The sequence below is a fragment of the Mesorhizobium sp. B1-1-6 genome, assembly GCF_006443035.1.
Classification (GTDB): Bacteria; Pseudomonadota; Alphaproteobacteria; order Rhizobiales; family Rhizobiaceae; genus Mesorhizobium.
The window spans coordinates 613,267-670,937 of sequence record NZ_VFWR01000001.1 but is presented as its reverse complement, the minus strand read 5'-3'; the positions used below and the strand labels follow the sequence as shown (position 1 = coordinate 670,937).

The window sequence follows — 57,671 nt, the reverse complement described above, 5'->3', positions numbered from 1 at the left end:
AGGCCGGCCAACGCGTCGGCATCGTCATCATGGCGACCATTTTCGGCATGGCGATCGGCGGCTGGATGTCGGGCTGGATCTACGACCTGACCGGCTCCTACGCCGCCGCATTCCTGAACGGCATCGCCTGGAACCTGCTGAACATCCTGGTGATGGTGCTGGTGCTTTGGAAGGCAAGACGCGGCGCGACGGCGATGGCCTGAGGCAAAGCGGAAGCACTCGCCCGCAAGCGCCTCGGCTTGACAACGGGCCGGGGCTGCGCGACGCCAGAGGTGAGTGGTGCGGCACAGGCTGGTGAAATGGCGACAGCAACGTCGATCGTATTGCGGCAGCGCCTTGGCGGCCACGCACCGCATGGAGCCTGTCCTTGATCAAGCCGCGCTCGCGCCGAGGCGGCGGCCGCCCGACCATATCAGACGTCGCGCGCAAGGCGGGCGTGGGCGCCATCACCGTGTCTCGTGCTTTGCGCGAGCCGGAGCGGGTCTCGCAGGACCTGCGCCGCCAGATCCAGGCCGCCGTCGACGAGCTCGGTTACGTGCCGGATCCCAACGCGCGGGCGCTGGCCTCGGCCCGCGCCGAGGTGTTCGGCGTGCTGGTGCCGTCGCTTACCAACAACGTCTTTGCCGAGGTGGTGCGTGGCATCTATGACAGCCTGTCGGATAGCGCCTTCCGCATCCAGCTCGGCAACACCCACTATTCCGGCCTCGAGGAAGAACGGCTGCTGCAGGTGTTCGGGCCGCAAAGGCCGGCGGCGCTGATCGTGGCCGGCATCGACCAGACTCCGGCCTCGCGAAAACTGCTGGAGAACGCAGGCTGCCCGGTGGTGCAGGTCATGGAAACCGGCCCGGATCCGGTCGATATGATGGTCGGCTTCTCGCATCTGGACGGGGGCAGGGCGGCGACTGAGCATCTGCTCGAAGCGGGTTACCGCCGCATCGGATTCATCGGCGCGCGCATGGATCCGCGCTCGCAGCGGCGCTTGGCCGGATACCGCATGGCAGTGGAGAAAGCCGGCCTGTTCGATCCACGACTGATCACCACCACGCCGGTGCCGTCCAGTGTGACGCTGGGACGCGAACTTTTCCGCGACGCGCTGGCCAAGATGCCGACGCTCGACGGCGTATTCTGCAACAATGACGACATCGCGCTAGGCGCGCTGTTCGAGTGTCATCGCGCTTCGATCGGTGTGCCCAAGAGGATCGGCATCGTCGGCTTCAACGATCTCGACATGATGCAGGTGGCGTTTCCCTCCGTCACCAGCATCCGCACGCCCCGCTACGAGATCGGACGGCGGGCAGTGGCCATGGCGCTGGCGGCGATAGGAGGCGAGCCTCCGCAGCAGCGCGTCGTGGATCTCGGTTTCGAACTCATGCGCCGCGAGAGCACGGCGCGCTGAACACGCTTTCGCGATCAAGAGAAAGGGCGCTTTACACAACGTTCATGGTAGCGCTACCGTCGTCGTCGGACAGGAAAGAGAAATGCAACGGTACGGCGCCTGTCTATTATACATAAGCGACAACTAATTCTTGTTTATTATGTATAATATGCTATTTTCCCAGCAACCTGGGAACGACGGGGGAGGAGGCATCGCATAGACCATTGGCCATCGGAAAGGCAGGTACGGCAAGGCAGGAGGAGCCGGAGCCGACCGTGCGAAATTCACATCGCGAAACGACGTCAGAATTACAAAATGGGAGGATTATCGATGATCAAGTCACTGGTAGGTGGCATCGTTGCCGCCAGCGCATTCGTCATGCTCAACTCGGCCGCCATGGCCGCCGGCCCCGAGATCGTGCCGGGCCCGGCCGCCCAAGCCGACTGCTTCGCGCCTTGGAGCGCGGACACGAAATTCTTCAAATATCCCAAAAAGGAAGGCCCATACCGCATCGCCTTCGCCAATGGCTATATCGCCAACACCTGGCGCATCCAGATGGTGCAGACCGCAAAGGCCTATGCCGCCCAGCCGGACGTCAAAGCCAAGATCAAGGAATTCAAGGTCGTCTCGACCGGCGAGGACGTGCCGGCGCAGATCTCGGCGATCAACAACTTCATCGATTCCGGCTATGACGCGATCGTCACCGACGCGCAGAACCCGACTGCTTTCGGCCCGGTCATCAAGCGCGCCAAGCAGGCTGGCATCGTGCTGGTCGCCTTCGACAACATCCTCGACACCAAGGATGCCATCAACGTCAATGTGGACCAGAAGGGCCTCGGCGAATTGTGGGCCAAATGGCTGGTCGCGAAGGTGCCGAATGGCGGCAAGATTCTCGAAGTGCGCGGCGTTGCCGGCACCTCCGTCGATACCGATCGCCACAACGGCATCCACGAGGTGCTCGACGCTTCCGGCAAGAAATGGGACGTCACCGAAGTCGCCGGCAAGTGGGACGACGGCGTGGCACAGAAGGTCACCGCCGACGCGATCGCCACCAACGGGCCATTCGACGGCATCACCGGCCAGGGCGGCGACACCGGCATCGTGCAGGCGATGATCGATGCCAAGCATCCGTTCGTGCCCTTTGGCGGTGAAACCGAAAACGGCTTCCGCAAGTTCTGCGCGGCGCATTCGGCCGACGGGTTGAAGTGCTCTTCCGCGGGCTCGGGCCCGGCCCAGGTCGCCGTCGCCATCAAGACCGCGATTGCAGCGCTCGAAGGCGAAGTGGTGCCGCAAGAGGTGAAGCTGCCGCTGGCGATCGCCGAAGATCCGAACATGAAGGAAGGCACGGATTACTTCCCGAAAGAGTCGGACAATTTCTTCGTCGGCAACTCCTTCCCAACCTGCGGCATCAACTTCAGCGCCCAGGAAATCATGGGTCAGACCAAGGAAAATCAGTAGTTTCCAGTGGGTATCGTTTCGGCGCCGCGGCTAAGCCGCGGCGCCGGTTCTTGAATGTTCGAGCGCCCTGGGAGGGTTGATGGACGGTGCGGCTCCGCTCTTGCGCATGGAAGGCATATCGAAGCGCTATGGCGGCGTGCGGGCGCTGGAGAAGGCCGACCTGTCGGTCGAGGCCGGCAGCATCCACGCCATCCTCGGCGAAAACGGCGCCGGCAAGTCGACGCTGATCAAGATCATGGCGGGCGTCGTTGCGCCCGACGAGGGCCACATGGTGCTGGACGGGCGAGAGGCGACCTTCGCCTCGCCGGGCGCCGCGAACAAGGCCGGCATAGTTTGCATCTTCCAGGAGTTGTCGCTGATTCCCGAACTCAGCGTCGCCGACAACATCGTCATATCCGATCCGCCGAAACGCTTCGGCATGATCGACCGCAAGGCGCAGCGGCGCATCGCCGAGGACGCGCTGGCGCGTGCGGGAGCATCCGACATTCATCCGCTGGCGCTGGTCAAGGACCTGCCGCTGTCACGCCGGCAGATGGTCGAGATCGCCAAGGCATTGGCCAGGAAGCCACGCATCCTGATCCTCGACGAGGCGACCTCGGCACTGACGGCGGCGGATGTGTCGAAGATCTTCGCCGTGCTGAAGCGGCTGCGTTCGGAAGGGCTGGCGCTGCTCTACATCTCGCACCGCATGAACGAGATCGCCGAATTGGCGGACCAGTGCACGGTGTTCCGCAACGGCCGCAATGTCGCCAGCTATCCCGCCGGCTCGAAGAGCGACAGTGAAGTCGTCGAACTGATGATCGGGCGCGAATACAGCCATATCTTCCCGCCCAAGCCGACATTCGCGCCGGCCACCACCGCGCCGGTGCTCGAAGCCCGCAAGCTCTCCTGGACGGATCGCCTGCACAACATCTCGCTGTCGGTCAGGGCAGGCGAGGTGGTCGGCCTCGGCGGCCTCGACGGGCAGGGCCAACGCGAATTGCTGCTCGCTTTCTTCGGCGTCCTGCGTGGCCTTTCCGGCCAGATCCTGGTCGACGGTAAGCCAGTGGGCATCGCCAGCCCCGCCGCCGCACGCGAGAACGGCATCGGCATGGCGCTCATTCCCGAGGATCGCAAGACCGAAGGCCTGATGCTGCCGATGACGGTGCGCGAGAACCTGTCTTTCGCCGCACTCGACCGGCTGTCGAAAGGCGGCATAATAGACCGCGCCGCCGAGCAGCGGCTTATCGACGACATGGTCGGCCTGCTGGCGATCAAGACGGCCGGCCTCGACATTCCGGTCGGCGCGTTGTCGGGCGGCAACCAGCAGAAGGTCGTCATCGCCAAATGGCTGATGCGCCAGCCGCGCATCATCCTGCTCAACGATCCGACGCGCGGCATCGATGTCGGCACCAAGCAGGAGCTGTATCAGCTGATGCGCAAGCTGGCGGACGCGGGGGCGGCAATCCTGTTCTATTCGACCGACTATGACGAGCTGATCGGCTGCTGCGACCGTGTGCTGGTGCTCTATGACGGGGCGGTCAAGCGCGAATTGGTGGGCGCCGAAATCACCGAACGGGCTCTGATATCAAGCGCGCTCAACATGCCTGGCGGGGATAGCCCGGTGAACCGGGGAGCGAACGCGTGAAAGGGATTTTGGCGTGAAGGATTGGCGCTACTGGTTGGCGGAGCAGCGCGGAACGCTGCTGGCGCTTGGCATCTTCATCGTCATGTTCGTCATCTACACCGCGAACCATCCGGCCGGCTTCACCGCCAATGTCGTGCAGACGGCGGCCAACAAGGGCGTGCTGCTGGCCTTCGTCGCCATGGCGCAGACGCTGGTGGTGATCACCGCGGGCATCGACCTTTCCGTCGGCATGATCTTCCTGTTGACCAACTGCCTGGCCTCGTGGCTGGTGGTGGGCACGCCGGTGCAGACGGCGCTTGGCGTGTTGGCGGTACTGGCCGTCGGACTGCTGTGCGGGGCGATCAACGGCGCCATCGTCATCTACGGGCGGCTGCAGCCGATCGTCGCCACGATCGCCACCGGCGCGGTCTATTATGGCATCGGGCTTCTACTGCGGCCGTTCCCGGGCGGATCGGTCAACGAGGATCTGGCTGACGCGCTGACGGGCCGTGTGTTTGACGTGGTGCCGGCCAGCATGGTTGTGCTCCTGGCCGTCGTGTTGGTGATCTGGGTGCCGTTCAGCCGTTCGGTGCTTGGCCGCGCGGCCTATGCGGCAGGGTCGTCGGAAATGGCGGCCTACATGTCAGGCGTGCCCATCCGGCGCGGCAAGTTCGCAGCCTATACGCTGGCGGGGCTGCTGGCCTCGATCGGCGGCCTGTTCCTGACGTTCTTCACCTATACGGGCGAAGCGGCCTATGCCAGCGGCAACTCCTACACGCTGTTTTCCATTGCCGCCGTGGTGCTGGGCGGCGTCTCGCTGTTCGGCGGCAAGGGGAGTGCCATTGGCGCGATCTTCGGCGCGCTCGCCTTCCGCACCATCGGCGATCTGTTGTTCGTCTTCGATTTCGATCCGCTGTGGCAGCCGCTGTTCCAGGGCGTTATCCTGCTGATCGCCGTCAGCCTCGGCGCCTTCGCCCTGTTTCGAGTCCGCAACCGGCTGGAGTGGTTCCTGTGAGCGAGACGACATTGGGCGGCATTGCCGGCCGCATGCCGAAATTCATTCGCCGCGCCGACCCCGCGGTGTTGACGGCCTTTGCCTGCATCGTGGTCCTGCTCCTGCTGGGCAGTCTTTATTCGCGCAGCTTCCTGTCGCCTGAATATCTCTTGCAGCAGCTCAAGGTGGCCTCGTTTCTCGGCGTCATCGCCACCGGCATGATGCTGGTCATCCTGCTCGGCCAGATCGATCTGTCGGTGCCGTGGTCGGTGGCGGCGGGCGCGATGATGGCTTGCGCCGCTGCCGCGTATGGCCCGGCCGGCGTTGCGTTGGCCATTCCATTCGGCATCCTGTGCGGGGTGCTGATCGGCATCGTCAACGGCATCGGCGTCGCCTATCTGCGCATTCCCTCCATGATCATTACGCTCGCCACAAACGCCGTCGCGCAAGGGCTGATGGTGGTCTACACCGGCGGCTTCTCGCCCCAGGATTCGGCCACCGGCGCCATGCGCTACCTGGCCACCGGCTTTGCCATTCCGGGAGTTCCCAACGCGGTCATCATCTGGGCGCTGATCGGCGCCGCGATGGTGTTCGTTCTGACCCGCACCGGCTTTGGCCGCACCGTCTACGGCATCGGCAACCGCGAGCGTGCCGCCTACCTCTCCGGCATCGACACAAGGCGCGTGGTGATGATCGCCTTTGCCGTCTCCGGCGGGCTCTCCGCCTTCGGCGGGGTGCTGCTTGCCGGCTACGCCTCCAAGGCGGCGCAGTCGATGGGCGACGCCTATCTCCTGCCGTCGATCGCGGCCGTCGTGCTGGGCGGCACCTCGATCCTTGGCGGGCGCGGCTCCTATCTCGGCACTGTCGCCGGCGTCATCCTGATCACGCTCCTGCAATCCATACTGTCGGTCATGCAGATGCCGGAGGCGGGTAGGCAGATCATCTACGGCGTCGTCATCGTCGCCATGCTGCTGCTCTACGGCCGCGCGCCGGCAAGCCGCTAGACCATCGTGGCGGAAAGGACAGTTCAATCGCCGACAGGCACCAACGGGCCGGCGCCGGTCATCGTGGCAATGGGCGTCGCCGGCTGCGGCAAGTCGGCCGTCGGCATGGCGCTCGCGGAGAGACTGGGCGCCGTCTTCATCGAAGGCGACCGGCTGCATCCATCGGAAAACGTCGCACGCATGGCCAGAGGCGAGCCGCTGACAGACACTTTGCGCGAGGGATGGCTCGATGCGATCGGCGAGCGCATCGCGGCCTCGGCCGGCAAAGGGCAGGGCGTTGTCGCCGCCTGCTCGGCGCTGAAGCGAAGCTATCGTGAACGACTGCGCGGCTTCCGCCGTGACATCGTCTTCCTTTACCTGGAGATCGATCCGGCCATGGCGAGGCTGCGGGTCGCCAGCCGCAAGGGCCATTTCATGCCGGCAAGCCTGGTCGACAGCCAATTCGCCATTCTCGAGCCACCGGCGGCGGATGAGCGGGCGCTGACGCTCGATGCGACGCGCCCGATCGCCGACCTCGTCGCCGAGGCGGTGCGCATGACGCGGCGGTTCTGAACCTTGATCGGCGCCATACCGGCATGCGACTTACGCCGGCAAGTGCGGCGCATGCGCAGGATCTAGATCTGCGACGTCAACTCGACCGGAAAATCATCATTGTCGGCATCGCGCATGGCGGCAAGGCTGCGGTTGTCCAGCACCTCGGCGATTGCCTGGCGCACCTCGAGCATCATGTGCCGGACCTGGCACGTCGCTTCGTCGCAATCCTCGCAGCGCTGATACTGCGTGCGGCTGGCGCATGGGATCGGCGCCAGCGGCCCGTCCAGCACACGCACCACATGGCCGATCTTGATCTCCGAGGCCGGGCGGGCGAGGCGATAGCCGCCTTCCTTGCCTTTGCGGCTCTGGACGAAGCCGGCATTGCGCAGCTCGCCCAGAATGGCATCGAGGAATTTTTTCGGGATGTTGTTGGCGACCGCGATGTCGTTGACGAAGGCCAATTGGCCAGCCGGCAAGCCGGACAGATGCACGAGGGCCTTGAGGCCGTATTTGCCTTTTTTAGTCAGCATGCCCGAGTCAACCCATGAAGCCCCAACAATCCGCATCTGGCGGCTGTTTGTGTGCAAATGATGACGGGGCTTGTGGAGCGCTGCCGTTTCGCGAACAAGCCGATTTGTCGGCACGTTAGGCGCAAACGCGTTGATTCTTCGTAACCTTTTGCGCGGCTGGCGTCGTATTTGCCATATTTTGCCGCAAACGACGAAAGCCGGCAAAGCGCCGGCTTTCCTGATTTGCTTATCGTAACGTGCTATCGCGCCGCGAAAACCTTATCGGCTGCCATAGGCCTGGTCGAGCAGGCCGCCGGCGGCGAAATGCTCTTTCTGGATGTTGTCCCAGCCGCCGAAGACGTTTTCCACCGTCAGCAGGCGCACGTCCGGGAAGTCGGCCTTGTGTTTGGCGGCGACGGCCGTGTCGCGGGCGCGCAGGCCATTGTCAGCGGCGATGTCCTGCCCTTCGGGCGTATAGAGGAAATCGAGATAGCTTTTGGCCAGATCACGCGTGCCATGTTCGTCGGCGACCTTGTCGACGATCGCCACCGGGAATTCTGCCAGCAGGCTGACGGAAGGCGTGACCTGCTCGAATTTGTCGTCGCCATACTCCTTGCGGATGCCGCGGGTTTCGGATTCGAACGTGATCAGCACGTCACCGATCTCGCGCTGCACGAAAGTGGTGGTGGCTGCGCGCCCGCCCGTGTCGAAGATCGGCACGTTGTTGAACAACTTGGTGATGAATTCCTTCACCTTGGCGTCGTCGCCCTTGAAGGCCTCCTTGGCGTAGGCGGTCGCCGCCAGATAGGTGTAGCGCGCATTGCCCGAGGTTTTCGGGTTGGGGAAGATCACCTGCACGTCGTCGCGCACCAGGTCGTTCCAATCCTTGATGTGCTTGGGGTTGCCCGCCCGCACCAGGAAGGACGGCAGCGAATAGAAGGGCGAGGCGTTGTCGGGAAAATCCTTCTGCCAGTCGGCCGAGACGAGGCCCTTCTTGACCAGGAAGTCGATGTCGGTGACCTGGTTGAAGGTGACGACATCAGCGCCGAGCCCTTCGGCGATGGCGCGTGCCTGAGCCGAGGTGCCGGCATGCGACTGGTCGATGCTCACGCCCGGGTGCTTCTCGATGAATGCCTTGTTGACCTGGACGAACAGTTCGCGGCCGACGTCATAGGAGGCGTTGAGCAGCTTGTCGGCAGACCAGGCTTGGGAAGATGCGAGGAACAGGCCGGCGACGGTGGCGACGCCGAGGAGAAATCGCTTCATGAAATAAGGCTCCGTGTAGTGCTTAATCACCTCACCATAGTCCTGCGCCAGTTGCCCGACGAGGCACGTGCAATAGTTTCGCGGTGCCACCGTAAGAAAAAATGTCGTCATGAACGCTGTCATTAGAATTTTGTTCCGCCCAATATGCATATACAAAGGAGGCAACCATGCCCCAACACCGCCATTCAACAACGCGGCCGTCGAAGGAGGCGAAGCTGTTTCGCAATAACCGCAGCCAGGCGGTGCGCATTCCTGTCGAGTTCGAGCTCCCCGGCGAGAAGGGTCCTGATCAGCCGTGAAGGCGACCGCCTTGTCATTGAGCCGATCCGCAAAGCTGGGCTCGGCGCGTTGCTCGCCCAATGGGCAAACGAGCCGCCGCTCGGCCCCGAGGACGATCTTCCCGAATCAATGATGCGCCAGTCGAATCCGAGGACATTTTTTGATGCGGTTCATGCTGGACACCAACATCATCAGTGACATGATCCGAAATCCGGCTGGCAAAGCCGCCAATGCAGTGGACCGCGAGGGAGACGACGCCATTTGCACAAGTATCGTGGTTGCCTCGGAATTGCGATATGGCTGTGCCAGGAAGGGATCAACCAAGCTGCTCAAAAAAGTCGAGCAATTGCTGGCTGAGATTCCGGTCTTGCCGCTCGATGTGCCGGCGGATGCAGAGTATGGCGCCCTTCGTGCAGAACTGGAGGCCGCCGGCCAACCCATTGACTATACGACCTTTTTATTGCTGCGCACGCCTGCGCTGTGGGCATCACTTTGGTAACGGCCAATACGGGCGAGTTCATCCGAATCCGCAACCTCAAGATCGAGAACTGGCTGGAGTAGTGCTCGGTCTAATATCAAGCAGCCGGAAACAGCTTCCAGCGGCCCGGGCGGAATGCTACCCGGCTCTTCTGGGCCGCGGGATGGTCGACGGGCAGCTCGATCTCGACGCGCTGGCGTTCGCCGCCGATCTCGAGTTCCACCCGGCGGGTGCCGGCGACGCGGCGGCTGGCGACCACCGTGCCGGCGATGCAGCCAGAGCAGCCGCTCAGCAATTCGACGTCGTGCGGGCGGAAGTACAGCCTGGCATTGCCGCTGGCGGCGTCCGGCGCCGACAGCCCGATCGGGCGATCGGCGAGCCAGACCTCGCCATTCTCGACCTTGACGGGAAGCGAGCTCGATTCGCCGATGAAGCCATAGACGAAAGGCGAGTTCGGCCTGTCATAGATGTCATCGGCGGTGCCGACCTGCTCGATGCGGCCCTGGCTCATCACCACGACGCGGTCGGCAAGCTCCAGCGCCTCTTCCTGGTCGTGGGTGACGAAGACGGTGGTGTGGCCGGTGGCGTCATGGATGTCGCGTAGCCAGCGGCGCAGTTCCCGGCGCACCTGCGCATCGAGCGCGCCGAACGGCTCGTCGAGCAGAAGCACTTTGGGTTCGATCGCCATGGCGCGCGCCAGCGCGACGCGCTGGCGCTGGCCGCCGGAAAGCTGCGCCGGATAGCGCTTCTCCAGGCCCGAGAGCTGGACCAGGTCGAGCAGCTCGGAGGCGCGGCGGCGGATCTCCTGCGCCGGCGGCCGCGTCGAGCCCTGCCGGACCTTGAGGCCGAAGCCGATATTGTCCGAGACCGTCATGTGCCGGAACAGCGCGTAGTGCTGGAAGACGAAGCCGACATTGCGCTCCTGGATCGATTTGTGCGAGGCGTCCTCGTCGCCGAAGAAGATCTTGCCGCGCGTCGGCCGCTCCAGCCCGGCAATCAGCCGCAGCAGCGTCGTCTTGCCCGAGCCCGACGGCCCCAGCAACGCGATCAGCTCGCCCGACTTGATGTCGAGCGACACGTCATGGAGCGCGGGAAACCGCTCGAACTCCTTGCGCACATTGGCAACGCGAACTTCCATCAACAGTCCCTTTGTAGTGGCTGCATGCCGTTATCCCAAAACCGGTTCCCGCTTTTGGGCGACATTAAATCCTTGGTCATGCATGTCGTTATCCCAAAACCGGTTTCCACTTTTGGGCGACATGCATCAATGTCCACGCGCCGCGGCGATCTCGGCGCCGTAACGCATCTCGAGCAGTGTCTTCAGGACCAGCGTCACCAGCGCCAGGCCGGCCAGCAGCGAGGCGACGGCAAAGGCGCCGACGGCGTTGTATTCATTGTAGAGGATTTCGACATGCAGCGGCATGGTGTTGGTCAGGCCGCGTATATGGCCCGACACCACCGAGACCGCGCCGAACTCGCCCATGGCGCGCGCATTGCACAAGAGCACGCCGTAAAGCAGCCCCCATTTGACGTTGGGCAGCGTCACATACCAGAAGGCCTGCCAGCCATTGGCGCCGAGCGACAGCGCGGCCTCCTCGTCGCCATTGCCCTGCTCCTGCATCAGCGGGATCAGCTCGCGGGCCACGAAGGGGAAGGTGACGAAGATGGTGGCCAGCACAATGCCGGGCACGGCGAACAGGATGACGATGCCATGTGCCTTCAGCCAGGCGCCGAGCAGCCCCTGGGCGCCGAACAGAAGCACATAGACCAGGCCCGAGATGACCGGCGAGACCGAGAACGGCAGGTCGATCAGCGTGGTCAGGAAGGCCTTGCCCTTGAACTCGAACTTGGCGATCGCCCAGGCGGCCGAGATGCCGAAGACGACATTGAGCGGCACCGAGATCGCCGCCACCAGCAGCGTCAGCCGGATCGCCGAGCGCGTGTCGGTATTGCCGAGCGCTTCGGTGTAGGCGCCGACGCCCTTGGCCAAGGCTTCGTTGAAGACGATGATCAGCGGCAACAGCAGGAAGATGCCGAGGAAGGCGAAGGCGATCGCCATCAGCACGGCCTGCGCCGGGCGGCTTTCGGTCACCGCCGCCGAGCGGCTGTCGTGATGCGGCTCGTAGGATTTGATCTCCGGATCAGCCATAGCGCTTGCGGCTCCATGTCTGCGCCAGGTTGACGATGAGCAGCATCAGGAACGACAAGGCCAGCATGATCGCGGCGATGGCGGTCGCCGCCGGGTAATTGTACTCCTCCAGCCGGATGACGATCAAAAGCGGCGCGATCTCGGACTTGTAGGGCAGGTTGCCGGCGATGAAGATGACCGAGCCGTATTCGCCGACGCCGCGCGCGAAGGCCAGCGCGAAGCCGGTGACGATGGCCGGCGCCAGGCCCGGGAACAGCACCCGGGTGACGATCTGGAAGCGGCTGGCGCCGAGCGTGGCGGCGGCCTCCTCCACCTCCTTGTCGATCTCCTCCATGATCGGCTGCACGGTGCGCACGACGAAGGGCAGGCCGATGAAGACCAGCGCGATGACGATGCCGAGCGGGGTGTAGGCGACCTTGAGCCCAAGCGGCAGCAACAGCTTGCCGATCCAGCCATTCGGTGCGTAGAGCGTGGTCAGCGCGATGCCGGCCACCGCCGTCGGCAGCGCGAAGGGCAGGTCGACCATGGCATCGACGATGCGGCGGCCGGGAAAGCGGTAGCGCACCAGCACCCAGGCGACCAGCGTGCCGAAGACGACATTGACGGCGGCCGCGACAAAGGCAGTGCCGAAGCTGATCTCCAGCGCGTTGATGGTGCGGCGGTCGGTGGCGATCGCCCAGAAATCGGTCCAGCCCAGCGCCGCGGAGCGCCAGATCAGCCCCGACAGCGGAATGAGGATGATGAGGGTCAGGTAGGCAAGCGAGAAGCCGAGCGTCAATCCGAAACCCGGAATGACGCTCGGCTGTCGAAACCGCCAACCCGCCCGAGCGGGTGCTGTGATCATATCGTCCTGAATATCGACTGCTTACTGGGGCTTGTAGATCTGGTCGAATATACCACCATCGCCGAAATGGTAAGGCTGTGCTTTCTTCCAGCCGCCGAATTGTGGGTCGTCGATGGTGACCAGCTTGATCGGCGGTAGCTTGGCCAGGTCCTCTGCCGGCACCAGATCGGGCTTGGCCGGACGATAGTGGTTCTTGGCGATGATCGTCTGCGCTTCCTTGGAATAGAGCCAGCCCAGATAGGCTTCGGCGACCTTGCGCGTGCCCTTGGCATCGACATTGGCGTCGACCAAAGCGACCGGCGGCTCGGCCAGGATCGAGGTCGGTGGATAGACGATATCGAAATTTTCGGCACCGAACTCGTCGAGCGCTAGATAGGCCTCGTTTTCCCAGGCAATCAGCACGTCGCCCAGGCCCTTTTGCGCGAAGGTCACCGTCGAGCCGCGCGCACCGGTATCGAGCACCGGAGCGTTGGCATAGAGCTTGCCGACGAACTCCTTCGTCTTGGCCTCGTCGCCACCGTCATTGGCGTTGGCATAAGCCCAGGCGGCGAGATAGTTCCAGCGTGCGCCGCCCGATGTCTTCGGGTTGGGCGTAATCACCTGGACGCCGTCCTTGACCAGGTCGTTCCAGTCGTGGATGCCCTTGGGGTTTCCTTTGCGGACGAGGAAGATGATGGTCGAGGTGTAGGGTGCCGAATTGTTCTCGAATTTCGTGCGCCAGTCCGGATTGATCTTTTTCGACTTGGAGACGATGGCGTTGATATCGCCTTCGAGCGCCAGCGTCACCACGTCGGCGTCGAGGCCGTCGATCACGGCCCGGGCCTGTGCGCCCGATCCACCGTGCGACTGCTGGATGGTGACCGTTTCCCCTGTCTCGGCTTTCCAGTGAGCGGCGAAGGCCTCGTCATAGGCCTTGTAGAGCTCGCGTGTCGGATCGTATGACACGTTGAGAATGGTGGTATCGGCGAACGCGAAACCGAGCGTGCCGAACTGGACAGACGTGGCGACCAGTGCGCCGAGCAGTCTCCTGAAACGAGGTTTGGTCATTTCTGCCTCCGTTGAACCCGCGTCAAATCTACCGAATTGGTAGAATTTAGATGCATTAAATGTTGCCTTTTTTGTTGTTTTGGAGAAAATCTTGGACCTGATTTCGCGGTGCGGAGAAACATTTTCCTCAAACGTCCGCTGGCGAATCCCCATCGACCTATCTAGGAACAAGCGGGGCCGAAGCAAGGCTGTGGCATTTGGTCGGCACGCTATCCGGCTGGACTGGGAAATCGAAGCGCTGCTTGGCGGAGGGATCGTGGTTCAGCGTGAAGGTGCCGCCATTCGCGTGCATAGTTCTTGAATCCGGCCGAGTGCATCGCGCCGAGCAGCAGCTTGCGGTTTGCCGTCGCTTCGCTTGCGGTACAGGAAAATTGTCCGTTCCGGCGTAACGGATATCCTGGCGGATCGAGGGGCCGGCAACGCGGACGAAGTCGGCGGGCAGGGCGTCGGCGCGGGCTGGGAGGAGATTGCGGGTAAAGGAACTGGCGTCGCGAGTATTGTCGCGAGGCGCCGTACCTCAGGCGAAGAAGCGCAATCCCTGAATCGCTTGCGCAATCTTATTCAACAAACACCTTCACACTTGCCGCGCGTCCCGCCGCATCGATTACGGTCAAGGTCGAGTAGCCGGTGCCGTCCGGTTGCCATGTCGCGGTGCGCCGGCGGTCGATGCCGGTCAGCGGCTTGCCGTTGGCCAGCCAGCGGAACGGGGCGCGCCCGCCTTGCAGCTTCAGTACCAGCGGCGAGGCGTCGGCCGAGTTGGTGGCGAGATCGACGCGGGCGCCGTCGGGCGGAAAGATAATGGTCGGCGCGGGCTCTGTGGGGGTCGAGGCCTGAACCAGGCCGTCGGACCCGGCGCCGAAGCGGGCAAGCGTCACAGGCAGGTCGTTGCGTCGAGGAGTGAAGGCGCCGGGGGGCTTGCCCGGCAGCGGCACGGTGGCGAGACCCGAGCGGACAAAGCCCTCGAACAGAATTGGGGCCGCCGACACATAGCCGGACAGGCCAGGCACCGCGCCTGCATCGGCCCGGCCGACCCAGACGCCCAGCACGTAACGGCCGTCGAAGCCGACCGACCAGGCGTCGCGGTAGCCATAGGAGGTGCCAGTCTTGTAGGCGATGCCGCGCTGCAATGCACCCTCGGGCGGCTTGACGCCCGACAGAATGTCGATGATTTGCCAGCTCGCCTGGTCATCGAGGATGGTCGCGGTGGTGCGCTCGGCATCGGCCGGCTCTGTGCCATCATGCAGCGTGTGCGTCTTGCCGCCATTGGCAAGGCCCGTATAGAGTTGGACGAGATCGCGCAACGTGACGCCGACGCCACCGAGGCCGATGGCCAGGCCCGGCGCCTCGTTGACCGGCAGGATCGGGTTTACCCCAGCCTGGCGGAATCGGGCCGTCAGCCGCGCGGGACCGACCGCGTCGAGCACGCGGATCGCCGGCACGTTGAGCGACAATTGCAGCGCCTCGCGGATGCTGACGTCGCCCTGATAGCCCATATCGAAATTCTTCGGCCGGTAGCCGCCGAAATCGGCCGGGCTGTCCTCGATCAGCATTTCCTGCGCCACCAGTCCCTGTTCGAAGGCAAGACCGTAGATGAATGGCTTCAGCGTCGAGCCGGGCGAACGCACGACCTTGGTCATGTCGATCCAGCCGGAGCGGCTGGCGTCGAAGAAATTGGCCGAGCCGACTTCGCCCAGAATATCGCCGGTGCGGGAATCGGCCAGCACCATGGCGACGGAGAGACGCGCCCCAAGCTTGGCGGCGGCGTCGCGCGCTACCTGTTCCAGCCCTTCCTGGACGCTCTTGCGGATCGTCAGCTTGAGCGGCTGGCCGGGAACCGCCTTGGGCAGCATCGCATAGGCGGCGTGCGCGGCGAGCGCCGGCAAGCTACGGCGCAGGCCAGACACATCGTCGAGCGCGGCGCGCGCGGCCTCGCGTTCGCCAAGCAGGCCAGCCGAGGCCATGCGGGACAGCACGCGGTCGCGGGCGGCGTGCGCGATCGCGAGGTTGCGGTCGGGCCGGCGCTTCTCCGGCAGCTGCGGCAGGGCGACGAGAAGCGCGGCTTCCGAGACGGTGAGCCGCTTCGGCTCCTTACCGAAATAGGCGAGCGAAGCGGCGCGCACGCCTTCGAGATTGCCGCCATAGGGCGCCAGCGTCAGATAGCGTTCGAGGATCTCGTGCTTGGACAGCCGCCGCTCGATCTGGATGGCGCGCAGCATCTGCTTGAGCTTGGAGCCGAGGCTGCGGCTGTCGCGCGGCTCGATCAGGCGGGCGAGTTGCATCGACAGCGTCGAGCCGCCGGACACGATGTGGCCACTGGTGGCGAACTGGCCGGCGGCGCGGGCAAGCGCCAGCACATCGACGCCTTCATGGTTCCAGAAGCGCTTGTCCTCATAGGTGACCAACATGTCGACGAACTGGTTGTCGACCTGGTCGAGGCGGGTTTCGAGCCGCCAATAGCCGTCAGGCGTGGCGAAGGCGCGCAAAAGCTGGCCGTCGCGGTCCTGGACTTCCGTCGAGACGGTAAGCTTTTCAGGAAGCGGAGGCGGGAAGGCGCGGTCGAGCTGCCACAGGGTAGCGGCGGAAACAGCAATAACAGCCACCAAGGAGGTGCTAGCGATAGCCGCGCGGCGCAGGAATTTTCTTGAGGGCATGGCGCTGCCCCTCATCCGCCTGCCGGCACCTTCTCCCCGCATAGTGGCGGGGAGAAGGGAGCTGTCGCAATCGTCGGCGCCTTTTCTGTAACGTTGAAAATTGGCGAAAGCCTTGGTGCAGGCCCCTTTCTCCCCGTCACTAAACGGGGAGAAGGTGCCGGCAGGGCAATGAGGGGCAGCGCAAACTTCACGTTCATGTCCGCCTCGACACCTTACGGCGCCTTGACCTCCATCATGCCGGTGGCGGTGCGGGCCGAATATTGCGGCCGGTACATATCCTCCACCGTTGCGGCCGGATGGGCGTAGATGCCCGGCGTCACGGCGCGCACGACATAGGCGAGCGTCAGATTGTGGTCGTGGTCGCCGTCGCTGGGGTTGAAGGCGGCGACGAAACGGTCGTCGCGGAATTCCAGATGCGCGGCGTCGGTCTGCGCCAGCCAGGAGAAGTTCGACAATTGCGCGCTGGAGACCAGGCCGGGATTGTCGATCTCGAAGCCGGCCGGCAAAAGGTCGGTAATCAAAAGGCGCGAAGGCCAGTTGTTCTGTTCGTTGACCTTGAGCACGACGACATAGCGTTCGTTCTGGGTTGCCTCCGTCACATTGGCTTCGGTGCCGTCGAGCTTGTAGTAGGTGCGCTCGATAGTGAAGCCGTCACCTCCCGCCGGCAAGGGCTGTACCGGCGACGCCACGGTGGTGACGACGGCCTGCAGCGGGGTCTTGCCGGTGTTGGCGATGGTGAGCGGGCTGTCGGCCAGATCACTGCCGTTGACCTGGCTGGAATAGCCGCCGGAATGCGGCGCGCCATTGACGGAAAGCGTGATCGAATCATTGCCTTCCTTCAGTGCCCGGGCCGCCAGCAGCATCCAGGATTCATCCTGGGTGCTGGTCCAGCGGACCTCGGCGCGTTGTTTGGTCACCAGCTTGATCAATTCCGGCACGATCGTCGGCGCCGGTTTTGATTCCGCCGCCAGCGCCAGCATCGCGGCGCCGTCCCGCAGCGCCGAGCCATAGTCCGACCGATAATAGTCATAGTCCGTGCTCGACTTGGCGAGCCGCAGCGCCGTCTGGAAGGTCGCTTCCGAACGCTGGGCGTCGCCATAGAGCGCCAGGCTCGCCGCCAGCTGGGCGACAGCCATCGGGCTGGTGAAGGCCTCGAGCTGGGTGTCCGCGTAATAGCGCAGATCGCCGATCGAGGCCTTCTTGTTGCGGGCGAGCACATAGAGCGCGTAGGCGATCTCGCTGCCGCGGTCCTGGACGTCCTGATCGTACCCAAGCGAGTTCTGAAGATTGCCCAGTGCCTGGTTCATGGCGAGCGCCGGCACGTCGTATTTCTGCTCGCGCGCCCTGGTCAGGAAGTCGGTGACATAGGCGTCGAGCCACAGATCGCCGGAGCCCGGGCCCCACAGGCCGAAGCTGCCGCCCGAAGCCTGGTAGCTCAGCACCTTGTAGATCGCGTCCTGGATGCGGCCACGCAGCTCGGGATCGCTCTCCATGCCGACGCCCGAGGCCATTTCGTTGACATAGAGCAGGGGCATCGCCCGGCTGGTGGTCTGCTCGGCGCAGCCATAGGGATAGCGGTCGAGCGTCATCAGGAGCGAAGGCACATCGAAGGCCGCCGCCTGCGAAACGCCGACACTGACCGAAGCGCCGTCGAGCAGGCTTGCCGCCAAAAGCTCCTTGTCGACGCGCAGCGCGCCGCCATCGCCCTTGAGGTCGACCACCATGCGGGTGGTGACCGGCAGTTGTGCCGGACGGACCGGCACGTAGAACGTCTGCTCGACCTTGGTGCCATCGGCGTGCGCTAGCTTGATGGTGAGCGAGGCATTGCCTGCCGTCTGTGCGATCAGCGGCACGGTCAGGGTCTGGCGCTTGCCCTGCGCTAGCGTCAGTTTCTGGGGCAGGGGCTTGTCGCCCGTCGAGAGGTCCCCCGTCGTGTCGATCGACAGCGCATAGTCGCCGGCCGGACCGTCGGTGTCCGCAATGTCGAGCCGCATGACGGCGGCGTCGCCGGGCGCCAGGAAGCGCGGCAGGCCGGCGGTGATCACCACCGGATCGCGCACGATCACGTCCGACTGGGCGCGGCCGACCGCTTCCTTGGTCCAGGCGACGGCCATGACGCGAACCGTGCCGTTGAACTGCGGAATATCGAAGTCGACGCGTGCTTTGCCGTCGGCATCGAGCTGCACCGGGCCGGAGAAGAAGGCGACCAGCTTTTCGGTCGGCGGACTGCCCTGCGCCTGCATGTTGGCGCCGTCGCCGCCGGTCCTGAGCTTGCCCATAGTGCCGAGAGAGCCGTCGATCAGGCGGCCATAGAGATCACGGATTTCCATGCCCAGCATGCGCTGGCCGAAGAACCAGTTCTCCGGGTCCGGCGCCTTGTAGTTGGTCAGGTTGAGGATGCCGACATCGACAGCGGCGACAGTGACATAGGCATTGCTGCCCGGCTCCACGCCGGCGACCGCGACCGGGATCGACAGCTGTTGGCGCGGCATGGTCTTGTCCGGCGGGGTGAGGGTGACGGCAAGCTTCTTCGAGCCCGGGTCGACCTTCAGCCATTTCACGCCGATGGCGCGGGCCGGCATGCGGCTTTCCTGCGCGTCGCCAGGTCGGAACAGGGTTGCCGTGACATAGGCGCCGGCGCCCCAGTCGTCGCCGACCGGGATGTCGACCGTGCCCCCGCCGGCCGGCACCGACGCCGTGACGGTCTTCAACAGCTTGTCGGAACCGATGTTGACCAGAAGTTCGCCGGCAAAGTGCGGCGAGACTTTGAGCCTGGCCACTTCGCCGGCGGCATAATTGTCCTTGTCGAGGGCGATCTCGAGACCATCAGGCGTTTCGGTGGTGGTGGAGGAGACATACCAGCCGCCATCGAACTCATAGCTGGTCGCGGGTCCTTCCGGATCCGCCGTCTCGACCTCGAGCCGGTAGCGGCCCCAGTCGACCGGGATCGACACTGTCGCCTCGCCGTCGGCGCCAAGGTCGACCTGGCCATTGGCGATCGATTTGGTGAAGGTGACGGGTTCGTAATTCCATGAGTTGTTGGAGCGGTACCACTGGTAATTGCGCTCGACCTTGACCAGCGACCATTGCGCACCTTTCAGCGCCTCGCGCTGGCCGTCGGGGTCGACGGCGATCAGGCTGAATTTCGCCGTGCCGCCCTGCGGCACTTCATCATCGGCAAAGTCCGGCCGGATGCCGATCATGTGGCCTTGCGGGCGGATGCCGATATTAAGCGAGCGCTCGATTGCGCGGCCGCCGGTCTCACGCATACGGACCGTCACCTTGGCGTCGATGAGCTTCGTGGTCGACGGCAGTTGCTCGACGGAGACCGGGAAGGTCGCCTTGCCATCCTCGCCGACCACCGGAAGATCGGTGAACGGGGTGACGGTCGGTTCCGACGACTGCTCGTCGGCAAGGCCAAAGGAATAGCCGTTGAAGCGGTCCCAGTCACGCGCGGTCGACAGGGTCAGTTCGCCTTCGAGCGCGAGGCCAGCAGCCGGTGCGCCATAGAGAAAGCGGCCGTCGACGGTGATGTTGGCGGTTTCGCCCTGCGCGATCTCCTGCTTGTCGGCCTTCATGTCGAATTCGATGCGGTCCGGCACAAAATCCTCGACCAGGAACATCTGGCTGGCGACGGCCGGTTGCTTGGGATCGGTATAGATCGATACCGACCAGGTGCCGCGCATGGCGTTTGGCTGGAGCGGCAGATCGACGGCGTGCCCGCCGGCTGACGCGCCATCGCTGACGACGCGGCGATCCTCGACGCCGTCCGGGCGCGAGAAGATGAAGGTCAGCGGCAGGTTCTCGACCGCCTTGGCGGCGCCGTCACGGGCAAGAGCCGCAACATGCACCTCCTCGCCGGCGCGGTAGATGCCGCGCTCGGTCCAGGCGTAGACATCGAGCGCGCCCGGCGCTGCGCGTCCAGTGACGCCGCGGTCGGACAGGTCGAAACCGGCGCGGGCCATGTCGAGGAAGACAAAGTCGTTATCGCCCTGCCTGGCCATCAGCACGGCCGGCACCATGCCGCCGTCGCCGCGCGTCAGGCCGGGATTGAACACGGCATGACCATCGGCACCCGAAGTCGCGGTGCCGAGGATCTCGTTGTTGCGGGCAACCAGCGTCAGTTCGGCGCCCGCTATCGGCTTGGCGCTGCCCAGCGAACGGGCATAGACATTGAGCCCGTCCTGACCGGTATAGGTCGAGAGGCCGATATCGGAAACGACGAACCATTGCGTGGCCATCGAGTTGTAGTCGTCGCTCTTCTCGCTGACAGCCTGGGCAGTCAGCACATAGACGCCGGGCTTGCGCCGCGGCAGCGCCTCGTCGACCGGGAAGGAGGTGGTGACCTCCTTGTTCAGGTCGTTGGCGATGTCGAGCTGGCCTTCCCAGACCGGCTCGCCCATCTGCTCGGAAATGTTTGAGATGTCGTAGCTGTCGAGCTGATGCAGGAACTGGTAGCCGGACAGAAGCTGGGCCAGCGAGCGGTCGCCGATGCGATAGAGCTTCATCTCCGCGGCGTTCATGTTGACGGTGACGACGGGGATGCCGCGGCGCGCACCGGCCGGCAGCACGAAGCTGTCGCCGGTGAAGCGGGCCGAAGGCGCACGGTCCTGCACGTAGATCGACAGCACGACGGGCGCGGCGGTCACTTCGCCGATGGCGGCCGGCAGGCCGGCGCGGAAGGTCACGTCATAATGCTGGCCGTGTTCCAGTCCTTCGACGCAAATCTGCTTGTCCTTGGCTTCAACGCCTTTGGGCGGCTGGTTGTCGACGGTGACGAATTGTGCGTAATCGACGCCGGTCTTGACCAATTCCTCGGAGAATTGGGCGCAGATGCGCGGGGCGCTGGTGTCGGCATCGACGGTGTGGTCGATGACGCGGAAACCCTTGCGAGCCTTGAGATCGGAATAGTCGGCCTGGACCGCAGGCGAAGGTACCAGGGCAAGGCTGGCTTCATAGGCCTGCAGGGCGGGGCGATAGAGGTCGCGCTTGTCGAGGCCGGAGCCGATGAGCGCCAGCGTCTCCGCCCGCGTCCTGGCTGTACGCAGGAGCTTGTAGGCATTGAAGGCGGCCGACGTACCGTTTGCCGGCAAGGTGGAGGCCTCGGATGTGTTGGCCGCCGGCTGCACGGCAAGCGTTTCGCGCGCCAGGTTGAGCCAGAGTTGGCCATCGTCGGGCATGACAGAGACCGCGGCCTCGTATTTCTGCACGGCAGTGCGATGATCGCCGGTGAGCACCGCCTGCTCGGCCGCCGTGGTCAGCGCGGCCATGCCCTCGGTCGGCCTGTCATAGGCCGGGCCGAGCAGCCGGTTACGGTATTGCTGGGCCTGGTCAGCCATCCAGTTGGGGAAGAAGGCGAGTTCCGGCGGCGCGCCGATGTCGGGGTCGCCGTCGATATTGACGACCTTGCCCGCGACCGCGCCGTTGAAGGGCTTCAACTGGTTATAATCGGATTTGAGGAAGCACCATTTGGCCCTGGTGTTATAGGTGAAGGCGCGGCAGGCGGGATCGCCCAGGCAGGTGGTCTTGCATTGATCGAGCGTGACGTTCTGGTCGGACCGGAGGTCGAAACCGAAATAGTCGGAATTGTCGGTCGTTGCGACTCGCCGTGCTTCGGCCGCTTGCGCGACGTTACCCCAGGCCAAGACATTGGCCCAGGCGAAGAAGAGAAGGATCAGGAAAGACAGACGACGAGCCGCGCGCATTGCCATAACACCCTCCAGACAATTTGCAGACGTCCGGGCATGTTCAAGCTTCACTCAGGCTTGTCAACATGAGGACGCGGCAGGGTTCCGCCTGCCAACGGTTTCCTTTCCGGCCAACAGCCGGTAGTACCTCCATAGGACAGGGGATCACGCATTCTTGCGGCAATGCAAAAGGTGTGAATTCCAAGCCCGTCCTATTTCAGACAATTGGATTGTGGCCCCTTTACGAGCGCTTCAGAACTTCATTCCAATTTTAGGTTTGTAAAGTAGGTTGTCTTAATGCCGGCGTATGAAAGGCAGATGTCAGGGGGTACCGAGCCAAAGCGCGTGCTTTCGCGCGCGCTGCTTCTGGCCGTGATCTGCTGCTCGCTGATCGCCGGGCTGGGACCGGCGGCCGCCTTCGAAATCTTCGGCATCAAGCTGTGGGGCTCATCGAGCGATGAGGATGCCGACATCGTCGATCCGATGCGCTACGCCGTGACCATCTCCGCGCCCGACGCCGACAAGGACCTGGTAAAAAAGCTCGAAAACGCCTCGGCGCTGAAGAGCGACGAAGACCATCCCGTCTCCGGCTCGCTCGGTCTGATGGCCAAGGCGCGCAGCGATCGAGAACAGCTTGTGGCGGCGCTCTACGCCGATGCCCGCTACGAAGGCGTCGTCACCATCACCATCGAGGGCAAGCCGCTGGACGAATTGCCGCCGGACGCCGAATTCAAGGGTCCGCAGCCCATTCCCGTGGCCGTCAACATCGCCGCGGGTCCCAAATTCACCCTCGGCGATATCCGGCTGGAGGGTGACGCCGCTGGACTGATGAGCGCCGATTACGGCCTGATATCGGGCGGCGACGCTGGGTCTGGCGCGGTGCTCAAGGCCGAGGCGCTGATCGTGCGCACGCTGAAGGAGCAGGGCAGGCCGCTGGCCGAGGTGACCAGCAGGCACATCGTCGCCGACCATGACACGTCGACCCTCGACGTGACGCTGATGGTTGCTGCCGGGCCAGTCGCCGGCTATGGCGCGACCACGGTGGAAGGCACCGAGAAGGTCGACCGCGACTTCACCGAATACATGACCGGGCTGAAACGTGGCCGGCAATACTCGCCTCAGGAGATCGACGATGCGCGCGACAGGCTGCTGGCGCTCGAGGTCTTCAACAGCGTGACTTTCAAGGAGGCCGACAAGCTCGATGCCGAGGGCAACATTCCGATCGGCGTCCAGGTCAGCGAGCGCAAGCCGCGTTATTTCGGGCTGGGCGGCACCTTCTCGAATACGGAAGGGCTGGGGCTGGAGGGGTATTGGGGCCATCGCAACCTGTTCGGCCGGGCCGAGAAGCTGCGCATCGACGGAGCCATCAGCGGCATCGGCAGCAATGACCTGTCCGAATTGAACTACAATGCCGGCATCATGTTCGAGAAACCCGGCGTGATCGGGCCGGCATCTAAATTCTTCGCCGGCATCAAGACCGTGCTCGAACATCCCGACGCCTACGACCATTTCTCGGTCAAGGGCAACACCGGCCTGTCCTATGAACTGACCAAGAACCAAACCGTTTCGGCCGAGGTCGCGCTCGACTATTCACGCATCCACGATTCCTTTGGCAAACATAAATACCTGATCGCCAGCATCCCGCTGCAATATGTCTATGACAACAGGGACGTCAGGCTGAACCCGACCAAGGGCTTCAGGTTGCTGGCCTATGCCGAGCCGAGCTACGACGTATTGAGCGGTGCCGCCTTCCTCAAGCTGAAGGGCGAGGGATCGGCCTATCAGTCGCTGGATACCGCTTCGAAATTCGTGCTGGCGGAACGTGTCGCACTTGGCTCGATCGTCGGCACCAGCCTGCAGAACGTGCCTGCCGACCGGCGTTTCTATTCCGGCGGCGGCGGCTCGGTGCGCGGCTATGCCTATCAGGGCATCGGCCCCAAGGATTTCACCGGCCAGCCGATCGGCGGCCTGTCCTTCTTCGAGACCTCGGTTGAAATGCGTATCGCCATCACCGACACGATCGGCATCGTGCCGTTCGTCGATGCCGGCACGGTATCGACCAAGTCGTTCCCCGATTTTTCCGACGTCAAGGTGGGCGCCGGTGTCGGCTTGCGCTATGTGACGCCATTCGGGCCGCTGCGTATCGACGCCGCCGTGCCGCTCAACCGCGACCCAGGCGACCCTCATTTCGGCATCTATGCCGGCATTGGCCAAGCGTTTTGAACATGAAGACGGTCTGGCGCATCCTTCGCATTTTTCTCTACACGCTGCTGATCGTGGTAGCAGGCGCCATCGGCGCGCTTTTCGTGCTGACCAAGACCGAGCGTGGACGCGACAATCTCGCCGGCATCATTTCGCGCCTGGCCTCGAGCGACGAGCGTAAGGTCACCGTCAGCGGCATCGACGGTATCTGGTCGGGCGCGCTCAGTGTCGACCATGTCGTGCTGGAGGACCGCGAGGGCGCCTGGCTGGTGGCGCGCAAGGTGGCCATCGACTGGTCGCCGCTGGCACTGTTGTCCAAAAACTTCAGCGCCGACCGCATCGCGGCGGAGCGCATCGAACTTGCGCGCCTGCCGGTGGCCGGCACGCAGCAGCCGGCGCAAGGCGGCGCGACGACGCTGCCGGTTTCCATTGATATCAAGCAGATCGACTTGCCGGAAGTCGCGCTCGGCCAACAACTGGCTGGCAGCGGCATCGCCGAACTCGCCGCCAAGGCCTCGGTGAAGGCCGACGCCGCACCGCTGTCGGTCGAGACGGTGCTCAACATTACCCGCCATGACGGCAAACAGGGCAATGTCGACGCGCAGATCCATTTCGCGCCAGCGGACAACAAGCTCGACCTCAACCTCAAGGCGTCGGAACCGGCCGGCGGCATCATCGCCAATCTGCTCAATCTGCCGGACACGCCGCCGGTCGACATCGTCGTCTCGGGCACCGGGCCGCTGGCCAACTGGAGTGGCGTCGGTACCTTCCTTGTCGATCATCGGATCGTAACCCAGCTCACCGGCCGCCATCAGCTCACCGACAAGGGTAACTATCTCGAAGCCAAGGGCGACGGCGATTTCGCCCGCTTCCTGCCGGAGAACCTGAAACCATTGTTTGCCGGTAAGACCAGCTTCGATATGGCGGGCACCGCCACGACGGCGGGCGGGATCAGTGTCGACCGGGCCAACATCGACAGTGATGCCGTGCACGGCACCGCGACCGGTATCGTCGATCCCGCCGGAGCCAGCGATCTTTCGGTCGAACTCGCCGCCAAGGGGCCACCCGTGGTGGTTAGCGTCGGCAGCAAGGCGCAGCCGATCACGCTGGCGATCAAGAATGCCACCGCCCGGGCGTTCGGCGACGGCAAGGCGCCGATCGTCGATATCGGCGCCTCCTTCGTTTCGATCGTCGTCGGCGGGACGCGGCTGGACGACCTGGCGGCGCAGATACACTCCGACGGTTTCGACATCCAGAACCGCACCGGGCCGGTTACCGTCAAGCTTGGGGCCGGTGGCCTGAAAACAGACGTCGCGACGCTGGCGCCGCTGGTCACTGGCAAGGTCGATGTCGGCCTGGCTGGTTCCCTCAGCAAGGACGCCGTTGTCATCGATCAGGGCACGCTCCGGTCCGATGCGCTCAATGCCTCGCTGACGGCGACCGTGGCACTCGCCGACCTGTCGATGCAGCTCAAGATGAATGCCGATGCCGTGGCGACCGCCTTCCCGCAGCAGATCGCCTCGGTGCTCGGCGGGCGGGTGAAGTTCTCGGCCACAGCGTCGCGCGATCCGCAGGGCTCGTTCGCCGCCAACTCGATCGAACTCACGTCCGGTTCGCTCAGCGCCAGCGGTACCGCCAGCATGCAAGGTACCGATATCCTGGCCGATATCAAAGGCCGGCTGGGTGATGTTTCGGTGCTGTCGCCGACGGTCGGCGTCCCGGTCGAGGGCGGTGTCGATTTCGCCCTGGCGGCAAGCGGCGCCATGACCGCGCCGGATTTCACGGTTTCCGCCAACAGCGATAGCCTGACGGCCTCGGGCCGCACGGTGAAGTCGATCAAGCTGACCGCGAGCGGCAAGGCCGACATTGCTAGCCCTTCCGCCAATGTTTCGCTGACCGGCGCCGTCAACGACCAGCCGCTCGACATCAAGGCGGCGCTGGTGACGAGCGAAGGCAAGCGCTCGATCAATGGCTTTGCGGTGTCGCTGGGTGACAACAAGGTGTCGGGCGATCTGGCACTGGATGACAAGTTCATGCCGCTGGGCACGCTCATTCTTTCTGCGCCTGCAATCGATCAGCTTGCGGCGCTGGCCGGCCAGGCGGTGACCGGCGACATCAACGGCACCATCCGCTTTGCCAAGAGTGGCGACGCGCCCTCCGTTGCCATTGACGCGAAGAGCACGTCGATTGCGCGCGGCGAGGTGACGGCCAGCACAATCGCCGTCAATGCCCTGATTGCCAACTATCTCAAGGCGCCGGCGATTTCAGGCTCGATCAAGGCCGATGCTGTGACGTCAGGGACCACCCAAGTCGGCGGCATCATCGTCGATCTGAAGCGCGACGGAGACTGGACGAATTTTGCCGGCGGCGCCACGGTATCCGGCATTCCAGCGAAGGCGGCGGGGCGCCTGAAGATCGCCGATGGCGTCACCAGCGTCGAGATCGCCTCGGGCGAGGCTACGATTCGCGGCATCAAGGCGGCAATTGCCGAGCCGTCGACGCTCAGTATCGCCGACGGCGCCACCAGCATCGAAAAATTGGCGCTCGATGTCGGCGGCGGCTCGGTGGCGCTGTCCGGTACAGCCGGCCAGACGCTCGATCTCGCGGCAAAGGTCTCCGCCTTGCCGGCTGCCCTTGCCGACGGCTTTTCGCCCGGCCTCGATGCCGCTGGAACGCTTGATGGCAGCGCTGAGGTAACGGGCTCGCCGTCGGCTCCGGACGTCCGGTTCAATGTGCAACTGGCCGATGTCGAAACAAGCCAAACCCGTCAGACCGGGCTTGGGCAGCTCGCAGTCGACGCGGCCGGCAGCTACACCATGGCCGGCGGCGTCGTCCTCGACCACGCGACGCTCTCCGGTGACAAGGTTTCCGGTCAAGCCGCCGGCACGATCAATCCGAACGGCGCCAGCGATTTCGCCCTTGACCTCGTCTCATCCGGTCCAAGTCTGCCGCTCACGGTCGGAAGCGCCGAGAGTCCCATCAAGATCGAGGTCCGGTCGCTGTCGGCAAAGGTGGCGGGCGAGAGCACGCGGGCCCGATTGGATATGTCCGCGATCCTGCCCTCGATCGCCACGAGACCGGCGAAGGTGGACGGACTGAGCCTGGCATTGCACTCGGATGCGTTCGATCTGAAGAACCGCGCCGGGCCGGTTTCGGGCACAGTTTCGGTGGATAGGGTTGGGCTCGACAATCCCACCATCGCGCCGCTGATCGCCGGCAAGGTCACGGCCGCGCTCAGCGGGCGCCTGTCAGCCGACGCTGTCGCCATCGACAGCGGCTCGCTCAAAAGCGACGCGCTCAACAGCCAGGTCGCCGGCCTGGTGTCGCTGCGTGACGGCGCCATCGACCTCAAGCTGAAGGCGGATGCTCCATCGTCGGCCCTGCCGGCCGCAGCACGCGGCATGCTTGGCGAACGGGCGCAGTTGAGCGCCACGCTGAAGCGCGAGCCCAACGGTAATATCGCCATAGGCGGATTGACGCTGGCCTCCGGCGCGCTGACCGCACAGGGGCAGGCGAGCCTTGCCGACAATACGCTGGCCGCCGACATCAAGGGCGTGCTGGGCGATGTTTCGCTGCTGTCGAAGGATGCCAAAGGCGCTATCGCCTTTGCGCTGAATGCGCAGGGCCCGGCGACCGCGCCGGATCTGTCGCTGACCGTCGACAGCGACAAGCTTTCGGTGGCGTCGCGCGAGATCACCGGGCTCAGACTAACCGCCACCGGCAAAGCCGACGCGGCCAAGCCGGCGGCCAATGTGCAGCTGACAGGCAATGTCGCGGGCCAACCCTTGCAAGGCAGTGCGGTGCTGGCGACCGCGGACGGCAAGAGCGCCATCAATGGCCTGCTTTTGTCGCTGGGCCAAAACAGGATTTCCGGCGACCTGGCGCTGGACGACAAGTTCATACCCGAAGGCACGATCTCTCTCGACCTGCCCGATATAGGACCGCTTGCCGCACTGGCGCTGGAAAAAGCGGAAGGTGATGTGCGCGGCACGATTGCGTTCTCGAAGAACGGTGCCGCACCGCAGGTCGCCATCAAGGCTACGACCGCCTCGGTCACGCGCGGCGATCTTCAGGCGAAGGCCGTGTCGATCGACGCATTGATCGCCAATTACCTCGCCGCTCCGGTCATCTCCGGAAAAATCCATGCCGACACCGTCACGTCGGGCGGCACGGTGATCAGCGGCATCGATGTCGACCTGAAGCGTGACGGCGACTGGACCGGCTTTTCCGGCGGCGCGACGGTGAAAGGAATTCCGGCGAGGGCCGCGGGCCGCGTGAAGGCGGCAAACGGCACGACGACCATAGAGCTTGCTTCCGGCGAGGCGACCGTCCAAGGCATAAAGGCTGCCATCGCGCAGGCTTCGACCGTCACCATCGCCAATGGCACGACGACGCTGGACAGGCTGGTGCTCAACCTGGGCGGCGGCACGGCGACGGTGACCGGCAAGATCGGGCAGGCGCTCGACATCAACGCGGCGCTGGCGCGGGTGCCGATCTCGCTTGCCAACAGTTTTTCGCGGGGTCTCGATGCCGCCGGTTCGATTTCGGGCACGGTGAAGGTCACCGGGGCACCAGCCAGCCCCAGTGCGGCGTTCAACCTCGATGCTGCCGGCGTCCAGACCTCCCAGACCCGCGGCGCGGGGGTCGGTGCGGTGAGTGTCTCTTCCTCCGGCACCTTTGCCGGCAACAAGCTGACCTTCAACGCCAATGTCAGCGATGGGGCCGGCCTTGGTCTCAAGGGGGGCGGCACGGTGACGACATCAGGCACGCCGGCGCTCGCGCTCGACTTCAATGGCGCCGTGCCGTTCGGCATCCTCAGTCAGAAGCTCGCCGCGCAAGGCCTGTCGCTGACGGGGACCGCGAGTGTCAATGTGCAGGTACGCGGTCCCGCGACATCGCCGGTCATCGGCGGCAGCATCAGCACGTCGGGCGCCCGCCTGCTCGACGCGCGTTCCGGGCTTGCGGTCAACGACATCGCAGCCGAAATTTCCATCGGCAATGGCGTCGCCAGGATCAACCGGCTGACCGGGACGCTGTCGACGCGCGGCAGCCTGTCGGCCAGCGGCACGGTCGGTATCAATCCGGCGCAGGGGTTCCCGGCCGATCTGTCGATCAAGCTCACCGACGGCCGCTACACCGATGGGCGGGTGGTCACCGCCAATCTTGGCGGCGACCTGACGATCAAAGGACCGCTGACGTCGGCGCCGGTGATTGCCGGCACCGTCAACCTTGCCAAGACCGTGATCACCGTTCCGGACAAATTGCCAGGTTCGCTTTCGGCGCTCGATGTCAAACACAAGAACGCGCCCGGCGCGGTGAGGGCGCAGGACAAGGCATTGCGCCCGGCCACGACCAGCGGCAAGACGGGTGGCAGCGGCCTTGTGCTGGATGTCACCGTCAACGCGCCGAACCAGATCTTCATCCAGGGCAGGGGCGTGGACGCCGAACTCGGCGGCTCGCTCAGGCTGACCGGTCCGGCCTCATCGCCGCAAGCGGTCGGCACTTTCACGCTGCAACGCGGGCGGCTGTCGATTCTCGGCAAGCGGCTGACCTTCACCGAGGGCACGGTCGGCTTTTCTGGCTCGCTGGTGCCCTATCTCAACCTGACCGCGACAACGACCACGAGCAGCGCAACCGTCACCATCGTGGTGTCGGGCGAGGCGACCAATCCGAAATTCACCTTCACCTCGGTGCCGGCGCTGCCCGAGGACGAGGTGCTGGCGCAACTGATCTTCGGGCGGTCCATGTCGAACCTGTCGCCGCTGCAGATCGCGCAACTGGCCGAAGCCGCCGGGCAACTCGCCGGTGTCGGCGGCTCGACGTCGCTGCTGGAAAACCTGCGCAGCGCGATCGGCGTCGACGATCTCGATGTCACCACCGACGAAAAGGGCGGCACGGCGGTTTCTGCCGGCAAGTACCTCAACGACCGCACCTATGTGACGATCCAGAAAGGCGACAAGCCGGGCTCGGGCAAGGCCACGATCGACCTCAACGTGGGACGTGGCGTCAAACTGCGCGGCGAGGCGACGGACGCCGGCGAAGCCAAGGGCGGCATCTTCTACGAGAAGGAATATTGAAGCGGAGACTTGGGCTGGCCCTCATCCTGGCGAGGGCTGGTCCTGTCGCAAACCGCGCCAATGTCTCAGTTTAATCGCCTGAAGAGATTTAGTGGAAATCCGTCGCGCACTAGCAATTTTGCGCCAAGACTGTCGCTATCACGCGAACCGCTCCCCCTCCAAAGTTGCACATTCGTCAATATGTTCCCAACCATGCCGTCTTTGACATCATGGCCTGGATGCGGAATGTTAATCGGCGGAAAGCCAACAATGGGAGTTAGTCATGACAATCTACAAGAGTAATGGCGATAGCGTTCCGGATCACATCCTGGCCATGGCCGAAGAGGCCAAGTCGGGTAAGGTCGATCGCCGCGAATTCCTCGCGCTCGCCAGCGTCTTCGGCGCTTCGACGGCCATGGCCTATGGCCTTCTGGGGCTCGCCGCCCCGACGCCGGCCAAGGCCGAGGACGTGCAGGGTAAGAAAGGCGGCGTGCTCAAGGTGGCAATGTCGGTCAAGGATCCCAAGGATCCGCGCACGGCCGACTGGTCGGAAATCTCCAATGCCGAGAGGCAGGCGCTCGAGCCGCTGGTGAAATACACCCACCAGTACACATTCGCGCCCTATCTCCTGGAAAGCTGGGACATCAATGACGACGCCACCGAGTACACGCTGCATGTGCGGCCGGGCGTCGAATGGAACAATGGTGACAAGTTCACCGCCGACGACGTGATCTACAATTTCACCCGCTGGGCCGACAAGGCCGCGGAAGGCAACTCCATGCCGGGCCGTCTCGGCAGCCTCGTCGATGACAAGACCAAGAAATTGCGCGAAGGGTCGGTCATCAAGGTCGACGACATGACCGTCAAGCTGAAGCTCACCAAACCCGATATCGCCATCATCCCCAACCTGACCGATTATCCGGCACTGGTGGTGCACAAGAGCTTCGACGAGAAGGGCGCCAACTTCAAGAACTGCCCGATCGGTACGGGTCCGTTCGAGCTCGTCTCCTACGACGTCGGCCAGAAGGTCGTCTACAAGCGCCGCGAGACCGGCAAGTGGTGGCAGGGCGAAGCCTTCCTCGATGGCGTCGAGTTCATCGATTACGGCACCGATCCGGCCGCAACGGTTTCGGCCTTCGAATCGGGCGAAGTTCAGACCAACCATGAGACGACCGCCGACTACGTCAAGATCATCGCAGACGTCGGCGCACCGCCTTCCGAGGTCGTGACCGCCGCCACCGTGGTGTCGCGCTTCAACGTCAACGCCAAGCCTTATGGCGACCAGAAAGTGCGTCAGGCGATGTGTCTGGCCGTCGACAACTCGGTGGTGCTGCAGCTCGGCTACGGCAATGCCGGCACGCCGGCCGAGAACCACCATGTCGCGCCGATCCATCCCGAATATGTCGAGCTGCCCAAAATCAAGCGCGACATCGCCAAGGCCAAGCAGATGCTGACGGAAGCCGGCGTGATCGATTTCGAACACGAGCTGATCAGCAACGACGAGGACTACCACAAGAACACCACGGACGCGATCGCGGCCCAACTGCGCGAGGCTGGCATCAAGGTGAAGCGCACCGTGCTGCCGAGCTCGACCTTCTGGAACGACTGGACGAAATATCCGTTCTCGGAAACCAACTGGAACATGCGTCCACTTGGCATCCAGGTCATCGCCATCGCCTACCGCTCGGGTGAAGCCTGGAACGAGACGGCCTACGCCAATCCGGACTTCGACAAGAAGGTCAACGAGGCGCTCGGGATCGCCGACGCGGAGAAGCGCAAGGTGGTGATGAAGGACATCGAGCAGATGCTGCAGGATTCCGGCATCATCATCCAGCCTTACTGGCGCAAGCTCTACATCAACATCAAGCCCGAGGTGAAGAACCACTCGATGCACCCCACCTACGAGCACGACTTCGGCAAGGTCTGGCTCGATCAGGCGTGACCCACAGCCTGTCGGGAGCGGGGCGCCAGCGCCTTTCGCTCCCGCGGCATCGCCGCCGTTGCATTGGATGCAGCGGCGGCGTGACGTCACAAGGTTTTTGATACAGGGTTGAACCTATCTGACCCCAACCCGGCCGGCAGGGGGGTACAATGTTCTCATTCATCGCCAGACGCATCGGCACGATACTGCTCACGATGCTGTGCCTGACGCTGGTCGTCTTCTTCCTCGTCAATCTGGAACCCAACCTGAAGAAGCTGGCGATCAGCCAGACCGAGATGCACACCTCGGCCGAACAGCTGGAGAGCTGGCTGGTCAATCATGGCTACCGGCAGAACTTTTTCGTGCGCTACGGCCAATGGCTGGGCGTCGTGCCCAAGCAGCCGGTAACCGATCCGGCGACCGGTAAGCCGGCGCAGCGCTTCTCCTTCTGCAATGATCCGGCCGAGCCGAAGTTCTCCGGCGTGCTCCAGGGTGATTTCGGCTGCTCGACCAAATTCAAGACCACGGTGGGCGCCAAGCTGTTCCCTGCGCTCGGCGCCACGGGCATCCTGATGTTCTGTGTGCTGGCGGTGATGGTGCCGGTCTCGCTGCTGATCGGCATCCTGGCCGGCATGCGCGAGGGGTCGCGCACCGACCGGGTGCTGTCGGTCGCCTCGATCGCCTCGACGGCGACGCCCGAATACGTATCGGGCGTCATCTTTACCGTCATCTTCGCCTCCTGGCTTGGCTGGCTGAACGGATCCGCCGCATCGGCAAGCCAGGGCATCACCTTCTATAACTTCACGCTGCCGGTGATCACGCTGGCCATCTACGGCATCGGCTACATCGCGCGCATGACGCGTGCCTCGATGGTCGAGGTGATGACGCAGCAATATATCCGCACCGCCCGGCTGAAGGGTCTTTCCTTCAAAAGCGTGGTGGTCAAGCACGCGCTGCGCAACGCTCTGATCGCGCCCTTCACCGTGATCATGCTGCAGTTTCCGTGGCTGCTCACCGGCGTCGTCATCGTCGAGGTGATGTTCCGATATCAGGGCTTCGGCTACACACTGGTCGAGGCCGCCGGCAACAACGACATCGACCTTTTGCTCGGCTGCTCGCTGGTCTCGGTGTTCATCGTCCTGATCACGCAGCTCATTTCCGATGTCGGCTACGCGTTCCTCAATCCGCGCATTCGGGTCCAGTAGGGGAGACGGCGCATGCAAGCCCAATATATTGGCGCCTCCACCGTCGTCCTTGAAGTGCTCTGGCGCTTCTGGCCGGTCTGGCTCGCGCTTCTCATCGTCATGGGCGCGAGCTTCCTCTACAAGAAGAAGCTGGCTCTCTACGGCCAACTGTTCGACAGCGGCGTCGGCATAGCGGGGGTGGCCATCTGCCTGTTCTGGCTGTTCACGGCGATCTTCGCCTCGACCATCTCGCCTTTCGATCCGCTCGGCCAGATTCCCATCATGAAGGATACACTGCCCGGAGCCATCGAACCGCAATCGGGCCTCGCCTATCTGTTCGGTGGCGACAAGCTCGCCCGCGATGTCTTTTCACGCATGGTCTATGGCAGCCAGATCGTCCTGATCATCGCGCCGGCGGCGACCGGCTTCGCGCTTATGGTCGGCATCACGCTCGGCCTGCCGGCCGGCTATTACGGCGGCAAGATCGATACCGTTTTGTCGTTCCTGGCCAATCTCGTGCTGGCCTTCCCGGTTATCCTGCTGTTCTACCTCCTAGTGACGCCGGGCATCATGGACACGCCGATCCCCTACGCGCTGGCCGGCGTTTTCTTCCTGTTCCCGATCATTTTCTTCTGCGTGCTGTTCTGGACGCGCTACAAGAACCGTTCCGACCGGATCTACATCCTGCTCGGACTGACGCTGGTGGTCGGCGGCTGGATCTATGCCGGCCTGGTGTTCGATGCCGACCCGCTGAAGATCGTGCATATCGATCCCAACCAGCTCAACATCTTCGTGGCGGTGGTGTTCGCCTCCAGCCCGGGCGTGTTCCGCATCGTGCGTGGCCTGACCATGGATATCAAGACGCGGGACTATGTGGCGGCGGCCCAGACGCGCGGTGAATCGCCATGGTACATCATGCTGTGGGAGATCCTGCCCAATGCGCGCGGACCGCTGATCGTCGATGCCTGCCTGCGCATCGGCTACACCACCATCCTGCTCGGCACGCTGGGCTATTTCGGCCTCGGGTTGGCGCCGGAAAGTCCCGACTGGGGCACGGCGATCAAGGATGCCAGCCGGCTGCTGCGTTCCTTTATCCACCCGGCACTGCCGCCGACGATCGCGCTGATGTCGTTCGTGCTGGGGCTAAACCTGCTCGCCGATTCCCTGCGCGAGCAATCGATGAAGGATTGATGGCGGGGTCCTCGACCCTACTTGCCCGGAAAACCAAGGATTGGAGCGACCCATGAACGAGGCAGTTCGAAATCCGGCCAGGCCGAACAATGGGCCGATCATCGAGATCGAGAACCTGTCGATCTCCTTCTTCACCCGCAAAGGCGAGATACCGGCCGTGATGGATTTTTCCTGCACGGTCATGCCCGGCGAGGCGATGGGCATTGTCGGCGAATCCGGCTGCGGCAAGTCGACCGTGTCGCTCGGCATCATGCGCGACCTCTCCAACATCGGGAAGATTGTCGGCGGCAAGATCAAGTTCCAGGGCAAGGACATGGGCGAGCTCTCCGAGGAGGAGCTGCGCAGCATCCGCGGCAACAAGATCGCCATGATTTATCAGGAGCCGATGGCGAGCCTGAACCCGGCGATGAAGATCGGCCAGCAGCTAATGGAAGTGCCGCTGATCCACGACAAGGTGTCGAAGGAAGAGGCCTATAAACGTGCGCTCGAAATGGTGCGCTCAGTGAAGCTTCCCGATCCGGAACGCATGATGCGCTCCTATCCGCACCAGCTTTCCGGCGGCCAGCAGCAGCGCATCGTCATCGCCATGGCGCTGCTGTCGAAGCCGGCGTTGCTTCTCCTCGACGAGCCGACGACGGCGCTCGACGTGACGGTGGAGGCGGGCATCGTCGAACTGGTCAAGGGGCTGGGCGAGAAGTTCGGCACCTCGATGATCTTCGTGTCGCACAATCTTGGCCTGATCCTGGAGACCTGCGACCGCATCACGGTGATGTATTCGGGCGAGGCCGTCGAGACCGGCAAGATCAAGGACGTGTTCGACCGGATGCGCCATCCCTATACGCAGGGCCTTTTCCGCTCGATTCCGCTGCCGGGCGCCGACAAGAACTCGCGGCCGCTGATCTCGATCCCCGGCCAGCTGCCCCTGCCGCATGAAAGGCCGAAGGGCTGTAATTTCGGTCCACGCTGCCACCATTTCGTCGAGGGCGTCTGCAACGCCGCCGAAATCCCGATGATCGAAGTCGCGGGACATGAAGGTCATTTCTCGCGCTGCGTGCGGTTCAACGAAATTGATTGGGACGCCCTGCCGCCCGGCGCCAAAAAGGTCAATGAGAAGGTCGTGCCTGGCGCACCGGTACTCAAGATCGAGGACTTGAGAAAATACTACAAGGTTGGCGGCAGCGAGGTGTTCGGCTCAAGCGAGGGCCGCGTCGTCAAGGCCAACGAGACGATTTCGTTTACGGCGCGCGAATCCGAAACCGTCGCCATTGTCGGCGAATCCGGGTGCGGAAAATCGACGCTGGCCAAAGTACTGCTCGGGCTCGAGACGGCGAGCTCCGGCAAGGTCACGCTCGCCAACAAGGAAATCCAGTCGACCGGCATCGAGAGCCGCAGCGTCGACACGGTGTCGTCGATCCAGATGGTGTTCCAGAACCCGTTCGATACGCTCAACCCCAGCCATTCGGTCGGCTCGCAGATCATCCGCACACTGGAAAAATTCAACGTCGGCAAGACCGTCGCCGACCGGCGCAAGCGCATGCTGGAATTGCTTGACCTGGTGAAGCTGCCGCGCGCCTTCGAGAGCCGCAAGCCGCGCCAGCTTTCGGGTGGCCAGAAGCAGCGCATCGGCGTGGCGCGCGCCTTTGCCGGCGATGCCAAGGTGGTGGTGGCCGACGAGCCGGTCTCGGCGCTCGACGTGTCGGTGCAGGCGGCGGTGACCGAGCTGCTGATGGACATCCAGCGCAAGAACAAGACGACGATGCTGTTCATCAGCCACGATTTGTCGGTCGTGCGCTATATCGCCGACCGGGTCGTCGTCATGTATCTCGGCTATATCGTCGAGCAAGGTACGACCGACCAGATCTTCGCGCCGCCCTATCATCCCTACACCGAGGCACTGCTTTCGGCGATCCCGATCGCCGACACCAGCGTGGTCAAGAAGCACATCGTGCTGGAGGGCGACATACCCTCGGCGATGAACCCGCCGACAGGCTGCCCGTTCCAGACGCGCTGCGGCTACAAGAGACTGGTGCCGGATAATCTCTGCGAAACCAAGGTGCCGCCGGTAAAGAACCTGGGCGGCGGGCACATGAGCCTGTGCTGGCTCTCGGACGACGTTCTGGCGACGATGGAGCCAGTGATCAAGTTCGACAAGCAGCATGCCGACCATGAGGGCGTGCCGGACGACGCGCCGCATGGGGCCGGCCCGGGCTTTGCCGGTCAGCCACCCAACCGACCACATGGCAAGACCGCCAGTGCGGAAGCCAGCGCGGTGGGAGAGGACGCCGAGGAGACAGAAGCCGTGTGGCGAGCCCGCCGCCACGAGGTGCGCGACGAGGTCTCCGAAACAGGTGCACCGGCGACCGATGCCAACGCGACCTCCGCGCCTTTCACGCCGAGAACGCTCGGCGAGGGCCGCCAGGCAGAGAATGCGCGTGTCGCACCAATTAGCGGCCGTGCGGCCAGACCAGGCGCGGCGCGTGATGGCGCGGCCGACAGGAACCGACCCGCCGGCATCTCCAAGCCTGCCAAGCCGGACGACTTGAAATTGATATCCGGCGTGGGTCCGAAGACGGAAGCCATCCTCAATGGCCTCGGTATCTTCACCTACGCTCAAATTGCCTCGTGGAAGAAGGCCGAACGGGAGTGGGTCGACGACCATTTGAGATTCCAGGGCCGCATCGAGCGCGAGGACTGGGTCAAGCAGGCGAAGGCGCTCGCCAAGGGCGGCGAGGCGGAATACATCAAGGTGTTCGGCAGGAAGCCGCGCTGACAGGCGCTGTCGTTGTAGCGGGAGCCCTTTAGCTGCCGCACTGCCTTAGCTGTTCGGCATAGTCGCGGGCCATCTTGTCGGTGGCCCGGGCATAGCTCTGGACGCCGGAATCGCCACGATTGCCGCGGCCATAGGCGGTCCAGCCGAGATAGTAGGCAAGGTAGAGATTGTAGGTGTCGTTGCGGGCGACGCCGTAGGTATCCGCTGTCTTGGAATGGTACCAGCCGACGAAATCGACGGCGTCGGCGAATTTGGTCCGGCGCGCCGCCCAGTTGCCGGTTTCGCTCTGATATTGCGACCAGGTGCCGTCCAGCGCCTGCGAGAAGCCGGTGGCCGACGAGACGTGCTTCCATGGGATGAAACCGAGCAGTTTGGTGCGTGGCGGCCGGGCGTTGCTCTTGAATCCCGATTCCTTGCGCACGGTCGCCATCAGCACGGGGACGGGCACGCCGTATTTCTGCTCGGCGCGTTCGGCGGCCGACTGCCAATTGTCGAACCAGCCGTCATTCTGGTCGAAGACGGCGCAGACATTGTTGATGTGGCTGGGGGCCGTCGCACAGGCCGAAAGTGCCAGCAGCATACCAACCGCTACAATTTTACTAAAACTCGACCTACGCATCGGCAGAGCAATAGGCTCAAATCATAAAGGGAATCTTGCTGCCCTCGTTAACGGGCCGCCGATGCGGGCGCTTCAGAAAAATGCCATATTGATCACCCGACATATCTTGTCGCTTTTCATAAATCGATGTTTCGAAAATGCCGCCTCGGTTAAAATCGCGCCCGCAAACGGCGTATTTCTGACAGCTGGCGCGGTTTGCCGAGGCTTTGATGCCTGGCATGAACGAACCAAGACGCAAGCGCGGCGCCGAGCGCACCAGCAACCGGGGACCAGGGCCTATCCCGCAGCTGCCGGCGAGGCGGGTGACCAATCCTTATCCGCCGATGGCCTTGCTGTCGCCCGACCAGATCGAGGCGATCCACCAGGCGTCGATCCACATATTGGAGAATTTCGGCATCGAGGTGATGAGCCCGCGGGCGCTCTCGCTGTTCGAGCAGGCCGGTGCCAGCGTGGACCACGCGTCCGCGAACGTGCGCATTGACCGCGGCATGGTCGACGAGGCGCTGAAGACGACGCGGTCCAATTATTCCCTTACACCGCGCAATCCGGCCAACGCCGTTCATCTCGGCGGCAACACAATCAATTTCACGCTCGTTGCGGGGCCGCCCAATGTGCACGACATGGCGCGGGGCCGCCGCCCCGGCAATTTGCGCGACTATGCGGACCTGACCCGGCTGGCACAGCATTTCAACTGCGTGCACATGCTCGGCAACCAGGTCTGCGCGCCGGTCGAATTGCCGGCCAATTCGCGCCATCTCGACACCTATTTCACCAATCTGACGCTGACCGACAAAAGCTTCCATGTCTCGGCGATCGGCCGGGGCAGGGCGCTGGACGGGATCGAGATGATGGCGATCGCGCGCGGGCTGACGCTGGACCAGTTGCGCGACGATCCCGGCATCGCCACCATCATCTCGGTCAACTCGCCGCGCCGTTTCGACGAGATGATGGCCGAGGGGCTGATGACGATGGCCGAATTCGGCCAGTCTGTGGCAGTGACGCCGTTCACGCTGATGGGCGCGATGAGCCCGGTGACGCTGGCCGGTGCGCTCGCGCAGCAGAATGCGGAAGCACTGTTCGGCGTAGTCCTGACGCAACTTGTACGTCCGGGCGCGCCGGTCATGTATGGCGCCTTTACCTCCAATGTCGACATGAAGTCGGGCGCGCCGGCCTTCGGCACGCCTGAAAACACCAAGGCCAACATCGCGTCGGGGCAATTGGCACGGCGTTACGGGCTGCCCTACCGGACAACGCCGGGCTCGGCCTCCAACGCCGCCGATGCGCAAGGCGCTTACGAGACGTTGATGGCGCTGTGGGGCGCTGTGCTCGGCCACGGCAACCTCGTCTATCACGCCGCCGGCTGGCAGGAGGGCGGGCTGACGGCGTCGTTCGAGAAATTCATCATCGACGTCGAAATGATCCAGCACATGATGGAGTTTTTGCGCCCGATCGTGGTCGACGAGGCCGAGCTTGCCGTCGAGGCGCTGGGCGCGGTGCCGACCGGCGGCCATTTCTTCGGCGAGCCGCACACGCTGGAACGTTATGCGACGGCCTTCTATCAGCCGATGCTTTCGAACTGGCAGAATTTTGAAGCCTGGCAGGAAGCCGGCGGCCTCGACGCAACCGCGCGCGCCACGCGGTTGTGGAAGAAGGCGCTCGAAGACTATGTCGAGCCGCCGATGGACGTCACCGTGCGCGAAGCGCTGGAGGCCTACGTGACCAAGCGCAAGGAAGCGATTGGGGCGGGCGAGCCGTGATGCGCCACGAACGTCCCGTTTTGAATCATCTAGCCCATCCAACTCACTGATATCAGAGAAGAACCCATGAAATCGCATGCAAAGGTCGTGGTCATTGGCGGCGGGGTTGTCGGGTGTTCCGTGCTGTTCCATCTCGCCCGCCATAGCTGGACCGACGTCGTGCTTCTGGAGCGAGACGAGCTGACTTCAGGCTCGACGTGGCACGCGGCCGGCGGCATGCACACGATCAATGGCGATCCCAACGTCGCCAAGCTGCAGAAATACACGATCAACCTCTACAAGGAGATCGAGGAGCTTTCCGGCCAGGCGACCGGCGTGCATCTGACCGGCGGCGTGCTGCTGGCGGCGACCGAGGCACGGCTCGACTGGCTGCGTGGCGTCGTCGCCAAGGGTCGCTATCTCGGCATCGATCTCGAAGAAATCTCGCCGAAAGAAGCGGCCGAACTGATGCCTCTGCTCGACCCCAAGCAGTTCGTCGGCGCTGTCCGCAACAAGGAGGACGGCCATCTCGATCCCTCCGGCGTCACCCATGCCTATGCCAAGGCTGCGCGTAAGCTGGGCGCCGAGGTCGAGCGCTTCACCAAGGTCGAGGACATCGTGCGGCGTCCCGACGGGCTGTGGCGCGTCATCACCAACAAGGGCGAGGTCGTGGCCGAGCATGTCGTCAACGCCGGTGGCCTTTGGGCGCGCGAGGTCGGCCGCATGGTCGGGCTCGAACTGCCGGTGCTGGCCATGGAGCACATGTACCTGATCACCGAGGACATGCCGGAGGTCGCCGCCTGGAACGCCAAGACCGGCACCGAGATCATCCACGCCGTCGATTTCGACGGCGAGCTCTATCTGCGCCAGGAGCGCGGCGGCATGCTGATGGGCACCTATGAGAAGGCCAACAAGGCATGGTCCGAGCACCAGACGCCGTGGAATTTCGGCCATGAATTGCTGGAGCCGGACATCGACCGCATCGCGCCGTCGCTGGAAGTCGGCTTCCGGCATTTCCCGGCCTTTCAGAACACCGGCATCAAGCAGATCATCAACGGACCCTTCACCTTCGCGCCTGACGGCAACCCGCTGGTCGGGCCGGTGCGCGGTTTGCCGGGCTTCTGGGTGGCCTGCGGCGTCATGGCCGGTTTCAGCCAGGGCGGCGGCGTTGGGCTCGCGCTGTCCAACTGGATGATCGAGGGCGATCCCGGCGCCGACATCTGGGCCATGGACGTGTCGCGCTATGGCGACTGGGCGACGATGGCCTACACCAACGCTAAGGTGCGCGAGAACTATTCCAGGCGCTTTTCGATACGCTTCCCCAATGAGGAATTGCCCGCCGGACGGCCGCTGAAGACCACGCCGGTCTATGACCTGCTGTCGGCCAAGGGCGCGCAATGGGGCGTGTCCTATGGGCTGGAAGTCCCGCTCTGGTACGCGCCCGAAGGCGTCAAGGACGAGTTCTCGTGGCGTCGCTCGAGCGATTTCGCGCATGTCGGCAGGGAGGTTGCAAACGTTCGCGGGGGCGTCGGCCTCGCCGAGATTTCGAATTTCGCCAAATACGGCGTGACAGGCGAGGGTGCTGCCGCATGGCTCGACCGGCTGCTCGCCTGCAAGCTGCCGAGGCCAGGCCGCATGACGCTGGCGCCTATGCTGAAGGAGGACGGCAAGCTCATCGGCGATTTCACGCTGGCCAATCTCGGCGGCGAGGAGTGGTTCATCGCCGGTTCCGGCATTGCCGAGCAGTACCATATGCGCTGGTTCGAAGAGCATCTGCCCGCTGATGGTTCTGTCCGCATCGAGGCTTCGGGCGCGAAACTCACCGGCCTTGCCGTCGCCGGGCCGAAGGCGCGGGACGTGCTGGCCAAGGTCACGCGGACGGATGTCTCGAACGCCGCCTTTCCCTTCATGGCCATCGGCAAGATGGATATCGGCATGGCGCCGTGCCTGGTAGGCCGCGTCAGCTACACCGGTGATCTCGGCTATGAAATCTGGGTGGCGCCGGAATATCAGCGCGCGGCGTTCCAGGCGCTGATGGCGGCGGGCGAGGAGTTTGGCATTGGTCTGTTCGGCTCCCGTGCGCTGAACGCACTGCGGCTGGAAAAGAACTATGGCTCGTGGGCGCGCGAATACCGGCCGATCTACGGACCGCTGGAGGCAGGGCTCGATCGCTTTGTCGCCTATGGCAAGGAAGCCGATTTCATAGGCAAGACCGGGGCGTTGGCAGAGCGCAGGCAGGGCGGCAAGCTCAGGCTGCGCGCCTTCATCGTCGAGGCTGCCGACGCCGATGTCATCGCCGACGAGCCGATCTGGTTCGGCGGCACGGTGCGTGGCTGGGTGACGTCAGGCGGCTATGCGCATCATTCAAGGAAATCGGTGGCCATGGGCTACGTGCCGAAGGAGATCGCCGAGGAGAGCGAAGGCTTCGAGATCGAAATCCTCGGCAAGCGCCACGCCGCACGCATGCAGCCGGTGCCGCTGTTCGACGCCAATTTGGAGCGGATGCGGGCGTGAACAATCCGCATCCGGCTCGCATCAGGCAGCGCGGCGATTGTCGAGCGCAAAGGCGCCAGGACCGGCGAAGAACAGATAGAGGAAGATGAAGCAGAACGAGATCGCCAAATCGCCGCCATTGTTGACCGGGAAGAAGCCGCGCGGCATGTGCGCCATGAAATAGGCGATCGCCATCTCGCCCGCCAGAAGGAAGGCGACTGGGCGGGTAAACAGCCCCAGCGCGAGCAGGATGCCGCCGGCGAACTCGAGAATGCCGGCTGTCAGCGTCAACCCGCTGAGGGCGTGGGGTTCGGCGCTTGCCGGGAAATTGAACAGCTTCTGGCTGCCATGCTCGATGAATTGCAGCGCGGTTATGATGCGCAGAACGCCGAGCGCCTGTGGCTGGTATCGGGCCAAGCCTTCAAAAAGCGCCATCTGAAACTCCGTTTTCACCCCCCAGGTCCGGCCTAGATTATCGCCCCGAGATGGACCATTCACTTCCCGCTACCGGACATCAACAATCGGTGATGCGAGATGTTCCGCAACGCGTCGATATTTTCTCCCTAAGGTTGCATTATTATCCCTCTGGTTGTATCGATCTGTAGATAGTTGAAATCGTTTGGGGGTCTCTCGCTATGAAAAAAGTCGTCATCAGCTTTTTCGCAATCCTTGCCGGTACCAGCTTCGCGATGGCCGAGGATGCCGGCTGCGAGGCTTTCAAATGGCCGGTAACGCGCGAGCAGGCGCTGTTCGCCGCGCCTCCTTCTGCTGCGTCGGGGACGACGCTGGCGGTCGGCGCTGCCGCCGATCTGGTTCTGGTGCCGGCCGAGACAGCGGAATTCGCCCTCCCGCCGGAACGTGCCCCGGCGCCTGGCACGTTCGGCGCTGTCGCCAGCATGGTTGTGCCGCCGGAAGGGGGCATCCAGATAAGCCTGTCGGGCGAAGCCTGGATCGATGTCATTCAAGACGGCCATACCGTGAAATTGGCCGGCTACAGCGGGGTCAAGACCTGTCCGGACATTCGCAAAAGCGTTCGGTTCAAGCTTGCGCCCGGCCCGGCCACCGTCCAGTTCAGCGGTGCAAAAAAGGCAGGCCTGAAAGTCGCGGTGCTGACGCCGGAATAGCTCGGCGCCAAGCGAGGACACGGCCCTCAATCTTACGATCAAAGGCCGTCCTCCTGTGCGACGTTGAGCCCCTTACCGTCCGGGCGCCATCAAGGCGAAATGGGCGCCTTGCGGATCCTGGCACTGCACGATCCAGCTGCCGCCGGGGACCTCCATCGGGCCCATTAGGATCTTGCCGCCATTGTCGGTCACCTGTTTTGCCGCCGCGTCGATGGCGGTTACGTTGAAATAGAACTGCCAGACCGGCACCGGGATCTGTTCGGGTTTGTTCATGATGCCGCCACCGGATTCGGGGCCGGCCGCGAAGGTTTGATAGGTTCCCATCGGCCCCATGTCGAAATCGCCGGCATTGGTCCATCCGAACTGGCTGGAATAGAAGTCGAACGCGGCCTTCCAGTCGGTTGTGTAAAGCTCGTGCCAGCCGATATGGCCCGGCGTGCTGGCCGGCACGACCGGCTGGTCGGGCCCGTTCGGCTGCAGGAACATGAAGGTCGCGCCTTGCGGATCGGCGACGACGGCGAAGCGGCCGACGCCCGGAATGTCGTCGGGCTGGCGATGAACGGCGCCGCCGGCCTTCTGCAGCGACGCCGCGGCAGCATCGACATCCCTGGTGTGGATGTAGCCAAGCCAGGCGGGAGGCATGCCCATCTTGGCGGCATCCTCAGGCATCGTCATCAGCCCGCCGACGCCACGCTCGCCGACATTCATGACGATGTAGCGCGGCATGCCGGGAGCCTTGTCGAAGGCTTGCGCGGTCCAGCCGACCACCTTGGTATAGAACGCCTCGGCGGCGTCGAGGTCTGATGTCATCAATTCGTACCAGAAGAAGGGCATTGGGGATTTCGGCATCGTCGGTCTCCTCACCTTTTGCGTCGATCGTCCTTCGATCCATCATAGGACGATCCTCGAGACGGAAATCCGACAGCGGAGGAAAAATTGCGGCTCGACAGGCATGCCATGATTACGGCCTGCCGCTTAGCGGACCGTCCTTCCTCGAAGGTTCGACATTCGCGCATTACGATATTAAACGTGAACTAAATTATCATGTTTTATTCGAGCCTTTTCAGAGGCTTATGTAGAAAATTGACCAATTGATAAAAAAATAAAACGTGCTAGCCTTCCCTAAAACGAAAACAAGGGGAACTGACGATGGCAGAAGGCCAGTTCAGGGAAGGCATTGCAGGCGGCCGGCTGCCTGCCGATCAGTATGCGGACAATTTTTCCGACCTGCATCCGCCGCTCGACCACCACGAGGCGCTGGTCGAAGCCGACCGCTGCTATTTCTGCTACGACGCGCCGTGCATGAACGCATGCCCGACCTCGATCGACATTCCACTGTTCATCCGCCAGATCTCCACGGGCAATCCGATCGGCTCGGCCAAGACCATTTTCGACCAGAACATTCTGGGCGGCATGTGCGCCCGCGTGTGCCCGACCGAAACGCTGTGCGAGGAGGTCTGCGTGCGCGAAGTGGCGGAAGGCAAGCCGGTGCAGATCGGTCGGCTGCAGCGCTATGCCACCGATATCGCGATGAGCGAGAACAGGCAATTTTATCCACGTGCCGCACCGACAGGCAAGGCGGTCGCCGTGGTGGGCGCCGGGCCGGCCGGCCTTGCCGCCGCACATCGGCTCGCCCGCCATGGCCACGACGTCACAATCCTGGAAGCGCGCGCGAAGGCGGGCGGGCTCAACGAATACGGCATCGCCGCTTATAAGAGCGTCGACAATTTCGCCCAAGCCGAGGTCGAGTACGTCACCTCGATTGGCGGGATTGATATCCAGAACGGTAAGGCGCTCGGCCGCGACTATCAGCTCTCCGACCTGATCCGCAATTATGACGCGGTGTTTCTGGGCATGGGGCTCGGCGGCGTCAATGCGCTGCGCGCCGATGGCGAGGCCGCCGTGGGCGTCACCAACGCCGTCGAGTTCATCTCCGAGCTGCGCCAAGCCAGCGATCTCTCCGGCCTGCCGGTCGGCCGCCGCGTCGTCGTCATCGGCGGCGGCATGACGGCGATCGATGCCGCGGTGCAGTCGAAGCTGCTTGGCGCCGAGGAGGTGACGATCTGCTACCGGCGCGGCCAGGAACATATGAATGCTTCCGAATTCGAGCAGGACCTGGCGGCCGCCAACGGCGTCGTCATCCGACACTGGCTACAGCCGAAGCGGGTGATTGCCGAAGGCGGCAAGGTCAATGCCATCGAGCTTGAATACACCGCCATGAACGGCGACAGTCTTGCCGGCACCGGCGAGACGCTGACCCTCGTTGCCGACCAGGTGTTCAAGGCGATCGGACAGAGTTTCGTCCCCGCTGCGCTCAACGGCAGCGGTGCTGCGATCGAGCTCGAGGCCGGGCGCATCAAGGTCGATGCGGAAGGGCGCACCTCGCTGGCCAAGGTCTGGGCCGGCGGCGACTGCATATTCGGTGGCGACGACCTGACCGTCTCGGCCGTGGCGCAAGGGCGTGATGCGGCGGAATCCATTCACCGGGCACTGACCTCGAACGGGAGGGCATGAGCATGGCAGATATCAGGAATAATTTCGTCGGCATCAAATCGCCCAATCCGTTCTGGCTGGCCTCGGCGCCGCCGACCGACAAGGCCTACAATGTCGTGCGCGCCTTCAAGGCCGGTTGGGGCGGTGTCGTCTGGAAGACGCTGGGCGAAGAGGGCCCGCCGGTGGTCAACGTCAATGGCCCACGCTACGGCGCGATCTGGGGCGCCGACCGCCGTCTGCTCGGCCTCAACAACATCGAGCTGATCACCGACCGCGACTTGCAGACCAATCTGCGTGAGATGAAGCAGGTCAAGATGGAGTGGCCCGACCGGGCGCTGATCGCCTCGATCATGGTGCCTTGCGTCGAGGAAAGCTGGAAGGCGATCCTGCCGCTTGTCGAGGAAACCGGCGCCGACGGCATCGAGCTCAATTTCGGCTGCCCGCACGGCATGTCGGAGCGCGGCATGGGCGCCGCCGTCGGCCAGGTGCCGGAATATATCGAAATGGTTGTGCGCTGGTGCAAGCAGTACACGCGCATGCCCGTCATCACCAAGCTGACGCCCAACGTCACCGATATCCGCAAGCCGGCGCGAGCAGCACATGCCGGCGGCACCGACGCGGTGTCGCTGATCAACACCATCAACTCGATCACCGGCGTCGATCTCGACAGCTTCGCGCCGATGCCGACCATCGACGGCAAGGGCTCGCATGGCGGTTATTGCGGCCCTGCGGTGAAGCCGATCGCCATGAACATGGTGGCCGAGATCGCGCGCGACCCCGAAACGCAGGGGCTGCCGATCTCCGGCATTGGCGGTATCACCACCTGGCGCGACGCTGCCGAGTTCATGGCGCTCGGCGCCGGAAACGTGCAGGTGTGCACGGCCGCGATGACCTACGGTTTCAAGATCGTGCAGGAGATGATCGCCGGTCTCGAAAACTGGATGGACGAGAAGGGCCATCGCTCGCTCGACGACATCATCGGCCGTGCCACGCCCAATGTCACGGACTGGCAGTATCTCAACCTCAACTATGTCGCCAAGGCGCATATCGACCAGGATGCCTGCATCAAATGCGGCCGCTGCCACATCGCCTGCGAGGACACCTCGCATCAGGCGATCACCAGCATGGTCGACGGCGTCAGGCATTTCGAGGTGATCGAGGCCGAATGCGTCGGCTGCAATCTTTGCGTCAATGTCTGCCCGGTTGACAACTGCATCACCATGGAGCCGCTGGCCGCCGGGGTGATGGACCAGCGCACCGGCATGCCTGTGTCGCCGGTCTACGCCAACTGGACCACGCACCCGAACAACCCAATGGCCAAGGTGGCGGCGGAGTAGGGCGGAACAATCAAGGAAAAAGCGGCGTCCTCGGGCGCCGTTTTCATTTTGCTATTGCAGATACAAAATATCCAGGATATAAGTTATCCATGTATTGGAGATTGGTATCATGAAACTCGGCGATGGCGTCGAAGCGGCCATCCACTGCGCGGCGACGCTGGCTGGCGTCGATGGCGACAGCACCATGCCAGGTGCGGCCCTGGCGGAGGCGTTTGGCCTGTCGCCGAGCTATCTCCTGAAACATCTCAACATGCTCACCGCTGCGCGCATCCTGGAATCCGTTCCTGGGCCGGCGGGCGGCTACCGGTTGGCGAAACCGGCCGAACGCATCACGCTGCTGGACATCGTGCTGGCGGTCGAAGGGCGCGAGCCGGCTTTCCGATGCGGCGAAATCCGCCAGCGCGGCCCGACGAAACTCGATGCATCGGCCTATGTCAGGCCGTGCGGCATCAATGCTGCGATGCTGAAGGCGGAGCGCGCCTATCGCGCGGCGCTGGCCGAGGTCAGGCTGTCCGACATCGTGGCGGACTTCATGAAAGGCGCCGATCCGCGGTCGGTCGCGGCAAGCTGCGCTTTCACCGAGCGCCACCAGCGGCAGCAGAAATCCAGTTCAACCAAGCAAGTATGAAAGGAAAGATGATGAGACAGAGGCTCCAGTTCTTCGCCAAGGCGCCCGAGATCATGAAAGCGGTATCGGCGCTCAACAAGGCGGTCGACGAATGCGGGCTCGAGGAAAGCCTGCTGCACCTGATCAAGCTCAGGGCCTCACAGATCAATGGCTGCTCCTTCTGTGTCGAGATGCACAGCCGCGAGGCGAGGCGCGACGGCGAGACCGAACAGCGGCTTTATCTGGTTTCAGCCTGGAAGGAATCGCCGCTGTTTTCGGAGCGTGAGCGCGCCGCTTTGGCCTGGACCGAGGCCGTGACGCTGATCGCCAACAATGGTGTTTCGGACGAACTCTATGCCCGCACGCTGGAACATTTCTCGGAAGAGGAGTTGGTCAAGCTCTCCGTGGCGCTGGGCATGATCAATACCTGGAACCGGCTTTGCATTCCGTTCCACGCCATTCATCCGATGCCTGCCGCCAAGGCCGCCTGATTGTTCGATCACGATCGGAGCGCCGCCAAGGGAGGCGGCGCTCCCATTATTTCAAAGGGAGAGCGTTTGATGCTTGCCGATTTACCCGCCGCCTTGTTGGTTCTCGGCCGGCTGTTGCTTGGCGGCGGGTTTGTCTTCGCCGGCTTGCGCAACATCCAGAACGCGGGCTTCTTGACGGGGCTGATGGTCGCGCGCGGTGTGCCGCAGGCGCGGCTGGCACTTTGGGCCGGCATCGTGTTGCAGATCGTCGCCGGCGTGCTGGTGGTGACGGGCTTCTGGACCGCCACTGCCTGTGCGGTGCTGGTGCTGTTCCTGATCGTCGCCACGCCGATGTTCCACAATTTCTAGGATCATCAGGGACAGGAGCGTGCGTCGCGTATCAATGGTTTTGTTGGCAATGTCGCGCTGAGCGGCGGCTTCCTGACACTGATCGCCCAGTCGCTTTGACGGTTGCAGCTAGGCCGCGAACCGCAAACCTCCATCGCAGGTCAGCACCTGGCCGGTCATGAAGCCGTTGGAGACGAGGAAGGCTATGGCCCAGGCGACGTCCTCGGCGCGGCCGATGCGGCCGACCGGTGTCTTGCCGGCATAGTCGGCAAAGATCGCCTGCCGCTGCTCGTCCGGCAGAAAGTCCCACCAGGGCGTGTCGATGACGCCGGGCGCCACGACGTTGACGCGCAGTGGCTTCAGCTCGACGGCCAGGATGGGTGCCACCGTCAGGAGCATGCCATTGACGGCGCCGATGCCGGCGACGCCCGGCGTGGCGAGCTGGGCGGATACCGCCGAGATGAAGGTGACCGATCCTGATTTGTCCAGCGTTGGCAAGGCCGCCTGCAAGCAGGATAATTGCGGCCGCACCTTTTCGTCGACGCCGCCAGCGATATCGGCAAGGTCGAGTGTTTCGAACGGGCCAAGGCCCTTGCCGCCGCTCGCCGCCAGAACGAGATGGTCGAACGGGCCGATGCGCTCGAAGAATTGGCGCACCTCGTCGGGCTTGGCGGCATCGAACGCCGCCTTGTCGACGGCGCCACCGAGACTTTTCCATGCGCTGACGAGCTTGTCCTGATTGCGTCCGGTGATGGTCACCTTCATGCCGGGGCCGAGCAGTTTGCGCGCGGTCGCCAGGCCGATCCCGGACGAGCCGCCGATGACGACTGTATGTTCGATCTTGCTGGTCATGAACGCTCTTCCCTCTTCACTGTAGCCTGCCCGACCAGGTCGAGGCTCAAGTCGCGCAATTGTTGTCTTGCTCTGGCGTCGTAAGCCTGGGCGTCGGCGCGGGATTCGCGCAGGCCGTCGAAATAGAGGCCGCTGCGCGCTTCGAGCGCGGGGGAGGTGGCGAGATTGACAATGGCCTCGGCGCCGGTCTCCACCGAGCTCCATGGCGTGACGCCTGCCTGGCGGACCATCGTGGTGTTCATGTAGCTCGCCGGGTGCAGGGCGTTCACAGTAACCCCGCTGCCCTTGAGCTGCTCGGCGAGATCGATGGTGAACAGGATCTGCGCCAGCTTGCTCTGGCAGTAGGCGCGCACGCTGCTGTAGCCATGGGTAAGCATGACGTCGCTAAAGTCGATGGCCTGCTGGCCCGCCGAGGCGACGTTGACGATACGCGCCGGCGCGCTGGCCTTCAGCAGGGGCAGCAATCCCTCCGTAAGCAGGAAGCCGGCGAGATAGTTGACGGCGAAGCGCAGTTCATAGCCGTCGGCGCTGACCTGCCTTTTGGCGTTTTGGCCAACCGTACCGACACCGGCATTGTTGATGAGGATGTCGAGCCGAGCGGTTTTTTCACGCACGGCCTCGGCGAGCCGGCGCACCTGGGCCAGCGAGGCGAGGTCGGCTGCGAAGAACTCGGCCTTGCCGCCGGCCACCTCGATGTCCGCGACCGCCGCCTTGCCGCGCGCTGCGTCGCGCCCGTGCACCAGCACCCGGGCGCCACCTGCGCCCAGCCGTTGCGCGACGACCCGGCCGACACCATCGGTCGAGCCGGTGATCAGGATTGTCTTGTCTTTCAGGTCCATGTTTGAGCCTCCATTCGTCGCTCCCGACAGAAGATGGGGCAGCGGGTGCGCGCCAAACAGTTCAAACTTTATCCTGGTATCGGTACTGCTATAATAGGGTCATGGATGCTCCTTCCCATTCCGCTGAAGACAGCCGCCGGCGCGAGCTCGGCGCCTTCCTGCGCTCGCGCCGCGAGAGGCTTTCGCCACAGGCCGCCGGCATTGCCTGCGGCGCGCGGCGGCGCACGCCGGGCCTGCGGCGCGAGGAGGTGGCGATGATCGCCGGTGTCGGCACCACCTGGTACACCTGGCTGGAACAAGGCAGGGATGTCAGGCCCTCGGTGGAGGTGCTGGCGGCGCTCTGCGAGGCGCTGCGCCTCGACGCTGTCGAGAAGCGGCATTTGTTCATCCTCGCCGGCCGCCAACAGCCGGAGCGTCGTGGGGCAACGCCCGAAAAGGTCGACGGGCCGTTGCTGCACATGCTGCAAAGTCTTGTGCTGCAACCCGCTTATGTGGTTGGCCGGCGCTGGGACGTGCTCGCCTGGAACCCGGCAGCCGTCGCGGTGTTCGGCGATTATGGCTTGCTGGAAGGCGACGCCCGCAACATCGTCCACATGGTGTTTACAAGCCCGCAGCACCGTCGCCTGCTCGTCGACTGGGAAGAGCTTGCTCGCGTGGTGCTCGCTTCGTTTCGCGCCGAAAGCGCCAAATATGTCGGTGATCCCGATTTCGACCGGCTGATCGCGCTGATGATGCGCTCGAGCCCCGAGTTCCGCGATTGGTGGCCCCGACGTGACGTAGCGCGAAAGCTGACGGGTCTGAAGCACGTCCGCCATCCGACGGCCGGCGCCATGGCCTTCGAGCATATGCGCCTGTCGATTGACGATGGATCCGACATGCGGCTGGTCGTCTACACGCCGCTGGCCGAGCAGAACTCGATCGCCAAGCTGCAGAGCTTGCTTGATGCACTGCCGGCCGAGCGGCGCAGCGCCTGAGCCTTCAGCGCAGGGTCAGGCCTTCGGCTTCAACCCGTCGAGAAATAATTGCTCCAGGAATCTCGCTGCGTCCTCGAAGCGGCCGTCGCCGCCGCGGTTCGGGCCGAGCACGGCGCGGACCTGGACGTCGAAATCGGCATAGTGCTGGGTCGTCGCCCATATCGAGAAGATCAGGTGCCAAGGATCCGTCCTGGCGATCTTGCCGGCGCGCATCCAGCCCTTGATGACGGTTGCCTTCTCGTCGACCAGCGTCTTCAGTTCGCCGGTCAGCAAGGGCATGATGCGTGGTGCGCCCTGCAGAATCTCGTTGGCGAACAGCCGGCTCTCGCGCGGAAAATCGCGCGCCATTTCAAGCTTGCGCCTGATGTAGCTCCTGAGCTCGGTCAGGGGATCGCCGATGTCGTCGAGTTCTCTGAGCGGCGCCAGCCATGTGTCGAGCAGGCGCTGCATCAGCGTCTCGTGAATGTCTTCCTTGCGGCGAAAGTAATAGAGCAGGTTGGGCTTCGACATCCCAGCGGCTTCGGCGATCTGGTCGATGGTCGAGCCGCGGAAGCCATTGGTGGAGAACACCTCGAGCGCGGCTTCGAGAATGAGTTCGCGCTTCTCCTGCTGGATGCGGGTGCGGCGAGGGGCTTCCGTGCTGGTGTTCACCGTTGCGCGCCCTCGTGTTGAAAGCGGTCTGGCCCAATTCTCTGGACCAGTTTTTCCCCGGCCTGTGGAACGCACTTCAGGAGCCGCATTTCCGCTAGTAATCCCTTGACCGCCGACAGGGCGGTGCTAACGTTTGTCCAATCGGTCAAAAATTTGCGTAGCACGAAAGCGCGGCAAAGACCAAGCGTTGGACGTACCGAAACAGGTTACAAGGGGAAGTCTTGGTCATGTCCAACCGGCTGAAAGTCACGCCGAACGATCTCAGTGCATTCTGGATGCCGTTCACGGCAAACCGGCAGTTCAAGCAGGCGCCGCGCATGTTCGTGTCCGCCAAGGACATGCACTACACGACCAGCGACGGCCGCAAGGTGCTGGACGGCACCGCCGGCCTCTGGTGCGTCAATGCCGGCCATTGCCGGCCCAAGATCACCGAGGCGATCCAGCAGCAGGCCGCCGAGCTCGACTACGCTCCGGCCTTCCAGATGGGCCACCCGATCGTGTTCGAACTGGCCAACCGCCTGGTCGACGTCGCGCCGAAGGGCATGGATCACGTGTTCTTCACCAATTCCGGTTCGGAATCGGTCGAGACCGCATTGAAGATGGCGATCGCCTATCACCGCGTGAAGGGCGAGGGCTCGCGCACCCGTCTGATCGGACGCGAGCGCGGCTATCACGGCGTCAATTTCGGGGGCATCTCGGTCGGCGGCATCGTCACCAACCGCAAGATGTTCGGCACGCTGCTCGGCGGCGTCGACCATATGCCGCACACCCACCTGCCGGAGAAGAACGCCTTCTCCAAGGGCGTGCCGGAACATGGCGCGGAGCTTGCCAACGAGCTGGAGCGCATCGTTGCGCTCCATGACGCCTCGACCATCGCGGCCGTCATCGTCGAGCCGGTCGCTGGCTCCACCGGCGTCATCCTGCCACCCAAGGGCTATTTGCAGAAGCTGCGCGAAATCTGCACCAAGCACGGCATTCTGTTGATCTTCGACGAGGTCATCACCGGTTTCGGCCGTCTTGGCGCGCCGTTCGCGGCCGATTATTTCGGCGTCACGCCTGATATCATGACCACCGCCAAGGGCGTCTCCAACGGCGTCATCCCGATGGGCGCGGTGTTCGTGAAGAAGGAAATCCACGACGCCTTCATGACCGGCCCCGAGCACATGATCGAGTTCTTCCACGGCTACACCTATTCCGGCAATCCGATCGCCTGCGCCGCGGCGCTCGGCACGCTCGACACCTACAAGGAAGAGGGCCTGCTCACACGCGGCGAGGAACTGGCGCCCTATTGGGAAGACGCGCTGCATTCGCTGAAGGGCGAGCCGCATGTCATCGATATCAGGAACATCGGCCTGATCGGTGCGATCGAGCTGGCGCCGATCGCCGGGCAGCCGACCAAGCGTGCCTTCTCGGCCTTCGTCAAGGCGTTCGAGCGCGGCGCGCTGATCCGCACTACCGGCGACATCATCGCGCTGTCGCCGCCGCTGATCATCACCAAGGGCCAGATCAACGAACTGATCGATCATGTGCGTGAGGTACTGAGGTCGATCGATTGAAGAACTGGGCGCGGATATCCCTCCCCCTCGAGGGGAGGGTGGCCGCGAAGCGGTCGGGTGGGGTCGGTGCGACGGGGTGCCGACCTGATCTGTTGCCGCGAGGCTGCCGTTGATGCCCCGCACTCGCGTGAGCTACGAAATGCGCCAAAAGGCGCGCGCGCTTCGAGTTCACGCAACCAGGGGTGAATCCTTGCTCTGGTATGAACTGCGCGAGCTGAAATCGGCCGGCATCAAGTTTCGTCGTCAGTGTCCGATCGGGCCTTATATCGTTGACTTTGCCTGCCTCGCCGTGAAGCTGATCGTTGAAGTTGATGGCGATCTGCACGAACACGAGAAGGGCAAGCGGCATGATGCCGTTCGTGATGCCTTTCTGCGCTCGCTCGGCTTTGATGTCTTTCGCGTCGATGAGCCCGATGTCATAAACAACCCTTGGCATGTTGCGCAGGTGGTCAAAGGGAAGGTCGAGCGCATGTCCGGCGACCCCACCCGACCGCTTCGCGGCCACCCTCCCCTCAAGGGGGAGGGGAACGCCACGCAATTGGAGAGGTTTTGAATGGCCGCACCCGGCGAGAATCTGCGAATCAATTCAGACCGTTTGTGGGATTCCATCATGGAGATGGCGAAGATCGGCCCCGGCATTGCCGGTGGCAACAATCGCCAGACCGTGACCGACGAGGACGGCGAGGGCCGGCATCTGTTCAAGCGCTGGTGCGATGCCGCCGGGCTCGAAATGGGCATCGACGAGATGGGCACCATGTTTGCCAGGCGCGAAGGCGCCGACCCCAGCCTGCCGCCGGTCTATGTCGGCAGCCATCTCGACACGCAGCCGACCGGCGGCAAGTATGACGGCGTGCTCGGCGTGCTCGGCGGCTTGGAAGTCGTGCGCTCGCTCAATGATCTCGGCATCAAGACCAAACATCCGATCGTGGTCACGAACTGGACCAACGAGGAAGGCTCGCGCTTTGCCCCGGCGATGATGGCGTCCGGCGTATTCGCCGGTGTGCTCGACCAGGCCGACGTCTACGATCATACGGACAAGAACGGCAAGAAATTCGGCGAGGAACTGGAGCGCATCGGCTGGAAGGGCACGGAGAAGGTCGGCGATCGCAAGATCCACGCCTTTTTCGAACTGCATATCGAGCAAGGGCCTATCCTCGAGGACGAAGGCATCGACATCGGCGTCGTCACCCATGGACAGGGGCTGAAATGGCTGCAGGTGACGCTGACCGGCAAGGAGGCGCATACCGGCTCGACGCCGATGCCCAAGCGCCGCAATGCCGGGCTCGGCATGGCGCGCGTGATCGAACTGGTGCACGAGATTGCCATGGACTACCAGCCGGACGCCGTCGGCGCGGTCGGCCACATGGAAGTCTATCCGAACTCGCGCAACATCATCGCCGGGCGCACGGTCTTCACCATCGACATCCGCTCGCCGGAGAAGGAAGTGCTCGACGCCATGGATGGGCGCATCCGCGAAGGCATCGACACGATATGCGAGGCGCTCGACATCCAGTACAAGATCGAGCAGGTCGGCCATTTCGATCCGGTCACCTTTGACAAGGGCTGCGTCAAGGCGATCCGTGATGCCGCCGACCGGCTCGGCTACACGCACCGCAACATCGTCTCGGGCGCGGGCCACGACGCCTGCTGGATCAACCGCGTCGCGCCGACCGCCATGGTGATGTGCCCCTGCGTCGACGGTCTCAGCCACAACGAGGCCGAGGAGATCTCCAAGGAATGGGCGGCGGCAGGAGCCGACGTGCTGTTCCATGCCGTGGTGGAGACAGCGGTCATCGTGGAGTAAGCTGGAAAGCTGGATTTCCAAACGCTGCTCGCAAGAAGCGCGAAGGAACAAGGGAACGAGAAAAATGACCAAAGTCATCAGAAACGGCACCATCGTTACCGCCGACCGCACATGGAAGGCCGACGTGCTGATGCAGCACGGCAAGATCGTCGCCATTGGCTCCGACCTACACGGCGACCATGAGTTCGACGCCACCGGCTGTTATGTCATGCCAGGTGGTATCGATCCGCATACTCATCTCGAAATGCCGTTCATGGGCACCTATTCGGCCGACGATTTCGAGTCCGGCACGCGCGCGGCACTAGCCGGCGGCACGACGATGGTGGTCGATTTCTGCCTGCCGTCGCCGCAGCAGTCGCTGCTCGAGGCCTTGCAGATGTGGGACAACAAGACCTCGAAGGCGTCCTGCGATTATTCCTTCCACATGGCGATCACCTGGTGGGGCAAGCAGGTGTTCGACGAGATGGCCACCGTCGTCGACAAGGGCATCACCTCGTTCAAGCATTTCATGGCCTACAAGGGCGCGCTGATGGTGGACGACGACGAGATGTATGCGTCGTTCCAGCGCTGCGCCGAGCTCGGCGCGCTGCCGCTGGTGCATGCCGAGAATGGCGACGTGGTTGCGGCGCTCTCGCAGAAGTTGCTTGCCGCCGGCAACAATGGCCCGGAGGGGCACGCCTATTCGCGCCCGCCGGAAGTGGAAGGCGAGGCGACCAACCGCGCCATCATGATTGCCGACATGGCCGGCGTGCCGCTCTACGTCGTGCATGTTTCCTGCGAGCAGGCGCACGAGGCCATCCGCCGGGCGCGTCAGAAAGGCATGCGGGTGTTCGGCGAGCCACTGATCCAGCACCTGACGCTGGACGAGAGTGAGTATTTCGACAAGGACTGGGACCATGCGGCGCGCCGCGTGATGAGCCCGCCCTTCCGCAACAAATTACACCAGGATTCGCTGTGGGCCGGCCTGCAGGCGGGATCGTTGCAGGTGGTGGCGACCGACCACTGCGCCTTCACCACGGACCAGAAGCGCTTCGGCGTCGGCAATTTCACCAAGATCCCGAACGGCACGGGCGGCCTCGAGGATCGCATGCCGGTGCTGTGGACCAGGGGCGTCAACACCGGGCGGCTGACGATGAACGAATTCGTCGCCGTAACCTCGACCAACATCGCCAAGATCCTCAACATGTACCCGAAAAAGGGCGCCATTGTCGAAGGCGCGGATGCCGACATCATCGTGTGGGACCCCAAGCGCAAGAAGACGATTTCTTCGAAGAAGCAGCAGTCGGTCATCGACTACAATGTCTTCGAAGGCGTCGAAGTGACCGGCTTGCCGCGCTTTGTCTTCTCGCGTGGCGAATTGTCGATCGAGGAGACCGAGGTGAAGGCCAAGCCTGGCCATGGCCAGTTCGTCGGCCGCGAGCCGAACGCGGCGGTCAACCGGGCACTGTCGACCTGGAAGGAGATCACCGCGCCGCGCAAGGTGGAGCGGACAGGCATTCCGGCGACTGGGGTTTGAGTTTGCGCAGCTCGAAAAGCGCCAAGAAACTGATGATCGCCGACAAGGACGGCACCGTCTGCGGGGAAGTTTCCCGGTGCCGATGATTGCCGAAGTTGGTGCTGCCCCTCATCCGCCTGCCGGCGCCTTCTCCCCGTATAGGGACGGGGAGAAGGGAACTGAACGCAATCTTGGCGCCCTTTCCGGCAACGCTGGAAATTGGCGAAATCCTTCGCGAAATCGTCCTTCTCCCCGTCCCGATACGTGGAGAAGTGCCCGGCAGGGCGATGAGGGGCAGCGCAAACCTCAAGCAATTGGCCGATGGGCGCCTAGCCCCGCAAGGCCGGCTTCAGGCGACCAATGCATCCAGTTCCGGCAGCAGGACGACGCTTTCCTGCTCTTTGGGATCGGTGCGGGCAATGACGGCCGAAGACGGGGCCCCACTCAGATTGGCGGGCAGATGCGGCACGCCGGCCGGAATGTAGAAGAGGTCGCCGGCTTTGGCGACGATGTGGTTCTCAAGCCGGTCGCCGTACCAGGTATGGACCTCGCCGGAGAGCACGTAGATCGCCGTTTCATGGTTCTCATGCAGATGCGCCTTAGCGCGGGCGCCGGGCGGCATGGTGAGCACATGCATGCAGATACCAGATGAGCCGACCGACTCGGTGGCGATACCGGCGAAATAGGTCAATCCCTGCTTGCCTTCATAAGAGCTTTCAGGGCGGATAAGATGGCAAGTGGGTTGAGGCGACATCGGGGAAACTCCGGGCGTCGAATGAGTGGAACAAGACCAATGGGACTGGGCGAGTGGAAAACAACATCGCGATAAAAGCAATCGGAATCGGGCCGGCACTAAAGGGGCAGGAACAGGCAGGCCGCGGCCGATGACGGGGATTTCGCCAGCCGTCGTCGCGGCAAGCAAGCTTGGCCTGACCTTCCAGACCAATGACGGGCCGGTACAGGCGCTGTCCAATGTCGACCTGACCATCGGCAAGGGTGAGTTCGTTTCCTTCATCGGGCCGTCGGGCTGCGGCAAGACGACCTTGCTGCGGGTCATCGCCGATCTTG

41 protein-coding genes and 4 pseudogenes (2 of these 45 only partly in view) are annotated in these 57,671 nt (G+C 63.6%); 29 read left to right on the top strand and 16 right to left on the bottom strand.

From position 1 onward, the window contains the following. From FJ979_RS03385 to FJ979_RS03355, 7 genes are all read left to right on the top strand, one after another. Positions 1-203 carry the end of an MFS transporter gene (locus FJ979_RS03385; protein ID WP_140500151.1) on the top strand. The gene continues 1,042 nt to the left of window position 1, outside the view, so the window shows 203 of its 1,245 coding nt (coding positions 1,043-1,245); the start codon falls outside the window, past its left edge; the stop codon is at positions 201-203. A 164-nt stretch (positions 204-367) separates the two neighbouring features. Continuing rightward, positions 368-1,396 carry a LacI family DNA-binding transcriptional regulator gene (locus FJ979_RS03380; RefSeq protein WP_140499846.1) on the top strand — a complete coding sequence of 343 codons (1,029 nt, stop codon included), beginning with the start codon at positions 368-370 and terminating at the stop codon, positions 1,394-1,396. Positions 1,397-1,705: 309 nt separating this feature from the next. Then, a complete protein-coding gene (locus tag FJ979_RS03375; protein ID WP_140515835.1) occupies positions 1,706-2,833 on the top strand; it encodes a sugar ABC transporter substrate-binding protein in 1,128 nt (375 codons plus the stop codon). 79 nt (positions 2,834-2,912) lie between these two features. Continuing rightward, a complete protein-coding gene (locus FJ979_RS03370; protein WP_140580040.1) occupies positions 2,913-4,460 on the top strand; it encodes a sugar ABC transporter ATP-binding protein in 1,548 nt (515 codons plus the stop codon). A gap of 13 nt (positions 4,461-4,473) precedes the next feature. Then, the gene (locus FJ979_RS03365; protein ID WP_140499841.1) at positions 4,474-5,454 is read left to right on the top strand and encodes an ABC transporter permease; all 981 of its coding nucleotides are present in this window, start codon (positions 4,474-4,476) and stop codon (positions 5,452-5,454) included. Next, a complete protein-coding gene (locus FJ979_RS03360) occupies positions 5,451-6,437 on the top strand; it encodes an ABC transporter permease (protein WP_140553852.1) in 987 nt (328 codons plus the stop codon). Before FJ979_RS03365 ends, FJ979_RS03360 begins: the two co-directional genes overlap by 4 nt. Before the next feature lie 69 nt (positions 6,438-6,506). Next, on the top strand, positions 6,507-6,989 hold the full coding sequence (locus FJ979_RS03355; RefSeq protein WP_140516289.1) for a gluconokinase: 483 nt from the start codon (positions 6,507-6,509) through the stop codon (positions 6,987-6,989). A gap of 62 nt (positions 6,990-7,051) precedes the next feature. Here FJ979_RS03355 and FJ979_RS03350 read toward each other — a convergent pair whose 3' ends face one another. Beyond that, positions 7,052-7,501, bottom strand: coding sequence for an Rrf2 family transcriptional regulator (locus FJ979_RS03350; protein ID WP_013530871.1), 450 nt, complete (start codon positions 7,499-7,501; stop codon positions 7,052-7,054). A gap of 258 nt (positions 7,502-7,759) precedes the next feature. Further along, a complete protein-coding gene (locus FJ979_RS03345) occupies positions 7,760-8,746 on the bottom strand; it encodes a sulfate ABC transporter substrate-binding protein (protein ID WP_140499837.1) in 987 nt (328 codons plus the stop codon). 167 nt (positions 8,747-8,913) lie between these two features. Here FJ979_RS03345 and FJ979_RS03340 point away from each other — a divergent pair. Both FJ979_RS03340 and FJ979_RS03335 read left to right on the top strand, forming a co-directional pair. Next, positions 8,914-9,189: pseudogene (locus tag FJ979_RS03340) on the top strand (antitoxin). After that, a pseudogene (locus tag FJ979_RS03335) lies at positions 9,189-9,586 on the top strand (type II toxin-antitoxin system VapC family toxin). The pseudogenes FJ979_RS03340 and FJ979_RS03335 overlap by 1 nt, the downstream one beginning before the upstream one ends. 14 nt (positions 9,587-9,600) lie before the next feature. On the opposite strand, the gene FJ979_RS03330 reads toward FJ979_RS03335, so the two are convergent. The 6 genes from FJ979_RS03330 to FJ979_RS03295 all read right to left on the bottom strand — a co-directional run bounded on the left by FJ979_RS03330 (position 9,601) and on the right by FJ979_RS03295 (position 21,905). Then, complete coding sequence (locus tag FJ979_RS03330; RefSeq protein ID WP_140580039.1) at positions 9,601-10,641, bottom strand: sulfate/molybdate ABC transporter ATP-binding protein; 1,041 nt, start codon at positions 10,639-10,641, stop codon at positions 9,601-9,603. A gap of 126 nt (positions 10,642-10,767) precedes the next feature. Further along, positions 10,768-11,652: a sulfate ABC transporter permease subunit CysW gene (cysW, locus tag FJ979_RS03325; RefSeq protein WP_140580038.1), complete on the bottom strand. Its 885-nt coding sequence runs from the start codon at positions 11,650-11,652 to the stop codon at positions 10,768-10,770. Continuing rightward, the gene (gene cysT / locus FJ979_RS03320) at positions 11,645-12,496 is read right to left on the bottom strand and encodes a sulfate ABC transporter permease subunit CysT (protein WP_140580037.1); all 852 of its coding nucleotides are present in this window, start codon (positions 12,494-12,496) and stop codon (positions 11,645-11,647) included. The genes cysW and cysT overlap by 8 nt, the downstream gene beginning before the upstream one ends. A gap of 21 nt (positions 12,497-12,517) precedes the next feature. Further along, entirely contained in the window at positions 12,518-13,543 is a 1,026-nt protein-coding gene (locus FJ979_RS03315; RefSeq protein ID WP_140516694.1) for a sulfate ABC transporter substrate-binding protein, read from the bottom strand. Between the two features lie 557 nt (positions 13,544-14,100). After that, positions 14,101-16,194 (bottom strand): penicillin-binding protein 1C, encoded by a 2,094-nt coding sequence (pbpC, locus tag FJ979_RS03305; RefSeq protein WP_140580036.1) that lies wholly within the window; start codon positions 16,192-16,194, stop codon positions 14,101-14,103. Between the two features lie 212 nt (positions 16,195-16,406). After that, positions 16,407-21,905 (bottom strand): alpha-2-macroglobulin family protein, encoded by a 5,499-nt coding sequence (locus FJ979_RS03295; RefSeq protein ID WP_140580035.1) that lies wholly within the window; start codon positions 21,903-21,905, stop codon positions 16,407-16,409. A 273-nt stretch (positions 21,906-22,178) separates the two neighbouring features. On the opposite strand from FJ979_RS03295, the gene FJ979_RS03290 reads away from it, so the two are divergent. From FJ979_RS03290 to FJ979_RS03265, 6 genes and pseudogenes are all read left to right on the top strand, one after another. Then, positions 22,179-24,104 (top strand): autotransporter assembly complex family protein, encoded by a 1,926-nt coding sequence (locus FJ979_RS03290; RefSeq protein WP_140580034.1) that lies wholly within the window; start codon positions 22,179-22,181, stop codon positions 24,102-24,104. Between the two features lie 2 nt (positions 24,105-24,106). Beyond that, complete coding sequence (locus FJ979_RS03285; protein WP_140580033.1) at positions 24,107-30,160, top strand: translocation/assembly module TamB domain-containing protein; 6,054 nt, start codon at positions 24,107-24,109, stop codon at positions 30,158-30,160. 262 nt (positions 30,161-30,422) lie between these two features. Beyond that, a complete protein-coding gene (locus FJ979_RS03280) occupies positions 30,423-32,081 on the top strand; it encodes an ABC transporter substrate-binding protein (protein WP_140495085.1) in 1,659 nt (552 codons plus the stop codon). 149 nt (positions 32,082-32,230) lie between these two features. Further along, complete coding sequence (locus tag FJ979_RS03275; RefSeq protein ID WP_140521245.1) at positions 32,231-33,265, top strand: ABC transporter permease; 1,035 nt, start codon at positions 32,231-32,233, stop codon at positions 33,263-33,265. A gap of 12 nt (positions 33,266-33,277) precedes the next feature. After that, complete coding sequence (locus FJ979_RS03270; protein ID WP_140495091.1) at positions 33,278-34,435, top strand: ABC transporter permease; 1,158 nt, start codon at positions 33,278-33,280, stop codon at positions 34,433-34,435. 52 nt (positions 34,436-34,487) lie between these two features. Next, positions 34,488-36,689: pseudogene (locus FJ979_RS03265) on the top strand (ABC transporter ATP-binding protein); the annotation flags it as partial. A gap of 544 nt (positions 36,690-37,233) precedes the next feature. Here the strand turns inward: FJ979_RS03265 and FJ979_RS03260 are convergent. Continuing rightward, positions 37,234-37,824, bottom strand: coding sequence for a transglycosylase SLT domain-containing protein (locus FJ979_RS03260; RefSeq protein ID WP_140521244.1), 591 nt, complete (start codon positions 37,822-37,824; stop codon positions 37,234-37,236). Between the two features lie 16 nt (positions 37,825-37,840). Then, positions 37,841-38,044: a hypothetical protein gene (locus FJ979_RS03255; protein WP_140516680.1), complete on the bottom strand. Its 204-nt coding sequence runs from the start codon at positions 38,042-38,044 to the stop codon at positions 37,841-37,843. Here FJ979_RS03255 and FJ979_RS03250 point away from each other — a divergent pair. Together FJ979_RS03250 and FJ979_RS03245 are read left to right on the top strand one after the other, a co-directional pair. Further along, positions 38,043-39,581, top strand: coding sequence for a trimethylamine methyltransferase family protein (locus FJ979_RS03250; protein WP_140521243.1), 1,539 nt, complete (start codon positions 38,043-38,045; stop codon positions 39,579-39,581). The two genes, FJ979_RS03255 and FJ979_RS03250, sit on opposite strands and share 2 nt — an antisense overlap. A 66-nt stretch (positions 39,582-39,647) precedes the next feature. Beyond that, positions 39,648-42,074 (top strand): FAD-dependent oxidoreductase, encoded by a 2,427-nt coding sequence (locus FJ979_RS03245; protein WP_140521242.1) that lies wholly within the window; start codon positions 39,648-39,650, stop codon positions 42,072-42,074. Positions 42,075-42,095: 21 nt separating this feature from the next. Here the strand turns inward: FJ979_RS03245 and FJ979_RS03240 are convergent, their stop codons facing one another. Then, a complete protein-coding gene (locus FJ979_RS03240) occupies positions 42,096-42,488 on the bottom strand; it encodes a DoxX family protein (protein WP_140495101.1) in 393 nt (130 codons plus the stop codon). 200 nt (positions 42,489-42,688) lie between these two features. On the opposite strand from FJ979_RS03240, the gene FJ979_RS03235 reads away from it, so the two are divergent. Beyond that, positions 42,689-43,177, top strand: a complete 489-nt coding sequence (locus FJ979_RS03235) for a hypothetical protein (RefSeq protein ID WP_140495103.1) — start codon at positions 42,689-42,691, stop codon at positions 43,175-43,177. A 72-nt stretch (positions 43,178-43,249) separates the two neighbouring features. Here FJ979_RS03235 and FJ979_RS03230 read toward each other — a convergent pair whose 3' ends face one another. Next, positions 43,250-44,026, bottom strand: coding sequence for a VOC family protein (locus FJ979_RS03230; RefSeq protein WP_140495105.1), 777 nt, complete (start codon positions 44,024-44,026; stop codon positions 43,250-43,252). A 300-nt stretch (positions 44,027-44,326) separates the two neighbouring features. Between FJ979_RS03230 and FJ979_RS03225 the strand changes: the two genes are divergently transcribed. The 5 genes and pseudogenes from FJ979_RS03225 (at position 44,327) to FJ979_RS03205 (ending at position 48,552) form a co-directional block, all read left to right on the top strand. Further along, positions 44,327-45,691 carry an NAD(P)-dependent oxidoreductase gene (locus tag FJ979_RS03225; protein WP_140495107.1) on the top strand — a complete coding sequence of 455 codons (1,365 nt, stop codon included), beginning with the start codon at positions 44,327-44,329 and terminating at the stop codon, positions 45,689-45,691. A 2-nt stretch (positions 45,692-45,693) separates the two neighbouring features. Further along, positions 45,694-47,007, top strand: a complete 1,314-nt coding sequence (gene preA, locus FJ979_RS03220; RefSeq protein WP_140495109.1) for an NAD-dependent dihydropyrimidine dehydrogenase subunit PreA — start codon at positions 45,694-45,696, stop codon at positions 47,005-47,007. Between the two features lie 109 nt (positions 47,008-47,116). Next, a complete protein-coding gene (locus FJ979_RS03215) occupies positions 47,117-47,635 on the top strand; it encodes an Rrf2 family transcriptional regulator (RefSeq protein ID WP_140557468.1) in 519 nt (172 codons plus the stop codon). 11 nt (positions 47,636-47,646) lie between these two features. After that, the gene (locus FJ979_RS03210) at positions 47,647-48,105 is read left to right on the top strand and encodes a carboxymuconolactone decarboxylase family protein (protein ID WP_140495113.1); all 459 of its coding nucleotides are present in this window, start codon (positions 47,647-47,649) and stop codon (positions 48,103-48,105) included. A 69-nt stretch (positions 48,106-48,174) separates the two neighbouring features. After that, a pseudogene (locus FJ979_RS03205) lies at positions 48,175-48,552 on the top strand (DoxX family protein). 9 nt (positions 48,553-48,561) lie between these two features. Here FJ979_RS03205 and FJ979_RS03200 read toward each other — a convergent pair. Continuing rightward, positions 48,562-49,284 carry an SDR family oxidoreductase gene (locus tag FJ979_RS03200; protein WP_140580032.1) on the bottom strand — a complete coding sequence of 241 codons (723 nt, stop codon included), beginning with the start codon at positions 49,282-49,284 and terminating at the stop codon, positions 48,562-48,564. Beyond that, positions 49,281-50,123, bottom strand: coding sequence for an SDR family NAD(P)-dependent oxidoreductase (locus FJ979_RS03195; RefSeq protein WP_140580031.1), 843 nt, complete (start codon positions 50,121-50,123; stop codon positions 49,281-49,283). The genes FJ979_RS03200 and FJ979_RS03195 overlap by 4 nt, the downstream gene beginning before the upstream one ends. A 101-nt stretch (positions 50,124-50,224) precedes the next feature. Here FJ979_RS03195 and FJ979_RS03190 point away from each other — a divergent pair, with 101 nt between their 5' ends. Further along, positions 50,225-51,097, top strand: coding sequence for a helix-turn-helix transcriptional regulator (locus FJ979_RS03190; RefSeq protein ID WP_140580030.1), 873 nt, complete (start codon positions 50,225-50,227; stop codon positions 51,095-51,097). A 15-nt stretch (positions 51,098-51,112) separates the two neighbouring features. On the opposite strand, the gene FJ979_RS03185 is transcribed toward FJ979_RS03190, so the two are convergent. After that, positions 51,113-51,748, bottom strand: coding sequence for a TetR family transcriptional regulator C-terminal domain-containing protein (locus tag FJ979_RS03185; protein ID WP_140495120.1), 636 nt, complete (start codon positions 51,746-51,748; stop codon positions 51,113-51,115). 227 nt (positions 51,749-51,975) lie between these two features. On the opposite strand from FJ979_RS03185, the gene FJ979_RS03180 reads away from it, so the two are divergent. The 4 genes from FJ979_RS03180 to hydA all read left to right on the top strand — a co-directional run bounded on the left by FJ979_RS03180 (position 51,976) and on the right by hydA (position 56,624). After that, complete coding sequence (locus FJ979_RS03180) at positions 51,976-53,304, top strand: aspartate aminotransferase family protein (protein WP_140495122.1); 1,329 nt, start codon at positions 51,976-51,978, stop codon at positions 53,302-53,304. Between the two features lie 127 nt (positions 53,305-53,431). Continuing rightward, positions 53,432-53,857: an endonuclease domain-containing protein gene (locus tag FJ979_RS03175; protein WP_246679270.1), complete on the top strand. Its 426-nt coding sequence runs from the start codon at positions 53,432-53,434 to the stop codon at positions 53,855-53,857. Beyond that, on the top strand, positions 53,858-55,108 hold the full coding sequence (locus FJ979_RS03170) for a Zn-dependent hydrolase (protein WP_140580028.1): 1,251 nt from the start codon (positions 53,858-53,860) through the stop codon (positions 55,106-55,108). It begins immediately after the preceding gene. Positions 55,109-55,172: 64 nt separating this feature from the next. Beyond that, a complete protein-coding gene (gene hydA, locus FJ979_RS03165) occupies positions 55,173-56,624 on the top strand; it encodes a dihydropyrimidinase (protein ID WP_140557476.1) in 1,452 nt (483 codons plus the stop codon). 328 nt (positions 56,625-56,952) lie between these two features. Here the strand turns inward: hydA and FJ979_RS03155 are convergent, their stop codons facing one another. Further along, positions 56,953-57,357 carry a cupin domain-containing protein gene (locus FJ979_RS03155; RefSeq protein WP_140495129.1) on the bottom strand — a complete coding sequence of 135 codons (405 nt, stop codon included), beginning with the start codon at positions 57,355-57,357 and terminating at the stop codon, positions 56,953-56,955. Positions 57,358-57,487: 130 nt separating this feature from the next. On the opposite strand from FJ979_RS03155, the gene FJ979_RS03150 reads away from it, so the two are divergent. After that, positions 57,488-57,671: the 5' end (the start) of an ABC transporter ATP-binding protein gene (locus tag FJ979_RS03150; RefSeq protein ID WP_140516662.1), read on the top strand. The gene runs 608 nt beyond the window's last position; 184 of the gene's 792 nt are visible here — the first part of the coding sequence; its start codon is at positions 57,488-57,490; its stop codon lies off the right edge, out of view.

Bases quoted from the DNA above. Each gene is read 5' to 3' on its own strand.
- FJ979_RS03375 (WP_140515835.1), top strand. From the start codon at position 1,706: ATGATCAAGTCACTGGTAGGTGGCATCGTTGCCGCCAGCGCATTCGTC.
- FJ979_RS03370 (WP_140580040.1), top strand. From the start codon at position 2,913: ATGGACGGTGCGGCTCCGCTCTTGCGCATGGAAGGCATATCGAAGCGC.
- FJ979_RS03355 (WP_140516289.1), top strand. From the start codon at position 6,507: ATGGGCGTCGCCGGCTGCGGCAAGTCGGCCGTCGGCATGGCGCTCGCG.
- FJ979_RS03350 (WP_013530871.1), bottom strand. From the start codon at position 7,501: ATGCTGACTAAAAAAGGCAAATACGGCCTCAAGGCCCTCGTGCATCTG.
- FJ979_RS03345 (WP_140499837.1), bottom strand. From the start codon at position 8,746: ATGAAGCGATTTCTCCTCGGCGTCGCCACCGTCGCCGGCCTGTTCCTC.
- FJ979_RS03330 (WP_140580039.1), bottom strand. From the start codon at position 10,641: ATGGAAGTTCGCGTTGCCAATGTGCGCAAGGAGTTCGAGCGGTTTCCC.
- cysW (WP_140580038.1), bottom strand. From the start codon at position 11,652: ATGGCTGATCCGGAGATCAAATCCTACGAGCCGCATCACGACAGCCGC.
- cysT (WP_140580037.1), bottom strand. From the start codon at position 12,496: ATGATCACAGCACCCGCTCGGGCGGGTTGGCGGTTTCGACAGCCGAGC.
- FJ979_RS03315 (WP_140516694.1), bottom strand. From the start codon at position 13,543: ATGACCAAACCTCGTTTCAGGAGACTGCTCGGCGCACTGGTCGCCACG.
- pbpC (WP_140580036.1), bottom strand. From the start codon at position 16,194: ATGCCCTCAAGAAAATTCCTGCGCCGCGCGGCTATCGCTAGCACCTCC.
- FJ979_RS03295 (WP_140580035.1), bottom strand. From the start codon at position 21,905: ATGGCAATGCGCGCGGCTCGTCGTCTGTCTTTCCTGATCCTTCTCTTC.
- FJ979_RS03290 (WP_140580034.1), top strand. From the start codon at position 22,179: ATGCCGGCGTATGAAAGGCAGATGTCAGGGGGTACCGAGCCAAAGCGC.
- FJ979_RS03285 (WP_140580033.1), top strand. From the start codon at position 24,107: ATGAAGACGGTCTGGCGCATCCTTCGCATTTTTCTCTACACGCTGCTG.
- FJ979_RS03280 (WP_140495085.1), top strand. From the start codon at position 30,423: ATGACAATCTACAAGAGTAATGGCGATAGCGTTCCGGATCACATCCTG.
- FJ979_RS03275 (WP_140521245.1), top strand. From the start codon at position 32,231: ATGTTCTCATTCATCGCCAGACGCATCGGCACGATACTGCTCACGATG.
- FJ979_RS03270 (WP_140495091.1), top strand. From the start codon at position 33,278: ATGCAAGCCCAATATATTGGCGCCTCCACCGTCGTCCTTGAAGTGCTC.
- FJ979_RS03260 (WP_140521244.1), bottom strand. From the start codon at position 37,824: ATGCGTAGGTCGAGTTTTAGTAAAATTGTAGCGGTTGGTATGCTGCTG.
- FJ979_RS03250 (WP_140521243.1), top strand. From the start codon at position 38,043: ATGAACGAACCAAGACGCAAGCGCGGCGCCGAGCGCACCAGCAACCGG.
- FJ979_RS03255 (WP_140516680.1), bottom strand. From the start codon at position 38,044: ATGCCAGGCATCAAAGCCTCGGCAAACCGCGCCAGCTGTCAGAAATAC.
- FJ979_RS03245 (WP_140521242.1), top strand. From the start codon at position 39,648: ATGAAATCGCATGCAAAGGTCGTGGTCATTGGCGGCGGGGTTGTCGGG.
- FJ979_RS03240 (WP_140495101.1), bottom strand. From the start codon at position 42,488: ATGGCGCTTTTTGAAGGCTTGGCCCGATACCAGCCACAGGCGCTCGGC.
- FJ979_RS03235 (WP_140495103.1), top strand. From the start codon at position 42,689: ATGAAAAAAGTCGTCATCAGCTTTTTCGCAATCCTTGCCGGTACCAGC.
- FJ979_RS03230 (WP_140495105.1), bottom strand. From the start codon at position 44,026: ATGCCGAAATCCCCAATGCCCTTCTTCTGGTACGAATTGATGACATCA.
- FJ979_RS03225 (WP_140495107.1), top strand. From the start codon at position 44,327: ATGGCAGAAGGCCAGTTCAGGGAAGGCATTGCAGGCGGCCGGCTGCCT.
- preA (WP_140495109.1), top strand. From the start codon at position 45,694: ATGGCAGATATCAGGAATAATTTCGTCGGCATCAAATCGCCCAATCCG.
- FJ979_RS03215 (WP_140557468.1), top strand. From the start codon at position 47,117: ATGAAACTCGGCGATGGCGTCGAAGCGGCCATCCACTGCGCGGCGACG.
- FJ979_RS03210 (WP_140495113.1), top strand. From the start codon at position 47,647: ATGAGACAGAGGCTCCAGTTCTTCGCCAAGGCGCCCGAGATCATGAAA.
- FJ979_RS03200 (WP_140580032.1), bottom strand. From the start codon at position 49,284: ATGACCAGCAAGATCGAACATACAGTCGTCATCGGCGGCTCGTCCGGG.
- FJ979_RS03195 (WP_140580031.1), bottom strand. From the start codon at position 50,123: ATGGACCTGAAAGACAAGACAATCCTGATCACCGGCTCGACCGATGGT.
- FJ979_RS03190 (WP_140580030.1), top strand. From the start codon at position 50,225: ATGGATGCTCCTTCCCATTCCGCTGAAGACAGCCGCCGGCGCGAGCTC.
- FJ979_RS03180 (WP_140495122.1), top strand. From the start codon at position 51,976: ATGTCCAACCGGCTGAAAGTCACGCCGAACGATCTCAGTGCATTCTGG.
- FJ979_RS03170 (WP_140580028.1), top strand. From the start codon at position 53,858: ATGGCCGCACCCGGCGAGAATCTGCGAATCAATTCAGACCGTTTGTGG.
- hydA (WP_140557476.1), top strand. From the start codon at position 55,173: ATGACCAAAGTCATCAGAAACGGCACCATCGTTACCGCCGACCGCACA.
- FJ979_RS03155 (WP_140495129.1), bottom strand. From the start codon at position 57,357: ATGTCGCCTCAACCCACTTGCCATCTTATCCGCCCTGAAAGCTCTTAT.